This is a genomic window from Janthinobacterium sp. Bl 1 (genome assembly GCF_058215535.1).
On record NZ_CM177086.1, the window covers coordinates 5813820 to 5870656 of the forward strand.

General features: G+C 63.6%; 52 protein-coding genes (2 of these 52 cut by a window edge). 21 read left to right on the top strand and 31 right to left on the bottom strand.

All coding sequences use genetic code 11. The features are described 5' to 3' along the window. From AC4BCN_RS26230 to AC4BCN_RS26240, 3 genes are all read right to left on the bottom strand, one after another. Positions 1-1239, bottom strand: the 5' portion of a protein-coding gene (locus AC4BCN_RS26230; RefSeq protein ID WP_456147760.1) for a cyanophycinase. 15 nt of this gene lie to the left of the window's left edge; the window shows 1239 of its 1254 coding nt (coding positions 1-1239); its start codon is at positions 1237-1239; its stop codon lies off the left edge, out of view. A 149-nt stretch (positions 1240-1388) separates the two neighbouring features. Further along, positions 1389-4184, bottom strand: a complete 2796-nt coding sequence (locus AC4BCN_RS26235) for a TonB-dependent receptor (protein WP_490492099.1) — start codon at positions 4182-4184, stop codon at positions 1389-1391. A gap of 33 nt (positions 4185-4217) precedes the next feature. After that, on the bottom strand, positions 4218-5219 hold the full coding sequence (locus AC4BCN_RS26240) for a MurR/RpiR family transcriptional regulator (protein WP_490492100.1): 1002 nt from the start codon (positions 5217-5219) through the stop codon (positions 4218-4220). Between the two features lie 199 nt (positions 5220-5418). On the opposite strand from AC4BCN_RS26240, the gene AC4BCN_RS26245 reads away from it, so the two are divergent. Together AC4BCN_RS26245 and AC4BCN_RS26250 are read left to right on the top strand one after the other, a co-directional pair. Beyond that, complete coding sequence (locus AC4BCN_RS26245) at positions 5419-6555, top strand: succinylglutamate desuccinylase/aspartoacylase family protein (RefSeq protein WP_490492101.1); 1137 nt, start codon at positions 5419-5421, stop codon at positions 6553-6555. Positions 6556-6564: 9 nt separating this feature from the next. Next, positions 6565-7953 (top strand): YfcC family protein, encoded by a 1389-nt coding sequence (locus AC4BCN_RS26250; protein ID WP_034746426.1) that lies wholly within the window; start codon positions 6565-6567, stop codon positions 7951-7953. Positions 7954-8148: 195 nt separating this feature from the next. Here AC4BCN_RS26250 and AC4BCN_RS26255 read toward each other — a convergent pair whose 3' ends face one another. After that, positions 8149-8355 (bottom strand): hypothetical protein, encoded by a 207-nt coding sequence (locus AC4BCN_RS26255; RefSeq protein ID WP_128141869.1) that lies wholly within the window; start codon positions 8353-8355, stop codon positions 8149-8151. 265 nt (positions 8356-8620) lie between these two features. Between AC4BCN_RS26255 and argH the strand changes: the two genes are divergently transcribed. Continuing rightward, positions 8621-10018, top strand: coding sequence for an argininosuccinate lyase (gene argH / locus AC4BCN_RS26260; RefSeq protein WP_139090710.1), 1398 nt, complete (start codon positions 8621-8623; stop codon positions 10016-10018). 52 nt (positions 10019-10070) lie between these two features. Here the strand turns inward: argH and AC4BCN_RS26265 are convergent, their stop codons facing one another. Next, entirely contained in the window at positions 10071-10727 is a 657-nt protein-coding gene (locus AC4BCN_RS26265) for a hypothetical protein (protein WP_139090708.1), read from the bottom strand. A gap of 673 nt (positions 10728-11400) precedes the next feature. Here AC4BCN_RS26265 and AC4BCN_RS26270 point away from each other — a divergent pair. The 12 genes from AC4BCN_RS26270 to AC4BCN_RS26325 all read left to right on the top strand — a co-directional run bounded on the left by AC4BCN_RS26270 (position 11401) and on the right by AC4BCN_RS26325 (position 24086). After that, complete coding sequence (locus AC4BCN_RS26270; protein ID WP_456147766.1) at positions 11401-13932, top strand: M4 family metallopeptidase; 2532 nt, start codon at positions 11401-11403, stop codon at positions 13930-13932. A 248-nt stretch (positions 13933-14180) separates the two neighbouring features. Continuing rightward, complete coding sequence (locus AC4BCN_RS26275) at positions 14181-15377, top strand: type II secretion system F family protein (protein ID WP_490492102.1); 1197 nt, start codon at positions 14181-14183, stop codon at positions 15375-15377. Positions 15378-15387: 10 nt separating this feature from the next. After that, positions 15388-17085 carry a GspE/PulE family protein gene (locus AC4BCN_RS26280; RefSeq protein WP_490492103.1) on the top strand — a complete coding sequence of 566 codons (1698 nt, stop codon included), beginning with the start codon at positions 15388-15390 and terminating at the stop codon, positions 17083-17085. Beyond that, entirely contained in the window at positions 17072-17860 is a 789-nt protein-coding gene (locus tag AC4BCN_RS26285; RefSeq protein WP_490492104.1) for a hypothetical protein, read from the top strand. Before AC4BCN_RS26280 ends, AC4BCN_RS26285 begins: the two co-directional genes overlap by 14 nt. Further along, positions 17851-18393 (top strand): hypothetical protein, encoded by a 543-nt coding sequence (locus tag AC4BCN_RS26290; RefSeq protein WP_490492105.1) that lies wholly within the window; start codon positions 17851-17853, stop codon positions 18391-18393. The genes AC4BCN_RS26285 and AC4BCN_RS26290 overlap by 10 nt, the downstream gene beginning before the upstream one ends. Further along, positions 18381-19001: a hypothetical protein gene (locus AC4BCN_RS26295; RefSeq protein ID WP_490492106.1), complete on the top strand. Its 621-nt coding sequence runs from the start codon at positions 18381-18383 to the stop codon at positions 18999-19001. Before AC4BCN_RS26290 ends, AC4BCN_RS26295 begins: the two co-directional genes overlap by 13 nt. Then, positions 18998-19540, top strand: coding sequence for a hypothetical protein (locus tag AC4BCN_RS26300; protein ID WP_490492107.1), 543 nt, complete (start codon positions 18998-19000; stop codon positions 19538-19540). The genes AC4BCN_RS26295 and AC4BCN_RS26300 overlap by 4 nt, the downstream gene beginning before the upstream one ends. Before the next feature lie 17 nt (positions 19541-19557). Next, on the top strand, positions 19558-21438 hold the full coding sequence (locus AC4BCN_RS26305) for a secretin GspD/PilQ domain-containing protein (protein ID WP_490492108.1): 1881 nt from the start codon (positions 19558-19560) through the stop codon (positions 21436-21438). Further along, the gene (locus tag AC4BCN_RS26310; protein ID WP_490492109.1) at positions 21435-21905 is read left to right on the top strand and encodes a type II secretion system protein; all 471 of its coding nucleotides are present in this window, start codon (positions 21435-21437) and stop codon (positions 21903-21905) included. Before AC4BCN_RS26305 ends, AC4BCN_RS26310 begins: the two co-directional genes overlap by 4 nt. 5 nt (positions 21906-21910) lie before the next feature. Next, the gene (locus AC4BCN_RS26315; protein ID WP_152988424.1) at positions 21911-22294 is read left to right on the top strand and encodes a type IV pilin protein; all 384 of its coding nucleotides are present in this window, start codon (positions 21911-21913) and stop codon (positions 22292-22294) included. Further along, entirely contained in the window at positions 22281-22817 is a 537-nt protein-coding gene (locus AC4BCN_RS26320) for a type II secretion system GspH family protein (protein ID WP_223278877.1), read from the top strand. Before AC4BCN_RS26315 ends, AC4BCN_RS26320 begins: the two co-directional genes overlap by 14 nt. Positions 22818-22862: 45 nt before the next feature. Then, complete coding sequence (locus AC4BCN_RS26325) at positions 22863-24086, top strand: M24 family metallopeptidase (protein ID WP_490492110.1); 1224 nt, start codon at positions 22863-22865, stop codon at positions 24084-24086. Between the two features lie 33 nt (positions 24087-24119). Here the strand turns inward: AC4BCN_RS26325 and AC4BCN_RS26330 are convergent, their stop codons facing one another. The 20 genes from AC4BCN_RS26330 to paaA form a co-directional block, all read right to left on the bottom strand. Next, the gene (locus AC4BCN_RS26330; RefSeq protein ID WP_490492111.1) at positions 24120-25700 is read right to left on the bottom strand and encodes a methyl-accepting chemotaxis protein; all 1581 of its coding nucleotides are present in this window, start codon (positions 25698-25700) and stop codon (positions 24120-24122) included. Positions 25701-25759: 59 nt separating this feature from the next. Next, positions 25760-26164 (bottom strand): type 2 periplasmic-binding domain-containing protein, encoded by a 405-nt coding sequence (locus AC4BCN_RS26335; RefSeq protein WP_139090699.1) that lies wholly within the window; start codon positions 26162-26164, stop codon positions 25760-25762. A gap of 10 nt (positions 26165-26174) precedes the next feature. Beyond that, the gene (locus AC4BCN_RS26340) at positions 26175-27437 is read right to left on the bottom strand and encodes a hypothetical protein (RefSeq protein ID WP_139090698.1); all 1263 of its coding nucleotides are present in this window, start codon (positions 27435-27437) and stop codon (positions 26175-26177) included. 384 nt (positions 27438-27821) lie between these two features. Further along, positions 27822-29873 carry a phenylacetic acid degradation bifunctional protein PaaZ gene (gene paaZ, locus AC4BCN_RS26345; protein WP_490492112.1) on the bottom strand — a complete coding sequence of 684 codons (2052 nt, stop codon included), beginning with the start codon at positions 29871-29873 and terminating at the stop codon, positions 27822-27824. Positions 29874-29935: 62 nt separating this feature from the next. Then, positions 29936-30550, bottom strand: a complete 615-nt coding sequence (gene paaY, locus AC4BCN_RS26350; RefSeq protein WP_139090696.1) for a phenylacetic acid degradation protein PaaY — start codon at positions 30548-30550, stop codon at positions 29936-29938. A 77-nt stretch (positions 30551-30627) separates the two neighbouring features. Continuing rightward, positions 30628-31359 carry an ABC transporter ATP-binding protein gene (locus AC4BCN_RS26355; protein WP_490493636.1) on the bottom strand — a complete coding sequence of 244 codons (732 nt, stop codon included), beginning with the start codon at positions 31357-31359 and terminating at the stop codon, positions 30628-30630. Continuing rightward, positions 31359-32114, bottom strand: coding sequence for an ABC transporter ATP-binding protein (locus tag AC4BCN_RS26360; RefSeq protein WP_072454989.1), 756 nt, complete (start codon positions 32112-32114; stop codon positions 31359-31361). Before AC4BCN_RS26360 ends, AC4BCN_RS26355 begins: the two co-directional genes overlap by 1 nt. Position 32115: 1 nt before the next feature. Further along, on the bottom strand, positions 32116-33099 hold the full coding sequence (locus AC4BCN_RS26365) for a branched-chain amino acid ABC transporter permease (protein ID WP_128141850.1): 984 nt from the start codon (positions 33097-33099) through the stop codon (positions 32116-32118). Then, positions 33096-33974 carry a branched-chain amino acid ABC transporter permease gene (locus tag AC4BCN_RS26370; RefSeq protein WP_034746373.1) on the bottom strand — a complete coding sequence of 293 codons (879 nt, stop codon included), beginning with the start codon at positions 33972-33974 and terminating at the stop codon, positions 33096-33098. The genes AC4BCN_RS26365 and AC4BCN_RS26370 overlap by 4 nt, the downstream gene beginning before the upstream one ends. 85 nt (positions 33975-34059) lie before the next feature. After that, complete coding sequence (locus tag AC4BCN_RS26375; RefSeq protein ID WP_070301131.1) at positions 34060-35211, bottom strand: ABC transporter substrate-binding protein; 1152 nt, start codon at positions 35209-35211, stop codon at positions 34060-34062. A gap of 90 nt (positions 35212-35301) precedes the next feature. Next, positions 35302-36507 (bottom strand): 3-oxoadipyl-CoA thiolase, encoded by a 1206-nt coding sequence (gene pcaF / locus AC4BCN_RS26380; protein WP_490492113.1) that lies wholly within the window; start codon positions 36505-36507, stop codon positions 35302-35304. A 22-nt stretch (positions 36508-36529) separates the two neighbouring features. Next, the gene (gene paaK, locus AC4BCN_RS26385; RefSeq protein ID WP_128143227.1) at positions 36530-37858 is read right to left on the bottom strand and encodes a phenylacetate--CoA ligase PaaK; all 1329 of its coding nucleotides are present in this window, start codon (positions 37856-37858) and stop codon (positions 36530-36532) included. Between the two features lie 68 nt (positions 37859-37926). Continuing rightward, positions 37927-38352 carry a hydroxyphenylacetyl-CoA thioesterase PaaI gene (gene paaI, locus AC4BCN_RS26390; RefSeq protein ID WP_490492114.1) on the bottom strand — a complete coding sequence of 142 codons (426 nt, stop codon included), beginning with the start codon at positions 38350-38352 and terminating at the stop codon, positions 37927-37929. Positions 38353-38374: 22 nt separating this feature from the next. After that, positions 38375-39943 carry a 3-hydroxyacyl-CoA dehydrogenase PaaH gene (gene paaH / locus AC4BCN_RS26395; RefSeq protein ID WP_490492115.1) on the bottom strand — a complete coding sequence of 523 codons (1569 nt, stop codon included), beginning with the start codon at positions 39941-39943 and terminating at the stop codon, positions 38375-38377. 1 nt (position 39944) lies between these two features. Beyond that, positions 39945-40736: a 2-(1,2-epoxy-1,2-dihydrophenyl)acetyl-CoA isomerase PaaG gene (gene paaG, locus AC4BCN_RS26400; protein WP_490492116.1), complete on the bottom strand. Its 792-nt coding sequence runs from the start codon at positions 40734-40736 to the stop codon at positions 39945-39947. Between the two features lie 75 nt (positions 40737-40811). Beyond that, positions 40812-41891: a 1,2-phenylacetyl-CoA epoxidase subunit PaaE gene (paaE, locus tag AC4BCN_RS26405; protein ID WP_490492117.1), complete on the bottom strand. Its 1080-nt coding sequence runs from the start codon at positions 41889-41891 to the stop codon at positions 40812-40814. Between the two features lie 40 nt (positions 41892-41931). Beyond that, positions 41932-42465 (bottom strand): 1,2-phenylacetyl-CoA epoxidase subunit PaaD, encoded by a 534-nt coding sequence (paaD, locus tag AC4BCN_RS26410; RefSeq protein WP_490492118.1) that lies wholly within the window; start codon positions 42463-42465, stop codon positions 41932-41934. Continuing rightward, positions 42465-43217 carry a 1,2-phenylacetyl-CoA epoxidase subunit PaaC gene (paaC, locus tag AC4BCN_RS26415; protein WP_490493637.1) on the bottom strand — a complete coding sequence of 251 codons (753 nt, stop codon included), beginning with the start codon at positions 43215-43217 and terminating at the stop codon, positions 42465-42467. Before paaC ends, paaD begins: the two co-directional genes overlap by 1 nt. Before the next feature lie 14 nt (positions 43218-43231). Beyond that, positions 43232-43516: a 1,2-phenylacetyl-CoA epoxidase subunit PaaB gene (paaB, locus tag AC4BCN_RS26420; RefSeq protein ID WP_034746356.1), complete on the bottom strand. Its 285-nt coding sequence runs from the start codon at positions 43514-43516 to the stop codon at positions 43232-43234. A gap of 28 nt (positions 43517-43544) precedes the next feature. Then, positions 43545-44534 (bottom strand): 1,2-phenylacetyl-CoA epoxidase subunit PaaA, encoded by a 990-nt coding sequence (gene paaA / locus AC4BCN_RS26425; RefSeq protein WP_490492119.1) that lies wholly within the window; start codon positions 44532-44534, stop codon positions 43545-43547. A 267-nt stretch (positions 44535-44801) separates the two neighbouring features. Here paaA and paaX point away from each other — a divergent pair, with 267 nt between their 5' ends. Next, positions 44802-45932, top strand: a complete 1131-nt coding sequence (paaX, locus tag AC4BCN_RS26430; protein ID WP_490492120.1) for a phenylacetic acid degradation operon negative regulatory protein PaaX — start codon at positions 44802-44804, stop codon at positions 45930-45932. Here the strand turns inward: paaX and AC4BCN_RS26435 are convergent. Next, positions 45832-46083, bottom strand: a complete 252-nt coding sequence (locus AC4BCN_RS26435; RefSeq protein WP_490492121.1) for a hypothetical protein — start codon at positions 46081-46083, stop codon at positions 45832-45834. The two genes, paaX and AC4BCN_RS26435, sit on opposite strands and share 101 nt — an antisense overlap. A 140-nt stretch (positions 46084-46223) precedes the next feature. Here AC4BCN_RS26435 and AC4BCN_RS26440 point away from each other — a divergent pair, with 140 nt between their 5' ends. Next, the gene (locus AC4BCN_RS26440; RefSeq protein ID WP_490492122.1) at positions 46224-47348 is read left to right on the top strand and encodes a M14 family metallopeptidase; all 1125 of its coding nucleotides are present in this window, start codon (positions 46224-46226) and stop codon (positions 47346-47348) included. A 378-nt stretch (positions 47349-47726) separates the two neighbouring features. Next, on the top strand, positions 47727-49430 hold the full coding sequence (locus tag AC4BCN_RS26445) for a methyl-accepting chemotaxis protein (RefSeq protein ID WP_490492123.1): 1704 nt from the start codon (positions 47727-47729) through the stop codon (positions 49428-49430). 37 nt (positions 49431-49467) lie between these two features. Here the strand turns inward: AC4BCN_RS26445 and pmbA are convergent, their stop codons facing one another. Further along, positions 49468-50820 (bottom strand): metalloprotease PmbA, encoded by a 1353-nt coding sequence (gene pmbA, locus AC4BCN_RS26450; protein ID WP_456147788.1) that lies wholly within the window; start codon positions 50818-50820, stop codon positions 49468-49470. Between the two features lie 96 nt (positions 50821-50916). Between pmbA and yjgA the strand changes: the two genes are divergently transcribed. From yjgA to AC4BCN_RS26465, 3 genes are all read left to right on the top strand, one after another. After that, positions 50917-51516: a ribosome biogenesis factor YjgA gene (gene yjgA / locus AC4BCN_RS26455; protein ID WP_034746337.1), complete on the top strand. Its 600-nt coding sequence runs from the start codon at positions 50917-50919 to the stop codon at positions 51514-51516. Between the two features lie 76 nt (positions 51517-51592). Next, complete coding sequence (mog, locus tag AC4BCN_RS26460; RefSeq protein ID WP_058048219.1) at positions 51593-52222, top strand: molybdopterin adenylyltransferase; 630 nt, start codon at positions 51593-51595, stop codon at positions 52220-52222. After that, positions 52219-52887, top strand: coding sequence for an alpha/beta hydrolase (locus tag AC4BCN_RS26465; RefSeq protein WP_490492124.1), 669 nt, complete (start codon positions 52219-52221; stop codon positions 52885-52887). Before mog ends, AC4BCN_RS26465 begins: the two co-directional genes overlap by 4 nt. 55 nt (positions 52888-52942) lie before the next feature. Here the strand turns inward: AC4BCN_RS26465 and AC4BCN_RS26470 are convergent, their stop codons facing one another. The 4 genes from AC4BCN_RS26470 to AC4BCN_RS26485 all read right to left on the bottom strand — a co-directional run. Then, the gene (locus AC4BCN_RS26470) at positions 52943-54496 is read right to left on the bottom strand and encodes a S1C family serine protease (RefSeq protein WP_490492125.1); all 1554 of its coding nucleotides are present in this window, start codon (positions 54494-54496) and stop codon (positions 52943-52945) included. 104 nt (positions 54497-54600) lie between these two features. Next, positions 54601-55167, bottom strand: coding sequence for a carboxymuconolactone decarboxylase family protein (locus tag AC4BCN_RS26475; protein WP_490492126.1), 567 nt, complete (start codon positions 55165-55167; stop codon positions 54601-54603). After that, the gene (locus AC4BCN_RS26480) at positions 55167-56015 is read right to left on the bottom strand and encodes a fumarylacetoacetate hydrolase family protein (RefSeq protein ID WP_046684323.1); all 849 of its coding nucleotides are present in this window, start codon (positions 56013-56015) and stop codon (positions 55167-55169) included. Before AC4BCN_RS26480 ends, AC4BCN_RS26475 begins: the two co-directional genes overlap by 1 nt. Beyond that, positions 55960-56837: the 3' portion of an MFS transporter gene (locus AC4BCN_RS26485; RefSeq protein WP_490492127.1), read on the bottom strand. It continues 463 nt past the right edge of the window; the window shows 878 of its 1341 coding nt (coding positions 464-1341); its start codon lies beyond the right edge, outside the window — the gene reads right to left on this strand; it ends in the stop codon at positions 55960-55962. Before AC4BCN_RS26485 ends, AC4BCN_RS26480 begins: the two co-directional genes overlap by 56 nt.

Sequence of the window (56837 nt, forward strand, 5' to 3'; positions counted from 1 at the left end):
CAGCGGCTGGCGCAGCTGGATCGGGCGGATGTCGAGGCGCAGCTTCAGCACGGAATATGCTTCCGCCTCGGTCGAGCTGTAGCCGACGCTGTTGACGGTTTTACTGAAGCGGAACTCGAAGCCCAGGTCCGGGTACGGGTCGCGCGGGTTGCCGAAGGCGATGCCGATGGCTTCCTGCTGCGCGTTGTCGATCAAATTGCCCATCAGGTCGAGCACGGCGTTGTTGCCGAGGATATCGTTGGTGAAGACAGGTTCGCGCATGTCGGGCTGGTTCGGATCGAGCTTGTTGTCGGCCTTGTCCGGCGACGGCGTAAACACGCGCGTGACGAGGTTGAATTTGTCGCCCCGGTCCAAGTAACTGATGGCAGCATTGCTGATATTGAAATTTTTCACGCCGCGGTCGCTGATGGCGCCCGACAGGTCGATCAGCAGGGCGCCGCTGTAGCCGATGACTTCCACATCGCGCATGGCATCGACCACCATGGCGCTGTTTTCATCGATGCCCAGTCCCAGGTGGTAGCCTTTTTTCAGCATCACGGGGATCATGCGGGCAAAGCGCCCGCGCACCAGCAGATGCTGGTCGACGAACACGTCGCTGCCGATGAAGCCCAGGCCCGGCGCGATCTCGCGGCCATCCGTGACGCCCATCTTGAGCATGTCGAGCACCGGTTTGGCGTCGTAGAACATGGTCGTGCTCATGATGGCCGCGCCGGCGCTGGAACCGGCGATCACGCCGCCGTTGCGGTAGACCGACCAGATAGCTTCCAGCGCGGCAGTGCGGCTGCCGTCCGGGCGCAGCAAGGCTTGCGTGATGCGCCCCTGGTCGCCGCCGGCAAAATAAATGCCGGTGGCCGACTTGATCTGCGTGACGATGGCAGGGTCTTCGGCCGCCTTGCGGTAATCGCGGTTGGCCAGCTTGACAGCCAGCGGCACGAAAAAGGCCTCGGCGCCATATTGATTGAGTTTCCTGATGATGTTTTCACCGGATTTTTCCGGGTTCATCGCGGCCGACGCCAGCACGGCGATGCGCGCGCCCGGCCCGCCCGACAGCTTGACGATGCGCTGCCAGACTTCGGCATTGTCGGCGCGCAGGCCGCCGCCAATGATGACGAGGGTGCCCTGCGGCGCGCTGCCGATGGCACTGCCTGCGGGCGCCGCCACGGCATGGACGCTGCACAATGCCAGCACGAACAGCAGCGCGGCGCGGAAGGTGTGATACAGGTTTGAAGATGATTTCATGGTGCCTTTCGAATACAATGAAAGTGGCGCACACTTGTCGATACCGGCGCGCGCCCTTGCTGCCAAACTGCTGCTTGCAACCCAACTCCACCGAACGACGATACTACCTGCCGCATATGACAGCGTTGTTGCGGCATCCCCGGCTTTTTTTACTTGAAGCTGTAATTGGCGCTCGCATAAAAGCGCCGGCCGCGCGGGTCCGTGTAGCTGGGGTCATAGCCGGACAGGAAAAAATAGGCCTGGTTCGAGTATGGCGGACTGGTATTGAACAGATTCTGTATGCCCGCGCGCAGCTTGAACTGCTGGCTGACCGCATATGCCGCCGACATGTCCCACAAGGTGTACGCCTTCACCCGGTTCGGCTTGACCACGCTGCCATCGTCCGTGTTGATGGCCGAGTTCTGGTCATCGTAGCCGCTCGAATACGTGTTCGACAGGCTGGCCGAATACGGGCCGCTGTCCCAATCGAGTGTGATCGTGTGGCGCCAGCGCTGCACCACGCCGTCCGTGACGAAGCGATTGAGATTGCTGACAAAGGTGTCGCCAGGGCTGGTCTGGATTTTTGAACCCAGCACATACGTGCCGCTCAGGTGGCCGCCAAAGCGTCCCCATGCCGTTTTCACGCCATGCAGGTCGGCCGTGATATCGATGCCCGAGGCTTTTTGCGCGCCGCGGTTTTCCTTGCGCAGTTCGATGTAGTCGATTTCATCGTCCTCGTTGCGGTGCACGAGGTCGCCGTACTTGGACAGGTTGCCCAGGATGATGTCGTCGCCAATTTCGCTGATCAGGTCCGTGCGCCTGATGTTCCAGTAATCGAAGCTGAAGGTCCAGTGCTGGCTCGGTTCGAGCACCAGGCCGGCCGAGAACTGGCGGCTGCGCTCCGGTTTCAGCTTGTCGTTGCTGTAGCGGCGCGTATCCCAGTTCTGCGCGCAATCGGCATAATTGTTGTCCACGGTGGCGCACAACACGGGGTCGGGCAAGGTCGCCGTGCTGCTGTAGACGGTGGGACGGTGCAAGTCCGACATCGACGGCGCGCGGAAGCCCTTGCCGGCGGAGGCCCGCAGCAGCACCTGCTTGCTGGGCATGTAGGTCAGGCCGACCTTGGGACTGAGGGCGCCGCCCACCTGCTCGTAATGATCGTAGCGGCCAGACAGCTGCGCCTGCCATTGCCTGGTCAACGGCAGCAGCAGTTCGCCGTAGACGGCTTGTACATTGCGGCTGTCGCTGGTGCCCTTGCCGCCTTCCGGCGCCGCATCGTTGTTGATGTTGTCGCTCATGAGCAGCGCCGACGGACGGAATTCGGTGCGTTCGCGCCGCACTTCGCCGCCCACGGCCAGCGCCATGTCGCCGCCGCCCATGGGCATCAAGGCGCGCGACACCTTGAAGTCGAGCGAGTCCATGACGCCGTGCGCATGGCGCACCTCGTCGTCGACCTGGATGCTGTCGAGCAGCGCCCGGCCTTTCGCGCTGGAGGGCCCGAAGGGATTGATGTCGCCGGCGGCGATCCCTGCCTGCAGCTTGTCGTACAGGACGTAGCCGTGGGTATCGCGGTCTTTCACCACATTGACGCTGTGATTGAAACCCACGTCGTAATCCCAGCCGGCGAGCGTGCCGGTGGCGCCCACGACGAAGCGCTGGCTTTCGCTGGTCAGCTGGCTGGTGCGCATGCCCGCCTCGTTCAGCCGCATGCGCAGTTCCAGTTCGCGCTCCACCTGCTTGCCATCGTCATCGAGCAGCGTATCGAAGCCCGCATTGGCCAGCTGCGGCACCTTGCTGTAATCGAGGTAGCCGATCACGCGCGCCGACGACCCCACGTAATGGCTGCGCGAGCGGCTCAGCGCCACTTCCGCGTACAGCTGGTGATCGTTATTCAGTTTCAGCACGCCGCGCGTGAGCAGGTTCTGCTTGTCCGTCTTCGGATACAGCTCCGTGTCGCCCATGTAGTCGTAGGTACAGGCATCGACGCCGCCCGTGCCCGCCGGCAGGTACAAATTGGCCGGCGGCGCGCAGTTCGGAATCCCAAAATTGATCTGGCGGTTGGTGATCGGCTGGCCATTGAGCAGGAAGCCATTGTCCTGCAGGTGCTCGCGCTGGGCGCTGGACAGGCGGATATTCGCCGGGCTGGTAAAGTTCGACAGCAAATGCCCGAGGCGCTGCGGAATCTGCAGGTTCGGGATGAACTTGCGCTGCGAGGAGCGCAGACCGTCCGTTTTTTGCAGGTCGACCACGGCGAAGATATTGTAGCCATCCGCAGCCAGGTCGCCCGTGCCGGCCGTGATGCTGGCCGTGCGCTTGCCCGCGCCGCCTTCATCGGTGCGGCTGCCATAGACGTTCAGCTCCACGCCCTGGTAATCCTTGCGCGTAATGAAATTGATGACGCCGCCGATGGCGTCCGTGCCGTACAGGGCCGAGGCGCCATCGAGCAGCACTTCCACGCGCTGCAGAGCGGCGGCGGGAATGTTATTCAGGTCCACGCCCGCATCGTCGCCGGGCGAGGCAAAGTTGGCCATGCGCCGGCCATTGAGCAGCACCAGGGTCGACGAGGTGCCCACGCCGCGCAGGTTGGCGCTGTTGAAGCCGCGCTGGTCGCCGCCCACGTTGATGCTGGCGCCGTCCGTCAGGCCCCCCACGTTGGCCGACACGCGCGCCATCAACTCGGCCGCCGTCGTCACGCCCGCCTTTTCGATCTCGGCGCGCGTGATGATCTGCACGGGCAGCGCCGTCTCCGACTCCAGGCGCTTGATGGCCGAACCCGTGATCTCCACGCGCTGCATTTTTTTCGGCGCAGCTTCTGTCTCCTGCTCCTTCTCCTGCGCCTGCGCCTGCGCACCATCGCCCAGCATGCCCAGCGCCGCCGTCACGCTCAGGGCGCCCAGCGCCACGCGCACGCCTTGCGCCAGCACCCGCTCGCGTGGCAAGGAGCCGCCCTGTCTTTTCATGTGCATTGTCACTCTCCCCCTGATGTTGATGCCTGATTTTTATAATGATTTCAAGACTGCCTTGCGTTGCTTTGAAGCTGCTTTGCGCGGCCCGTGCACGCCATGTTCGCCGCCATACAGATAGGCGGCGATGACGTCGCTCAAGCGGCCCGCTTTTTCTACGTTCTTTTTGTTCGATACCATCAGCGCCACGGCAAGCGCCTCGATCATGGCCAGCGCCGTGCTGGCGCTGCTGGGCAAGACGGGATGCGTGCTTTGCGCATACAGCGCGTGGTCGGCCAGTTCGGCCAGCGGCGACGCGGGCGAGTCGGTGAGCGCCACGATGCAGGTGCCGCGGTCGCGCGCGAAGCTGGCCAGGCCGATGCAGTCGAGCGTGTAGCGGGGGAACGAGATCACCACCAGCACGTCCCGCGCCGTCAGGTTGACCAGGTGGCCGGCCGCCACTTCCGAGCCGCCGATGCCAGCCACTTCCACCACATGCGGGCAAAACGGCTGCAGATGCTGCACCAGCATGCCCGCCAGGTTGGCCGACAGGCCAAAGCCCATCACATACACGACCTTGGCGCGCGTCAGGCGGCGCACCACGGCCTGCATGGAGGGCGGCGACAGGGCATCGGACGTGGCGGCGATGTTCGCGGCAGCATATTCCAGGCTTTGCGTGATGGGCGAGGTGGCGCGCGCCCGCCGTTCTATCGTGCGGCGCAGTTTGTCGACCGGCTGCAACAGCGCCTGCAAGGTCTCCGCCATGGCGCCGCGCATGGCCGAATAATTCTTCTGGCCGATGTCGCGCGCGAAGCGGCTGATGGTGGCCGTCGACACCTGGCAGCTGTCGGCCAGTTCCTCGATGCCCAGCGCCGTCACGCGCATCTGGTTGCGCAGCAGGTAATCGGCGATCTGCCGCTGCGAAGCCGAGCCGCTGGCCAGCACGTGCATCAGCGCCTGCCCCAGCGGCGATTGCGCGAACGCGGCGTCGGGCGACGCCAGCGTGGTGGCAAGTGGCGTGGCGGTGCTGCTGCGGGCAGGACTGGCGGATGCTCTCATATCACTGGCGGCCTGTATTCTTGGGTACTGCGGATCACTGGCGGAAGGCGAAATCGGGTCGCTGGAACTTACTGTACTCATATCAAAAAGAAAACTCAACAAATATTTGTAAAAGGATTTTCATTGATTTACTTCGTGAAAATATTGCTACATAATCGACCGGAATCCATCAACCATGCACCTTTCCGGGGCGCCCACCATGCAAGTACAACAGCATCCCATCTCCACCGCGCACGCCAGCATGTCGTGCCAATTGAGCAGCTTCCACTTCGGCACCGCGGCCGCCACCAGCCGCAGCGGCAAGAAGGTCTACATCCAGGCGGCCCTGCACGCGGACGAGGTGCCGGGCATGCTGGTGTCGCAATTTTTGCGCCGCGAACTGCTGGCGCTGGAAGCGGCCGGCAAGATCCACGGTGAAATCATCCTGGTGCCGGCTGCCAACCCGATCGGCCTGGCGCAAGCCATCCATGGCGCACCGTTCGGCCGCTTCGACCTGACCACGGGCATCAACTTCAACCGCGCCTACCGCCACGTGGCAGATGAACTGAAAACCACGCTGGCTGGCCAGCTGGGGCAGGATGCGCAGGCCAATGTGGCGCTGATACGCGAGCATGCGCGCGCCGCCGTCGCCGCCTGGCGGCCGGGCACGGATGCGGAAACCTTGAAGAAAACCCTGCTGGGCATGGCCATCGACGCCGACATCGTGCTCGACCTGCACTGCGATAACGAGGCGGCCCTGCACATCTATACGGGCACGCCGCTGGCGGCGCAGATCGCGCCGCTGTCCGCGCTCCTGGGCGCGCGCGCCGTGCTGCTGGAACTGGCGGCCGGCGAAGAGCCGTTCGATGAAGCCTGCAGCCGCTTGTGGTGGGATCTCGATACGCACTTCGGCGGCCGCTATCCGATTCCCGCCGCCTGCCTGTCGACCACCGTCGAACTGCGCGGCGAAGTGGAAGTGAGCTACGCCCTGGCCGAGCGCGACGCTGCTGCGCTGCTGCGCTTTCTCGCCATCGAGGGCGTGCTGGAGATAGCCGGTGCCGGCGACGACCTGCCCGCGCCGCAATGCGAGCCGACGCCGCTGGCCGGCGTGGAACCGATCCTCGCGCCGCATCACGGTGTGCTGGTCTACCTGCGCGAAATGGGCGACGTGCTGGCCGCAGGCGACGCGGTGGCCGACCTGATCGATCCGGTCAGCGGCGAGACGACGACCTTGCGCTGTACCGTGCCCGGTGTCTTTTTTGCGCGCAGCGCCCACCGCCACGTTTTGCGCGGCATGAACGTGGGCAAGGTCGCAGGCGCCGTTGCCTACCGCGGCGGCAGCCTGCTGAGCCAATAAGTGACGCCCATGAGAAAATTCAAGCTACCCAATACCTTCGTCCTGCTGTGCGGCATCCTGGCCATGATCGCCGTGGCGACCTGGCTGGTGCCGGGCGGGAAATTCGATACCCAGCTGGTGAACGGCAAGCAGCTGATCATCCCCGGCACGTTTCACTATGTCGACAACAAGCCGCAGGGCCTCGCCGCGCTGATGATGGCGCCCATCAAGGGCTTCGTCGACGCCAGCCTGATCATCGGCTTCGTGCTGATCGTCGGCGGCGCCTTCGCCGTGCTGCAAAAAACGGAAGCCTTCGATTCGCTGATCAAGGCCATCGCCAAGGCGCACACCAGTTCGCGCTTCGTGCGTGCCGCCATCATTCCCGTCTTCTTCACCATGTTCTCGCTGGGCGGGGCCACCTTCGGCATGAACGAAGAAGCGATTCCCTTCATCCTGATCTTCGTGCCGCTGGCCCTGGCCCTGGGCTACGACACCATCACGGGCGTGTCGATTCCCTTCATCGGCTCGCAGGTGGGTTTTTCCGCCGCTTTTTTGAATCCGTTCAACGTCGGCATCGCGCAGGGCATCGCGGGCGTGCCGATCTTTTCCGGCATCGGCTACCGACTGATCGTGTGGGCCATCGCCACGGCGGTCAGCATCGTGTTTTTGATGTGGTACGCGGCGCGCATCAAGCGCCATCCGGAAAAAAGCCCGACCTATTTGCTCGACATCGAAAAACGCAGCGAACACTCGATGGACCTCGACAGCTTTGCCGGCATGACGCGCACGCACCGCGCGGTGCTGTGGATTTTCATGGCGACCTTGCTGACGATGGTCGTCGGCGTCGTCAAGTACGACTGGTTCATCGATGAAATCGCCGCCCTGTTCCTGGTGATGGCCATCGTCGTCGGCCTGGTTGGCCGGCTCGACATGGATAGCCTGGTGGCGTCCTTCGTGCAGGGTGCGCGCGACATGGTCAGCGTGGCGCTGGTGATTGCGCTGGCGCGCGGCACCATGATCCTGGCGCGCGACGCGCAGATTATCGACACCATGCTGCATGCATTGACGCCGCTGGTGGCCTCGTCGAGCCCCGTCTTCGCCGCGCAAAAGATGTTCTTCATGCAGTCGGTGATCAACTTCTTCATCCATTCCGGCAGCGGCCAGGCGGCGCTGACCATGCCCATCATGGCGCCGCTGGCCGACCTGGTGGGCGTGACGCGCCAGACGGCCATCCTGGCCTTCCAGTTCGGCGAATTCACCACGCCGATGATCCCCACGTCCGGCATCACCGTCGGCGTGCTGGCGCTGGCGCGCGTACCGTGGATCACGTGGGCCAAGTGGATGATCCCGCTGCAGCTGATCTACCTGGTGCTGGCGCTGCTGCTATTGATACCACCGTGCCTGATGCACTGGCAGTAAAACGGAGCACGCCATTGACCGATGCCGATGGCAAGCTGAAAAATGCTGAGGATGGCGGGAAGCTCGCGTTCCGCCTGGGCTGAAAAGGAAACGGGGGCGCCGCCCGTTCCGATTGCCGCTGATGCTGTACTGCTTGCTGCTGGTGCGATGGTGACTACGGATGCTGCTGATTCTGCCTCGATTGCATGGCCGCGCTTACAGGGCGGCTTTTTCTTCGGCGCTCAAACGCTTGGCGCTGACGTACACGGTGTGCATGGTGGCTTGATCGGCGCTGGCGACGAGGGCGGCGGAAGCGGCCGGTGCGGCGCGGAACTTCGGCACGGCGGCGGTGGCCAGGCTGGTGGCGGCGGCGACGGCGATGATGGCAACGAAGATGGCTTCCATGTTTTTAGCGATGTTCATGATGGTGTCCTTTGGGTGGCTGGTTGTGTGCTGCGATGATTGAACTGTAGGCCGATCCTCCCTGACCTGCCATCGGATTGCGACAAAACGCCCGATTCGCGGGACAGAATACAAACAGCCCGGATGGAACGCGCAACGGGCCATCGCCGTGGCATTTGACGCTTGCCAGCCCCATTCCTGGCCATTTCAGCGCCCTGCGCGCCCCTAAAAGCCCTACCGCCGGCCAACCTTGTTTATAATCGCCGTACACTAAAGGACTTCTTTCATGACTGATCAATTCTCCAAAAAGGGCGAAGCCTGGTCGGCCCGGTTTTCCGAACCGGTCTCGGACCTCGTCAAGCGCTACACAGCTTCTGTATTTTTTGACAAGCGCCTGGCGCTGTTCGACATCGAAGGTTCGCTGGCCCATGCGGAAATGCTGCATGCGCAAGCCATCATCAGCCCTGCCGACTACGCGGAAATCCAGCGCGGCATGGGGCAAATCTCGCAGGAAATCGCCAGCGGCCAGTTCGAATGGCTGCTGGACCTGGAAGACGTCCACCTGAATATTGAAAAACGCCTGACCGAACTGGTAGGCGACGCGGGCAAGCGCCTGCACACGGGCCGCTCGCGCAACGACCAGGTGGCCACCGACATCCGCCTGTACGTGCGCTCCGCCATCGACGACATCACCGCCCTGCTGGCGACCTTCCGCAGCGCGCTGACGGATCTGGCCGAGCAGCATGCCGACACCATCATGCCGGGCTTTACCCATATGCAGGTGGCCCAGCCGATCACCTTCGGCCACCACATGCTGGCGTATGTCGAAATGTTCGGCCGCGACGCCGAACGCATGGCCGACTGCCGCAAGCGCGTCAACCGCCTGCCGCTGGGCGCCGCCGCCCTGGCCGGCACCACCTTCCCGATCGACCGCCTGCGCGTGGCAAAAACGCTGGGCTTTGACGACGTGTGCCACAACTCGCTCGACGCCGTCTCGGACCGCGATTTCGCCATCGAATTTTGCGCCGCCTCCGCCGTGCTGATGATGCACGTGTCGCGCATGGCCGAAGAATTGGTGATCTGGATGAGCCCACGCATCGGCTTCATCGACATCGCCGACCGCTTCTGCACCGGCTCGTCGATCATGCCGCAAAAGAAAAACCCGGACGTGCCGGAACTGGCGCGTGGCAAGACGGGCCGCGTGTATGGCCACCTGACTGGCCTCTTGACCCTGATGAAAGGCCAGCCGCTGGCCTACAACAAGGACAACCAGGAAGACAAGGAACCGCTGTTCGACACCGTCGACACCGTCATCGACACCCTGCGCATCTTCGCCGACATGGCTGGCGGCATCACGGTGAAACCGGAAGCGATGCGCGCGGCGGCCCTGCAAGGCTACGCGACGGCAACGGACCTGGCCGACTACCTGGTCAAGAAGGGCTTGCCGTTCCGCGACGCCCATGAAGCGGTGGCCCTGGCCGTGCGCGCCTGCGTCGATGCCGGTTGCGACCTGGCCGACCTGTCGCTCGAGCAGCTGCGCGCGTTTTCCCCGTTGACGGACGAAGACGTGTTTGCCGTGCTGACCCTGGAAGGTTCTGTCGCCGCGCGCGACCACGTGGGTGGCACCGCGCCACGCCAGGTACGCGCCGCGATCACCCGCGTGCGTACGCAGCTGGAAAAATAAACGGCGCCTGCGCCTTCGGACGCCCCGCTACTTAGCGGCAGCAGAGCCTTTTTCATTGCGCGACGATTTTCGACAGCACGGAAAAAGCCGCCCCCGTCTGCGACGCCTCCAGCAGCAAGGTCAGTTCCGTATACGTGCAAATGATGTTGATCAGGTTAATCCGCTCCCACGCCAGGCGCTTGAGGATGGCGTGATACACGCCCGGCGTATAGCAGGTCTCTGGCGCCAGGTGCAAGGTCACGGCCGTCACGCGCTCCAGGCGCGCCAGTTCCTGCTCTTCGCCGAACACCTCTTCCACCAGCGCATGCAACGAACGGCTGCAGATCACCATCACCTCGTTGACGCCGCGCGTGACGGTAATGAAGGTACCGCGCTGGGGTGCTGCCAGCGCCAGCAACTGGCGCTGGCAGTCATAGGTCTGGTCGGAATAGCGGTAGGTAAAAATCATCAATTCGCTGCGCGTGGACAGCTCTCCCGCGCGGTGCGCCAGTACGATCTCGCCGCTTTTCTGCTGCGGCATTCGCTCGGCCAGGCGGCGCAGCGCCATCACCACGGCGGCCTGCCCCACCGGTTTCCACAGGTCGCTCTGCAATTGCGGTTGCAGCTGGCGCGCCAGTTCCGACAGGTTCAGCAAACCACGGCCCAATCCCTCGCTGAGAAAGGCCGATTCCATCACGATCTGTTCCACTTTGGTCGCTATCGAAAGCATAGTTCTTCGGGCCGGTGATTCCGGTGCACGCACCAGGAGCCGGCAACCCTTCCTGAAAAAAGGATGCACTGCGCCAGCGGCCACGCCGGGCGGCGCGGTCGGACTCGCGGAAAAGAACCCCCTCGCGGGGGGAAAGCCGGCTGGCGGCGGCTAGGAAGGCGGATGCAGCATGAATGCCGCTCCAGAGGGGAAATGGCTGAAACCAACAGCAGAAAACAGAACTGACGTCATGTGAAACTCCCGATTTTTTTCCCGATGCGCTGTATCTGGACGCGGTCATTGCCGCGTGCGCTTTTTTTGTCTTCGCGTGGTCCGCAGGGAACAACGCGAAGAGCTAGTGTAGATCGCAACATTTAGAAAAGGCAACAGTGTTTTTCCAACAGAACGCTCCATTAGGGGAAGTAGTCCATAACAAAAGTTGCAGCTTGTGGTAGATCAAACTTTCCAACGATGCGACGCCGGTAAATGTTCAATTCTTAACAAAAAATCGTCGAGTGACCCATTTCTTGAATTTTTTGACATGGCGATCTCGACAAGTTTAGTGTCCCCCTACCCGGCGTCATGCCACCACAAAACGGCAGGCTATCCGCCCGCCGCCAGGCACGCCGGGGTGGCCATCAGGCATCGCGGCCAGCTCATTCACCATTTCCTTAACCGATACCCTGGAGCAGAAATGAATTTACGTTTGACAATAGTTGCCGCATCCATCGCCGCCCTGCCGCTGATGGCCACCACGGCAGACGCCGCCACGCCGCTGCCACAGACCCTGATGGCCGCCCCGGTCGCCCTGGCTTCTCCACAAGAGACCGCCAGCCTGGTCAACAAGCTGGCCGCGCAAGCGCGCAGCCGTGGCCTGAATACCGAACATGGCTTTGCCGTCGGCGCCCAGCATCCTGGCGTCAGCGGCACGCGCGTGAGCCGCGTACAGCACACCTACAAGGGCTTGCCCGTCTTCGGTTCCGAAACGGTCGTGGTCAGCAACAGCGCCGGCGACATCGTCAGCGAATCCGTGTCGGACCGCGCGTCCGGCCTCGGTAGCGGCGGCGTCAATTCCGTCACCCGCAGCGCCACCACCGATATCGACACCACGCCGGCCGTCAGCGCCGCCGCCGCCATCGCCGCCGCCGTGAATAACATCGGCGTGCGAGGCGTCGACCACGTGCCGCCGCATGCCCAGCTGCTGATCTACCCCGTCATGAAAACCGTGCGCGTGGCCGGTGCCGAAAATAAATCGGAAGCCGCGCTGAACGCCCTCGACGTGCAGGACGTGGTCGACCACTACGAGCTGGCCTACCTGGTGCAGACGCGCATGATCAGCGGCAGCAAGCCGGTCTACTACGACACCGTCGTCAGCGCCAAGGATGGCCGCATCCTGCGTCAATGGAAAGCCCTGAAAACCGTGGCCGGCATCGGCAACAGCCAGTACAACGGCCAGGTGCCGCTCAACACCACGCTCACGGGCAGCACCTACACCATGAAGGACCCCAGCCGCGGCACGGGCGGCAGCTTCGGCGGCATGGCCATCACGAATGCCAACCACGGCACCACCTCGGGCAGCGTGTACAGCAGCACCAGCAATACCTGGGGCGACGGCCAGCAATACATCAACGGCGGCAGCACCACCAACGCCAACGGCCAGACGGCGGCCGTGAACGCGATGTGGGGCTTGATGAACACCTACGACACGCACAAGAATGTGCTGGGCTGGTCCAGCCTGGACGGCAACAACACGGCCACCCACATCGCCGCCCACGTCAATACGGCCTACGACAACGCCTACTACGACAGCAGCTGCAAGTGCATGTACATCGGCGACGGCGGCAGCTCGTTCAACAACCTCGGTTCCATCGACGTGATCGGCCATGAAATGGGTCACGGCATCACGGACGCCACCTCGGGCCTGATCTACTCGCAGGAGTCGGGCGGCTTGAACGAATCGAGCTCGGACATCGCCGGCGAAATGGTGGAAGCGTATGCGCGCGCCGGCGGCACGGGCACCACGATTCCCAACACGGGCAACGATTGGATGACGGGCAAGGAAATCGCCAAGAATGGCCAGCCGCTGCGCTGGCTGTACAAGCCGAGCAAGGATGGCAGCAGCCCGAATGCGTGGAGCAGCTCCATCAAGAACCTCGACGTCCACTACAGCAGCGGCCCGAACAACCGCATGTTCTACTTCCTGTCGCAAGGTTCGAACTCCACGTCCAGCAGCGACTACTACAGCTCCTACCTGAACAAGAGCCCGCTGGCCATGACCGGTATCGGCAGCGACAAGGCTTACCGCATCTGGTTCAAGGCAGCCACCACCAAGTTCACCTCGTCGACCAACTATGCCGACGCGCGCAACAAGGTGCTGCAGGCGGCCGAGGAACTGTATGGCGTGGGCAGCGCCGAGTCTATCGCCGTCAAGCGCGCGTATGCGGCCATCAACGTGGGCACCGACGTCGATGAATCGACGACGGGCGGCGCGGTGACGATCACCAGCCAGCCGGCCAGCATCACCGTCGCACCGGGCGCCACCGCCTCGTTCGCCGTGGGCGCGGGCGGCGGCACTGCACCGTACACCTACAAGTGGTACCGCAACGGCGCCGTGATCAGCGGCGCCACGTCGCCAGCCTACAGTTTCACGGCCGTGGCGGCCGACAGCGGCGCCGTCTTCAAGGCCACGGTGACGGATTCCTCGTCGCCTGCCGTGACGGCCACGTCGAACAACGCCACCCTGACGGTCGGCACGAGCAGCGCCACCGAGCGCGTGACGAACGGCGGCTTCGAGTCCGGCGCCACGGGCTGGAGCGGCACCACGGGCGCCATCGGCACCTTCACGGGCCAAACCGCGTACGAAGGCACGAAGTACGCCTGGCTGGGCGGCAATGGCACCACGGCCAGCGAATCGCTGACGCAAAGCGTGGCCATTCCCGCCGCCGCCACGTCCGCCAGCTTGAGCTTCGCGCTGCATATCGACACGGCCGAAACGGGCAGCACCGTGTACGACAAGCTGGTCGTCACCGTGAAGAACAGCGCCGGTACGGTGCTGGGCACCCTGGCTTCGTACTCGAACGTGAACAAGGCCGCCGGCTACCAGATCCGCACCTTCGACCTGATCGCCTACAAGGGCCAGACCGTGCAGATCTCGTTTGCCGCAACCGAGGATGCATCGCTGCAAACCTCGTTCGTGATCGACAAGGTCAGCCTGGTTACCCAGTAAGCGGCTGAACTGCGGGCAAGCCATCGATACAAGGCTTGCCCGCACGGCACGATTGATTTCCTGGCAATTCCAGTCTACCCTGAGGCAGTGATTGCCTCTTGCCTGCTGCCGGTACCCGCGACGAATTGAACTTTTTTTGGATTGTTCCTGACCGATGCCTACTTCGACCTTGTCCGCACGCGCTGTCCCCTTTTCACATCACCCCATTTTCACGCCCCAGGCCATCACCATGCTCGCCTGAGCCGACGATGCAGTTCCACCTCCAGGTGCAGGGCCCGGCGGGTAGCCAGGCGCTGGCCATCGACGCCGCCAGCGAAGCCGAGGCGATCCGCGCGGCCGTGCGCGGCGGCTGGCGCGTGCTGGCCGTCGACGCTGGCGCCACGTCAGACACGGGCGCCGCGGCGCTGCGTCCCGGCAAACAGGGCCTGCCCCTGCTGCAATTCAGCCAGGAGCTGCTGGCCCTGCTCGAAGCGGGCCTGAACCTGGGCGAGGCCATGGCCACCTTGCACAACAAGGAAACGCGCGCGGGCGCCAAGGCCACCCTGGCCGCCATCGTGCTCACCCTGCAGCAGGGCCTAAGCTTTTCCGACACCCTGGCCGGTTTTCCCGACATCTTCCCCGATATTTACATCGCCACCGTGCACGCGGCCGAACGCTCGGGCAACCTGCCCGAGGCGCTGGCGCGCTTCGTCGCCTACCAGCTGCAGTTCGACGCCATCCGCAAAAAACTCATTTCCGCCGCCATCTACCCGTGCATGCTGCTCGTCGTCGGCGGCCTCGTGACCCTGTTCCTGCTCGGCTACGTGGTGCCGAAGTTCAGCGTTGTCTACGAAAGCTCGGGCCGCGAGATTCCGTGGATGTCGCAAATGCTGCTCGGCTTTGGCCAGACCCTGGCCGCGCATCCGTTGCTGTGCGCCGGCGCGCTGGCCGCCGTGGTCGGCGCCGTGGTCTTCGGCATCGCCAACCGCGCCATGCGCATGGCGCTGGTGCTGCGCCTCTTGCGCCTGCCCGTGCTGGCCGGGAAGGCGGCGGAATTTCGCCTGGCCCGCTTCTACCGCGCCCTCAGCCTGCTGCTGCACGCCGGCATCCCGCTGCACAAGGCACTGGCCATGGTCGCGCCCATGCTGCTGCCGGCGCAGCAGGAGCAGCTGGCGCAGGCGCGCCGCGCGGTGCAGGAAGGCATGCCGTTTTCCACGGCACTGGAACAGGCCGGCATGGCCACGCCGGTGGCGCAATCGCTGCTGAAAGTGGGAGAGAACACGGGCCGACTGGGCGACATGCTGGAACGCTCGGCCAAGTTCCACGACGAGGAATTCGCCCGCTGGGTGGACTGGGCGTCGCGCCTGCTCGAACCGCTCTTGATGACCATCATCGGCGTCGTCATCGGCGGCGTGGTGGTGCTGATGTACATGCCGATCTTTGAACTGGCCGGGAGCTTATCGTGAGGGTCATGACATGAACGCACGCGACGAAGAACGGGCCGTGCTCGATGCGGCCATGCTGCGCCGCGCCCACGCCAGCGCGCTGGAACAGGGCCGCCCGCAGATGGCCGTGCTGCAGGAAACGGCGGCCCTGCCGCCCGAAGTCTTCTTGCGCCAGCTGGCCGCCCTGTTCCGCTACCCGGCCTGGACGATGGCCGAGCTGCAGGCCGCCTTGCCCGCCTTTGGCCTGCTGCCCTACACGGATTGCGCCCAGCGCGACTGCGTGCTGCTGCAGCCAGGCGTTCCCGGCGCGCCGCCCGTGCTCGTCATTGGCAACCCGTTTGCCGAAGACTTGCTGCAGTGGGCCGACTTCGCCCTGTCCACGCCCTTCACGGTGGCGCTGGCCCACCCGGACGACCTGGCCGCCTATCTGCTGCAGCAGGAAAGCGTGCAGCAGGCGATGCAGGAAATGCAGCACGGGGATGACATTCCAGGGCTGGACCAGAGCATCGAGGATATCTCGCTCATTCGCATCAGCGAGGACAGCAGCCCGGTGGTGAAACTGGTGAACTCCACCATCTACGACGCCCTGAAATTCCAGGCCAGCGACATCCACCTCGAATGCGACGTGGCCAGCCTGGTCATCAAATACCGCGTCGACGGCGTGCTGGTGCAGGCGGGCCAGGTACAGGGGCTGGCGATGGCCGAACAGATCATCTCGCGTATCAAGGTCATGGCCGATCTCGACATCGCCGAGCGGCGCATCCCCCAGGATGGCCGCTTCAAGGTGCGTGTGAAAGGGGCGGAGATCGATTTTCGCGTTTCCATCATGCCCAATATCTTTGGCGAGGATGCCGTGCTGCGCCTGCTGGACCGGCGCGCGCTGACGGAGGCGGCGCAGGCGCTGCGCCTGGAAAGCCTGGGCCTGAACGAGGACGCCATCGAGCAGATCCGCCGCCTGGCCGCCAAGCCGCACGGCATGCTGCTGGTGACGGGCCCCACGGGTTCCGGCAAGACCACCACCCTGTACGCGGCCATCACGGAAATCAACACGGGGCGCGACAAGATCGTCACCATCGAAGACCCCGTCGAATACCGCTTGCCGCGCGTGCTGCAGATTCCCGTCAACGAAAAGAAGGGGCTGACGTTTGCGCGCGGCCTGCGTTCCATCCTGCGCCATGACCCCGACAAGATCATGATCGGCGAAATCCGCGACGATGAAACGGCGCAGATCGCCGTGCAGGCCGCGCTCACGGGTCACCTGGTGTTTACCACCGTGCATGCGAACAACGTCTTTGATGTGGTCGGCCGCTTCCTGCACATGGGCGTCGATGCCTACAGCTTCGCGGCCGCCCTGAACGGCATCGTGGCGCAGCGCCTGCTGCGCCTCAATTGCGCCCATTGCGCCGTCGACGCCAGCGCCGAAGTGCTGGCCGATGCGCAGCAATTGCGCGACAGCGGCCTGGCCCTGCACCAGGTGCAGGACTGGCAGTTCATGGTCGGCAAGGGCTGCGGCCACTGCCGCGGCACCGGCTACAAGGGCCGCAAGGCCGTCGCCGAAGTCTTGATGCTAAGCGACGCGATGCGCGAAATGATCTGCACGCGCGCGCCCCTGAGCCAGATGAAGGAAGAAGCGGCGCGCAACGGTTTCCGTCTGGCGCGCGAAGCGGGCCTGGACCTGGTGCGGCGCGGCGAAACCACTTTAGCGGAGCTCAATCGTGTCACTTATTGAACGCCTTGCCCGCGCCACCGTGTGCCTGCACCTGGCGCCGCACGGGCTGCACGGCGTGCTGCGCCGCGCCGGCCGTCCCGTGACGGACAGCGCCTTCCACCTGCCCATTGCGAATCCCGACGCCAGCTGGGAAGTGGCACTGGCGGCCCTGCGCGGCTGGCTCGAACAGGATGGCGGCAAAAAACTGCCGCTGGCTGTCAGCCTGGCCGGCCGCTGGTGCGCCATGCAAGTGGTGCCGTGGAGCGGCGCCCTGCTCGACCAGGCCAGCGCACAGCGCTTCCTGCATAGCCAGTTCAGCGCCGTGTATGGCGAGGGTGCGCGCGGCTGGCGCCTGGCCGCCGACGACGCGCCCTATGGCAAGCCGCGCCTGGCATGCGGCATCGATGCGGCCCTGCTGCAAGGCGTGCAGGATGCGGCCGCCGCGCATGGCCGGCGCTGCCTGTCCATCGAACCGATCGCCGGACCGGCCTGGCGCAGCATCGCCGGTAGCAAACCGGCCGCCTTCGCCCTGGTGGAAGCGGGCCGGCTGCTGCTGGCAACGACGAGCGCCGGGCGCATCACGGCCCTGCACAGCCAGCCCTGCGCCGCGGACTGGGGTGATGAACTGGACCGGGCGTGGCGGCGCTGGAACTTGCGCGCGCCGCAGCTCGACGCCATCGACCAGGTGGCGCTGATCGACTTGAGCGGCGTCCCGCAAACGAACGTGCCCGAACGCTTCGTGCCCGTCGCCGTGGCCAGCGGTGCCCACCTGATGCGGGAGGCCGCATGGGCCTGAGCCGCCTGGAATTCCTGCCACCTGGAGCGGCGCAGACCTTCAAGGGCTGGCGCCTGGCCCTGTGCCTGGCGGGCGGCTTGATGCTGCTGCCGGCCGCCGTGTACTGGCTGGTGCAGGCGCAGGAAACGCGGCGCCTGGAAGCGCAACTGGCGCAGCTGCAGCCCGCGCGTCCCGTGCGCGCGCCCCTGTCGGCGAGCCAGCAGCGCGAACGCGACCTCGAACTGAAACAGGTAGCTGCCGCCGTGCGCCAGCTCAACCTGCCCGTCACACGCCTGATCAAGACAGTGCAGGCGCCGCGCGACGTGCGCGTGGCCTTGCTGGGACTGGACCTGAACGCGCAGCAGGGACAGGATGGCGCCAGCGTCCTGAAGATCGCCGCCGAAGCGGAAACGCCGCAGGACATGCTCAATTACCTGGCCTTCCTGAACCAGCAGCCGATGTTCAGTTCCGTGTATCTGCTCAAGCACGAGATGAACGTGAACGCCCCCGAACACCCTTACCGTTTTCAGCTGGAGGCGCAATGGCGGCAATAAAACCCGTGTTAAAAGCCGGCACGCCCGTGGCCCGCGCGCGCCTGCAGCTGCATATGCCGCCGCGCCTGACGTGGGAAGCCGCGCGGCTGTGGCGCATGCTGGGCTGGCCCAGTGCCATCGGCGCAGCCTGCCTGGCGCTGGCCGCTTTCGCCATGCAGCAGGGTGATGCCTTGGCACGACGCCAGCAGCAACTGCGCGCGCAACTGGCCATGCCGCCGAGACAGGCGGCACTGCCGCCGGCACCCGTCACGCTCGATGCGGATGCCGACAGCCTGGCCACCTTTCACGCCTACCTTCCCGCGCATGACAGCATTCCCGACCAGTTGAAGGCCTTGCTGGAAGTGGCGCAAAAGAGCGGCGTCACCCTGGCCAAGGCCGACTACAAGCCGCAGGAAGACGGCAACACGGCCTTTTTGCGCTACCAGATCACCCTGCCCGTCAAGGCCGAATACGCGCAGCTGCAAACCTTTATCGTCGACGCCCTGCAAGCGCTGCCCACCCTGACCCTGGACTCCGTGCTCTTCAAGCGCGAGCAGATCGAAGCGGGCGAAATCGACGCGCGCATCCAGTTCATCCTGCTGGTGAAGAAGGCGGAGGTGCGCCGATGAAAAAAGCCGTACTGGGAGCCGCCGCCGTGGCGACCTTGCTGGCCGCCCTGTTCGCGCCAGAGGACGAAGGCAGCATCGTGGGACCGGCCACAGCCACGCCGCGCCAGGTGGAGCGGGTGGCGCCGCCCCCCCTCGTCGTCGCCACTGCCGCTGCTGCGCAAACCAATCGCGCACTGGCCATCGAACCGCGCCGGGGCCTCGACGACGAGGAAGCGGCCACCCTGTTCGCCAAGCAAAGCTGGCAGCCGGAGACGCCGAAAAAGATCATGCTCGACCAGCAGGCGGCCCAGGCCACGCTGCCCGCCGCCCGCGTCGATGCGAATGCGCCGCCACCGCTGCCATTTCAATTCCTCGGCCGCTTTGTCGATGAAGGCAAGGCGGCCTACTTCTTGCAAGCGGGCGAACGCAATGTGGTGGCGCGTCCCGGCGACACGCTCGAAGAGCGTTACCGCTTCGACGGCGTGGTGCAAGGCGCCCTGCAATTTACCTATCTGCCGCTCAATCTGAAACAGACACTCGCCGTAGGGGACCTCAATTGAAACGATGCGCCGCACGTATGTCTCGTCATCTCATCACCCTGCTGCCGGTGCTGTCCCTGCTGGCCGCCTGCGCCGGCAACCAGGCCTACAACGATGGCCAGGCCATGCTGGGCGCGGGCCGCACGGAACAGGGCCTGGCCCTGCTGGAACAGGCGGCGCAGGCCGAACCGACCAACGCCAAGTACCGCATCGCCGTCACGAATGGCAGGATGCGCGCGCTGAACAAGCTGAATGGCCGCGCGGAAGCGCTGCGCCAGCAGGGCAAGCTGCCCGAAGCGCAAGCGCTGTACCAGCAGGCGCTGGCGCTGGACGCCAGCAACGACGTGGCACAGCGGGGCCTGGCCGGCGTGGCGCAGGATGAACGGCACCGCAAGCTGGTGCAGGAAGCGCAGGCCAGCTACCAGCGCGGTGGCGAAGCGAATGTCGCGCAGGCCCAGGAAGCCTTGCGCCAGGTGCTGCAGGAGCGCCCCGCACAGCGCGAGGCGCTGGCACTGAAAAGCCGCATCGGCGAAGCGCAGTCGAAAAGCCTGCCGGCCGGCGGCAAGCTGGCGGCCGCCTACAGGAAACCCGTCACCCTCGAGTTTCGCGACGCTCCGCTGCGCTCCGTGTTCGATTTCATCAGCAAGGTGTCGGGCCTGAACTTCGTCTTCGACAAGGAAGTCGACCCGGCCCTGCGCGCCACGATCTCCGTGCGCGACACCAGCATCGAAGAGGCGATCGCCATGCTGCTGAGCGCCAACCAGCTGGAACAAAGCATCACCAGCGACAAGTCAATCACGATCTACCCGAACACGCCGCAAAAGGTGAAGGATTACCAGCAGCTCGTCGTGCGCACCTTCTTTCTGGCCAATGCCGACGTCAAGACGGTGGCGTTTTCCATCAAGACCCTGCTCAAGGCCAAGGATGTCGTCACCGATGAACGCCTGGGCATCATCATGCTGCGCGATACGCCGGAAATGGTGCGCATGGCCGAGCGCATCATCAATGTGCAAGACCTGGCCGACCCGGAAGTGATGCTGGAAGTCGAGGTGCTGGAAGTCAAGCGCACGCGCCTGATGGAACTGGGCGTGCGCTGGCCGGACCAGGCCAGCCTGACACTGGCCGGCGTCGCAGGCAGCACGGGAGGCCTGGGCGGCCTGAAAGTGGCGGACCTGCACCGCATCAATGGCGACAATATCAACCTGGGCATCGGCGGCGTCACCCTGAACGCCAACAAGACGGACAGCGACAGCAATATCCTCGCCAACCCGCGCATCCGCGTGCGCAACAAGGAAAAAGCCAAGATCCTCATCGGCGACCGCGTGCCCGTCATCACCGTCACGACGAATAACGGCGTCAGCTCCGACAGCGTCAACTACATCGACGTGGGCCTGAAACTCGACGTGGAACCGAACGTCTACCTGGACGACGAAGTAGCCATCAAGATCAACCTGGAAGTGTCGAACGTCGTCAAGGAAGTGATCAGCAAGACGGGCACGCAGGCATACCAGATTGGCACGCGCAGCGCGTCGACCGTGCTGCGCCTCAAGGATGGCGAGACCCAGGTGCTGGCAGGCCTGATCAGCGACGAAGACCGGGGCACGGCCAACAAGGTGCCGGGCGTGGGCGAACTGCCCGTGCTGAACCGTTTGTTCGGCAGCCAGAAGGACGACGCCATGCGCAGCGAGATCGTGCTGTCGATCACGCCGCGCCTGCTGCGCAGCATCCGCCGCCCGGACCTGATGACGGCCGAATTCAACTCGGGCACCGAAGCATCCGTGGGCGGACGCGCCAGCGTGGGCGGCGCCCCCGAGGTCATCGCCGCCCCCGAGCAAGCCCCGGCGCGCAGCGGCTCGCCCATGACGGGCGGCGACGAGGCGCCCGCCGCCGGCGAAAAATCAGGCAAGGGTGGCCAGTGAAGCCAAGGGGATTTACCTTCATCGAGCTGATGATCACCCTGGCCATCATGGCGACCCTGGCCACGGTGGCCGTGCCGATGGCGCAGGTGGCCTTGCAACGGTCCAAGGAGCAGCAATTGCGCAGCGCCCTGATCGAGATGCGCGAAGCGATCGATGCCTACAAGCGCGCGTCGGACAATGGCCGCATCAAGCTGTCGCTGGGTTCATCCGGCTATCCGAAAAAGCTCGATGAACTGGTCGAGGGCGTCCCCGACCAGCGCAGCCCATCGAAGCAGAACATCTATTTCCTTCGCCGCTTGCCGCGCGACCCGTTCCAGCCCAGGGAAGAAGGCAGCGCGGCCGACAGCTGGAGCAAGCGCGCCTATGCCTCGCCGCCCGACAACCCCAGCGAAGGCGAGGACGTGTTCGACATCGCCTCGCGCTCGACCAAGGTGGGCCTGAACGGCGTGCCGCTCAATCAATGGTGAACCCCATGCCTGCCTCTTCTCTACGCCGCGGCTTTACCCTGGTCGAACTGCTGGTGGTGCTGGCGATCATCTCGCTGCTGCTGACGATCGCCATCCCCCGCTATTTCGGTTCCGTGGAAAAATCGAAGGAAGTCGCACTGAAGGAAAACCTGCAGGTGCTCAGGAGCGGCCTCGATAAATACTATGCCGACAAGGGAGAATATCCGGCCGCGCTGGACGACCTGGTGACCCACCATTACTTCCGCAGCGTGCCACTCGATCCCGTCACGGAGTCCGCCGCCACCTGGCAGCTGATCCCTTCGCCCAATGGCGAGATCGGCGGCGTGGCCGACGTGCGCAGCGGCGCCAAGGGCAAGACGCGCGAGGGCATCCCCTTTGAGCAGCTCTGATTTTCGGCGCCGCGCACGGGGCTTCGCGTATATCTGGACCCTGATGCTGGTGGCCTTCATGGGCGTGGGCCTGGTGCTGGCCAGCGAATTGCATGCCACGGCCGCGCGGCGCGACAAGGAGCGCGAGCTGCTGTTCATCGGCCATGAATTCCGCAATGCGCTGGGCCGCTACTACGACAGCACGCCGGGCGACGGGCGGCCCCGCTATCCATTGACCCTGCAGGAACTGCTGCGCGACCCGCGCTTTGCCAACGCCCGGCGGCACTTGCGCCGCGTGTATGCGGATCCCGTCACGGGCAAGGCGGAATGGGGGCTGCTGCGGCAGGAGGGACGCATCGTCGGCATCCATTCGCTGTCGCCGCAGCTGCCCATCAAGCAGGACAATTTTCTCGATGAAGACGCCAGCCTGCGCCGCAAGCAGCGCTACGCGGACTGGCACTTCACGTATCCGCACGACCTGGTGCTGGCACCGCCCGATGCGGCCGGCGGCGCGCCCGGGCTCAAGCCGAAAGGCGCGAACTGATATCATGCCCGCATTCCATATTCAGCATCGAACAAAGGAGCAGGCATGAGCATAGGTGGCACTTCCATCGAACAGGCATTGGCATCGCTGTCGGACATGACGGGCGGCATGGTCGCCATCGGCAAGGACGAACATGCGCAACGCATCGCCAGGGCGCAAGCGTTCATGCGCCAGCAGGGCATCGCCGCGATCTACCTGAACGCGGGCGCCAACCTCACTTATTTCACGGGCACCAAATGGTATGCCAGCGAACGCATGGTGGGCGCCATCCTGCCGGCCAGCGGCGACATCGAATACATCGCCCCCGCGTTCGAGGAAAGCACCTTGCAAGGCTTCATGCTCATCGAAGGCCGTGTCAATTGCTGGGAAGAGCATGAAAGCCCGTACCAGCTGTTCGCCGACGTGCTGGCGCGCATGGGCGTGGCTCAGGATGCGGCTGCGCCGCCGCGCGTGGGCATCTGCGAAAGCGCCGCCTTCTTCATCTACGACGGCATCAAGCCGCTGGCGCCCGGCTATGCGCTGGAAAACGCGCGCGCCGTCACGGCCTACTGCCGCAGCCGCAAGTCATCGGCGGAAATCGCCCTGATGCAGCGCGTGATGGACATGACCCTGGCCGTACACGTGGCCACGGCCAGCATGCTGGTCGAAGGCATCACGACGGTGGAAGTGGAAGAATTCATCCAGCGCGCGCACCGCAAGGTAGGCGCGCCCCGCTCGTATTTCTGCATCGTGCTGTTCGGCGAGGCGACGGCTTATCCGCATGGCGTCAACTACGTGCAAACCCTGAAGGCAGGCGACACGGTACTGATCGACACGGGTTGCCAGGTGATGAACTACATCTCCGACATCACGCGCACCTATGTGTTTGGCGCCATCAGCGAACGCCAGCGCAGCGTGTGGAACAGCGAAAAGGCCGCGCAGGCCGCCGCCTTCGCCGCCGCCCGGCTGGGCGTGCCCTGCGGCGACGTGGACCGCGCCGCGCGCGTGTCGCTGGAAGCGGACGGCTACGGCCCCGGCTACAAGCTGCCAGGCCTGCCGCACCGTACGGGCCACGGCATCGGCCTCGATATCCACGAGTGGCCTTACCTGGTGGGCAATGACACGACGCCGCTCGACGTGGGCATGTGCTTCTCGAACGAACCGATGATCTGCATCCCCGGCGAATTCGGCATCCGCCACGAAGACCATTTTTACATGACGGAAAACGGTCCGCGCTGGTTCACGCAGCCGGCGCACAGCATCGACGATCCGTTCGGGCTGCGGGCCTAAGCCCTGTGTTGGATTACGCTGCGCTAATCCAACCTACGTCTTCGCCAACGCCCGGTGCGTCGGATTAGCGGCTTGCGTGTAATCCGCCACAGCGCTGCCCTGCGCCAGCTTGAACACGGCCAGCGCCGTGCCCAGCTGCACGGCCTGCTCCTGCAGCGACTCTGCCGCCGCCGACGCTTCTTCCACCAGCGCGGAGTTTTGCTGCGTCATCTGGTCCATGCTGCCGATGGCCACGCCGATGTCGCCGATGCCGGCGCTTTGCGCCTGGCTGGCGGCGCTGATCTCGGCCATGATGTCGGCCACCTTTTTCACGGAATCGACGATCTGGCCCATGGTCAGCCCCGCCTCGTCGACCAGCTTCGAACCGACGTTCACCTTGGCCACCGAATCGCCGATCAGTTGCTTGATCTCGCGCGCCGCTGCCGCGCTGCGCTGCGCCAAGCTGCGCACTTCGGACGCCACCACGGCAAAGCCGCGTCCCTGTTCGCCGGCGCGCGCCGCTTCCACGGCCGCATTCAAGGCCAGGATGTTCGTCTGAAAGGCGATGCCGTCGATGACGCCGATGATGTCGACGATGCGCTTCGATGAATCGTTGATCTCGCCCATGGTGGTGACCACTTGGCTGACCACTTGCCCGCCCTTCACGGCCACGGACGACGCCGACACCACCAGTTCGTGCGCCTGGCCCGCGTTGGCGGCGTTATCGCGCACGGTGGAAGTCAGGCTGTCCATGCTGCGCGCCGTCTGATCCAGGCTGCCCGCCTGCGATTCCGTGCGCGCGGCCAGATCCGCATTGCCCTGGGCGATTTCCGCGCTGGCCACCTGGATGGTTTCGGCCGACGCCTTGATACCGGACACCATGCCGGCCAGCCGGCCACGCATCTCCTTCAGCGCCGCCAGCAGGCTGTCCTGGTCGCCCGCCTCGGTCACAATGTGCATCGAGAGGTCGCCATCGGCCACGGCGCGCGCGATCTGGCGCGCGTATTCGGGTTCGCCGCCCAGCTGCTGCCAGATGGCGCGCACCACGAAATGCGAGACGGCCACCAGGCAGACGATGACGGCCAGCGCCACGGCGATGCTGGTATTGAGCGCATTGCGCACATTCGCCGCGCTGCGCTCGATGCCCTGCTTGAACTGCAATTGCGCCTGTTCGTTGGTCTTGGCCAGATCCGTGTTGAGCACCGCCAGCGCGCCCTGCATGCGCGCCACGGTCGCTTGCGGGTCGCCCTCTTCCATTTCCAGCATGATGCGCGCCGCGCTCAATGCCGGCGCATAGTAGGCATCGAATTCCCTGGCCAGGCGCTGGCCCTGCTCGCGCTGGCCGGGAATCGCCGCAAAGGCGGCCAGTTTTTCGCGCAGCTTGACGGCCTGGCCGCCGACTTGCCCGATGCGCTCCTTGTCGCCTTCGCTGACGGCGTCGCGCAGGGCGTCACCCACGGCGGCCACGTCCAGGGTCAGCGACTTGGCCATGTCGAGCACGGGATAGTCGGCGCTTTCCGTGGCGTGGATGGAATTGAGCGTGGCCGTGGACAGGTAGGCGCTGACGGCCAGGCCCAGTCCGAAAATCACGGCCGAGACGACAGGCAGCGCCCATATCTTGCGTTTGATGCTCATTGCTGTCTCCTGATGATATGTGTACCGGGCCGCCGCATGGCGGGCGGCCCGGGCCGGCTTTATGGCGCCGTCAACACCACTTTGACGCTGGCGTCGACGGCGCTCTTTTCGATATAGCCGATGGCTTTCGGATCGGCGGCCACGGCCTTCTTCACGTCGGCGCTATTGGCCACTTCCTTCGGCAAGGTGGCCTTGCCCGTGAAGACCAGCTTGGACCACAGGGCCTTCGCCTGCGACGGTTCCTTGTCCGTCACCTTCTTGTAGAACTCGGCGCGCACGGGCGCGCTTTCCGGCTGGTCGATCGGCGTCATGGCCGTCGATTTGCCGAGGAAGAATTGCGCCACCTGTTCATTCGTCATGGCGCCGGCGGCGCTCTTCGGATTGACCACCACGACCACTTCGGCCATGGCGGGAACAGCGGTCGACAGCGCCAGCAAGGCAGCCGCAAAAATGTAAGGTTTCATGCGGCGCTCCTTAGAAAACAAAATCGATGGCGGCGGCAGCCACCGTGACGGGGCCATGGAAGCCTGGCTTGGCTTGCACGAACAGGCCAGGGCCATTCTTCGGCTTGATGCGGTCGATCTGCACTTTCAGCGCGGCCGAACGGTGGAAATCCCAGCGCACGCCGATGCTGTCCGTCGATTGCTCGAGCTGGTTGCGCGTATAAGCGAGCGTGTCGACGCCCGCCGACAGGGCGCGCAGGGTCGGCGTGCAGGCGGCCGGATAGCCGGCCGGGCAAGATGCGGGCACGGTATTGTTCACGCGGCCATCGGCCTTCAGGCTGGCGTGGCTGTAGTAGGGCAAAAAGGCGCCGATGCGGTAGCCGCCCATCACGTACCACGAGGTGCTGTCGCTGACATAGCTGTCCGTCTTGCGCTTCGCATATTCGGACTGCAGCAGTACGTTGTTCCAGTCCAGGCCCAGGCCCACGGACGTGAAGGACGCCTTCTTGTCCTTGACTTCCAGCGCATCGGCCAGGGCGCCCAGCTGGGCGATCCTGTAGCCGCTGCCGGCCGCGCGCAAGCTGCCCATCAGGGTATTCAGGCTGGGCGAATCGTTGATCGTCAGCTTGGTCTCGGCACGGCCGAAGCGCACGGTGACGGGGCCATGTTCGGCCACCACGTTGAGGGCGACGATGGACTTGCCTTCCACCTGCACGGTCGAAGCGGGACCTGTGGCCAGGGTGGCCTTGGTGCGGCCCAGCGCCAGCTGCGTCGTGACGCTCGTGTCGCCCGCGCTGAACTGGTAGGTGCCGTCGATGCCGTCGATGCTGTTCAGCGGTACCTGCGAATACATTTCGCCGGGCGGGCGCAGCATGGTGTTGGCATAGCCGACGTTGCGGTAATCGGAAATCATGAAGACGGGCAGGCCCATGCGGCCAACGCGCACGCTGAAGCTGTCCGATACCTTGGCCTTGGCGAAGGCCCACGCTAGTTCGGCGCCGAAATCGTCCTCGCCGTCCTTGCGCGCCAGGCCCTGCACGGTGGCCGACAGCCACTGGTTGACGGTGACATTGGCCTGCAGTCCCAGGTTGGAATCGACGCCCGTGCGGGCAGTGCGGCCGGCGCCGGCAGCCTGGTTCGGGCGCGCGAACTGCGCGTTATCGGTATCGGCCATGGTCAGGGCGGCAGTGCCGTAACCGCTGATCTTGACCGCGGGGCCGGTGGGTTCTTCGGCATAGGCATGGCTGATGGCCAAGGGCATGGCCAGCAGGAAAAGCAGGACGTGTTTATTCATAGTAATTAAATACCCGTAGCGGTGAACGTGGAGTTGGGCTCGAGGTCGATGGCTCACCGGCCGTAAAAGGCCGGGTCCGTTTTTTTCGCGCCGCCATCGCTTCGGGCGTGATGGCGGCGTGACCAGTGAGTAAAACCATGCTACAGAGAAAAGGTTTTACGTTGGAAAGTTTTCTTGAGGCAATGAGCGAATTCGCCTCTTTTGACGAAAAAAGCACGCGTTCTAGAGGGGTTTATCTAAATAGCACGCCGTGCAAAACCACACTTACGCTATATTTTTCATACACTTATGGATAATTCAAGACGAAAGGAACTGGAATAAAAAAAGCGCCGCCCGCGCGAAGATCGCGGGCGGCGCCGTTCACGCCAGTGCTGCGGCAGACGCTTATTCGCGCTTCGACACCAGGGTCAGGATGTCGTAGCTGGCCACCAGTTCCTCGTTCTGGTTCGTCACCTGCACGTCCCACGCGACCACGCCCTGGCCCACGCCAAAGACGTCCTTGCGGTTGCGGTCGACCTTGCGCTTGCACGTCAGGCGGGCGCGGATGGTGTCGCCAATCGCCACCGGCGCGACGAAGCGCAGGTTGTCCAGGCCATAGTTGGCCAGCACGGGACCGACGCCAGGCGAGACGAACAGGCCGGCGGCGGCCGACAGCACAAAGTAGCCGTGGGCGATGCGCTTGCCGAACTGCGATTCCTTGGCCGCGATTTCGTCGAAGTGCATGTAGAAGAAGTCGCCCGAGATGCCGCCGAAGGCGACGATGTCCGCTTCGCTGACGGTGCGGCGGTGCGTGAGCAGCGAGTCGCCCGTCTTCAAATCCTCGAAGTGTTTGCGGAACGGGTGGATCGGGCTTTCGTTGACGTCCGCGCCGCGCACGTACTCGCCGGTGATGGCCGCCAGCATGGTCGGCGAGCCTTGCACGGCCGCCCGTTGCAGGTAGTGGCGCACGGCGCGCACGCCGCCCAGCTCTTCGCCGCCGCCCGCGCGGCCAGGGCCGCCGTGCTTCAGTTGCGGCAAGGGCGAGCCATGGCCCGTCGAATCGACGGACGCGACGCGCTCGAGCACGTGCACGCGGCCATGCGTGGCCGCCACTTGCGGCACCACGCGCGCGGCGATCTTCGGATCGCGCGTCACCAGGGTGCTCACCAGGCTGCCCTTGCCGCGCGCGGCCAGGGCCAGCGCTTCGTCGATATCGTGGTAGCCCATCATGGTGCTGACGGGGCCGAACGCTTCCACGTCATGCACGGCGTCGTTGCCAAAGGCGTCGCGGCACATCAGCAAGGTCGGCGAGAAGAAGCTGCCGTCAAGGGCGCCATCACCGAGGGGACTGAAACCGTCGGCCGCGCCGAACACCACCTCGTTACCCTGCGACAGGGTGGCGACACGTTCAGCCACGTCGTTCTGCTGCTCTTTCGACGCCAGCGCGCCCATGCGCACACCTTCGATGGATGGATCGCCCACCACCACCTTGGCCAGGCGCTCGCGCAGGCGCGTGCCGACGGCGTCCATCAGGTGCTCGGGCACGATGATGCGGCGAATCGCCGTGCACTTCTGGCCCGACTTGCCCGTCATCTCGCGCACGACTTCCTTGACGAACAGGTCGAATTCCACGTCGTCGGGCGTGACGTCCGGCGCCAGGATGGCGCAGTTGAGCGAATCGGCTTCGCCGTTGAAAGGCACGGACTGGGCGATCAGGTTCGGATTGGTGCGCAGCTTGGCGGCCGTCGCGGCCGAACCCGTAAAGGTGACGAAATCCTGGCCATTCAGGCGGTCCAGCAAGTCGCCCGTGGAGCCGATCACCAGCTGCAAACTGCCGGCCGGCAGCAAGCCCGATTCATGCATCATGCGCACGACGGCTTGCGTCAAATAGCTGGTCGCCGTGGCCGGCTTGGCGATGCAGGGCATGGCCGCCAGGAAGCTGGGCGCAAACTTTTCCAGCAAGCCCCAGATGGGGAAATTGAAGGCGTTGATGTGCACGGCCAGGCCGCCGCGCGGCACCAGGATGTGCGTGCCGGCGAAACCGCCTTTTTTACCAAGCGCGATGGCCGGGCCTTCGTGCAACACGTTAGATGACGGCAGTTCGTGGCTGCCCATGCTGGCGTAGGCGAACAGGGTGCCCGTGCCGCCTTCGATGTCGACCCAGCTGTCGGCGCGCGTAGCGCCCGACAAATGCGAGATCGCATACAGCTCTTCCTTGCGCTCGACCAGGTACAGGGCCAGCGCCTTCAGGCGCGCGGCGCGCTGCTGGAAGTCCAGCGCCATCAGGCCCGGCACGCCCGTCTTGCGCGCATACGTGACGGCTTCGTCGAAGTCGATCTTTTCCGCATGCGTGTGATAGATGACGCGGTTGTTCAAGGCGCTGTGCAGGGGCACGGCGGCGCTTTCGCCCAGCCAGCGGCCGGCGATCAGGCTTTGCAGGGTGGATATTTGAGCCATTTTGTTTCTCCATAAATGGTCGGTGGCGTCGGGTCTAATCCGACCATTTACGCCCATATTGCTTATTGCGCGGCGGCGTTCTTGTGCAAATGCAGCGGCAATGCCGATTCGAAATTCAGGCGCTGGCGGTTCGCCTCGACTTGCGTCAGGGCTTCCACTTCGCGCATCGTCTGCATGGAACGCACGGCCAGTTCGTGGTACTGGCCCGTGCCCGAGCTTTTCCATTGGATTTCATCGTCGGTCAACGCGCGGATGATCCTGGCGGGCGTGCCCACCACCATGCTGCGCGGCGCGACGATCATGCCCGCCTTGACGAAACTCATGGCCGCGACGATGGATTCCTCGCCGATGACGGCGTTGTCCATCACCACGGCGTTCATGCCGACAAGCGCATTGCGGCCGATGCGGCAGCCGTGCAGCACGGCGCCATGGCCCACATGGCCATCGACTTCAACCACCGTGTCGCAACCGGGAAAACCGTGCATGACGCAGGTGTCCTGCAGGTTCGCGCCTTCTTCCAGGATCAGGCGGCCAAAGTCGCCGCGGATCGAGGCCAGCGGACCGATATAGCAGCGCGGGCCGACGATCACGTCGCCGATCAGCACGGCCGACGGGTGCACATAGGCGCTGGGGTGGACGACGGGGGTGACGCCGTTGATTTCGTAGACTTTGACCATATTGCTCTCCAAAACATTATTGCCAGCCGTAGCGGCTGATGTCGGATTACGCGCAAGCGCTAATCCGACCTACGTCATCACATACCCAAGTAGGCGCTCTGCACCTGCTCGTTATGCAGCAATTCAGGACCGGGCCCGGACAAGGTGATGGCGCCCGTCTCGATCACATAACCCACGTCGGCAATCGACAGGGCCGCATGCGCGTTCTGCTCGACGAGGAAGATGGTGATGCCCTGATCGCGCAGTTCGGCCACGATGCGGAAGATTTCCGCGATCAGGAGCGGCGCCAGGCCCATGCTCGGTTCGTCGAGCAGCAGCAGTTGCGGACGGCCCATCAGCGCGCGCGCCATGGCCAGCATCTGCTGCTGTCCGCCCGACAGCGTCCCGGCCAGCAGCAAGCGCTTTTCCTTCAAGATGGGGAACAGGCCGTACATGCGCTCCATGTCACCGCCCACGTCTTGCGGCGGACGGGTAAACGCGCCTAGGCGCAGATTGTCTTCCACCGTCATGGGGCCGAATACTTGGCGCCCTTCCGGCACCTGGCAGATGCCGCTGCGCACGCGCTTGTCGGCGCTCATGCGGCTGACATCCTGGCCGGCGAAGGCGATGCTGCCGGCGCTGATCGGCTGCACGCCGGAGATGGCCCGCAGCAGGGTCGTCTTGCCGGCGCCATTCGCGCCCACCAGCGCCACCAGCTGGCCCTGGCGCACTTGCAGGTCGATGCCGTGCAAGGCCTGGATGCGGCCATAGTGGCTAGTCAATCCCTGGATGTCGAGCACCAGCGGTGTCTGAGGTTTTTCCATCTTCATCATGCCGCCACTCCCAGATAGGCCGCCACCACGTCGGGGTTCGCGCGCACTTCGGCGGCGGTCCCTTCGGCCAGCTTCTTGCCATAGTCGAGTACCAGGATATGGTCCGACAGATTCATCACCAGTTTCATGTCATGCTCGACCAGCACCACCGTCACGCCCGATTGCGCCACCTTGCGGATCAAGGCTTCGATCTCGCCCGTTTCCGTGTGGTTCAAGCCGGCCGCCGGTTCATCGAGCAGCAGCACTTTCGGCTTGGCCGCCAGTGCGCGGGCGATTTCCAGGCGTTTCAAGGCGCCATACGACATCTGCCCCGCCTCGTCATCGACATGCCGGCCCACGCCGACAAATTCCATCAGGCCCGCCGCCTCGTCGCGGCAGGCCGCATCGGCGCGGCGCACGGATGGCAGGCGCAGCATGGAAGCGAACAGGTTCTGGTTCAGCCGCAGATGCGCGCCCACCATCACGTTATCGATGGCCGTCATGTTCATGCACACCTGCAGGTTCTGGAAGGTGCGGCTCATGCCGCGCCGCGCCAGCGCATCGGGCGACATGGCGGCCACGTTCTCGCCATTGAGCAAAATTTCGCCCTTGGTCGGCGTGTACACGCCCGTGATCAGGTTGAACAAGGTCGTCTTGCCGGCGCCGTTCGGACCGATCACGGAGTGGATATTGCCTTCCTTGACGGTAAAACTGACGTCCTGCACCGCGTGCACGCCGCCGAAGCTCTTGCTCAGCTTGTTAATCGTCAGCATCTCAGACCTCCTGTGCGGATTTAACGGGTGCTTTCGGCGTGGCTGCCCGCTTGCGCGAACGGCTGGCCAGGCTCGGCACCAGGCCTTTCGGCATGAAGATCATGGTGGCCATCAGGATCACGCCAAACACCACCGTTTCCCAGCCTTCGAAACTGGACAGCAGCTGTGGCAGGATCGTCAGCAGGGCCGCACCGATGATGGAGCCGAAGATCGACGCCATGCCGCCCACCACCACCATCGTCACCAGCTCGATCGAGTGGAAGAAGCCGGCCAGGTTGGGCGTGATGAAACCGATGTAATGGGCGCTGATGCTGCCCGCGATGCTGGCAATGACGGCCGACAGCACGAACACGCGCACCTTGAAGCGGGTCGTATCGACGCCAACGACGCGGGCCGCCACTTCCGAACCGTGAATCGCTTGCAGCGCGCGGCCGACGGGCGAGTCGATCAGGTTCAGGGCCAGCCACGTGACCAGCAACAGCAGCACGGCGCACACCAGGTACCACGATTTTTCACCGGCGATCTCCAGGCCGGCGACACTGAAGGCGGACACGCCGATGCCGTCAGGACCACCCGTCCACTGCGTCTCGTTGTTGATGACGATGGAAATGATGATGCCCAGGCCCAGGGTCGCCATGGCCAGCGTATGGCCTTTGAGCTTCAATACGGGGCGGGCCAGCAGCAGCGCCAGCAGGCCCGTGGCGACGGCCCCGGCGGCCAGGGCGGCCAGCGGCGGCCAGCCGTAGTGCGTGGTCAGCACGGCCGACGCATACGCGCCCAGGCCATAGAAACCCGCGTGACCGAGACTGATCTGGCCCGTATAGCCCATCAGCAGATTGAGGCCGATGACGACGATGGCGTTCAGGGCGATGCGGATCGCCACGTCATAGTAGAACGCGTTGGTAAGGAACAGCGGCAGGATGGCCAGGATCAGCGCCAGCACCAGCAGGCCACCGTGGCGCGAGCGGGTAAATAAATTCTTCATACACGCTCCGAATTTTTAGCGCCAAACAAGCCTTGCGGCAGGAAGAACAGGATCAGCAGGATCAGCACGAAAGGCACCGCATCTTTGTAGGCCGAGGAGATGTAGCCGGCCGTCATGGCTTCGGCGATGCCGAGGATCAGCCCACCGGCAATCGCGCCCGCGCCGCCACCGAGGCCACCGAGAACAGCGGCGACAAAGCCTTTCAGGCCCAGCATGATGCCCGCGTCGTAGGACGTGTAAGTGATCGGTGCGACGAGGATGCCGCCGGCAGCACCCAGCAGTGCCGACAGGCCGAACGAGAACAGCAACACCTTGCGCGTGTTGATGCCCACCAGTTGCGCGGCCAGCTTGTTGTGCGAGGTGGCCAGCATGGCCTTGCCCATCAGGGTACGGCCGAAGAACCAGCCCAGCACCAGCACGATGACGACCGTCACGCCCAGCACCCACAGGCTTTGCGGCAGCAGGCTGGCGCCCAAAAATTCGATCGGCGCGTCGCCGGAAAATGCTGGCAGCGAATGCGTGTCCTTGCCCAGCCAGATTTGCACGAGGCCGCGCAGCACGAGCGAGGCGCCGATGGTGATGATCAACAGCGTGATGACCTGCGCGTTTTGCGCCGGCTCGATCACGGTTTTTTCCATCAGCAGGCCAATGATGCCGGTGGCGATGACGGCCACAATGATGGCTACTGGCAGCGGCACGCCGGCGGCCGACATCACGGCGGCCAGCATCCCGCCCAGCATGATGAATTCGCCCTGGGCGAAGTTGATCACGCCGCTGGTGTTGTAGATGATGGTAAAGCCCAGCGCCGCCAGCGCATAGGCGGAACCGACCGTCATCCCGGAATACAGAAATTGTAGAAATTGTGCGACTTCCATGGTGTCTCCAATATGTTCGGCGATGCGCGGGCCGCCTTCGGGGGCGGCCTCGCGCAGGTACTTCTGGCTTACCTTGTTTCGAACATCACTTCGACAATTGCCATTCGCCGTTCTTCACTTCCACCATGCGGAACGCCGACAGGTCCAGGCCCATGTGGTCTTTCGCCGACATGTTGAAGACACCGGTGGTACCGACAAAACCCTTGGTCGATTCCAGCGCCGCGCGCACTTTTTCGCGGTCCGTGCCGCCGGCACGCTTGATGGCGTCGACCGACAGGTTCAGGGCGTCGAGCGCATAGCCGCCAAAGGTCGATGGATCGATCTTGTAGCGGTCTTTATACGTCTTGTCGTAGCCGACGACGACGGCCTTCTGTGCGTCGCTGTCCGGCAGCATGGCGCCGATCAAGAGCGCCGGTGTTGGCAGGCGCACGCCTTCGGCGGACTTGCCCGACAGTTTCAGGTATTCGTCGGACGCCACGCCATGCGACTGGTACAGCGGCAGCGCGGCCATGCCCAGCTGGCCATAGTTCTTGGTCACGACGGCCGGCCCCTGGCCCAGGCCAAACACGAACACGGCTTGTACGCCCTTGGTGTTCTTGATGCGGGTCAGCTGTGCCGTGATGTCCGTATCTTTCGGGCCGTAGGTTTCATCGGCCACCAGGGTGATGCCGTATTTCGAGGCGACGATTTGCGATTCCTTGCGGCCCGAGGCGCCAAAGCCGCTCGTTTCCGACAGCAGGCCCACCTTGCTGATGCCGCGTTTCTTCATGTCCTCGAACACCTTCTCGGCCGCCATGCGGTCCGTATGCGGTGTCTTGAAGACCCATTTCTTGACCGGGTCGATGATCACCACGGCGCCCGCCAGCGAGATGAACGGCATGCTGGCGCGCTCCACCAGCGGCGCCATTGCCATCGTCGCACCGGTGGTCGTGCCGCCGATCAGCACATCGACCTTGTCGGACTCGATCAGGCGTTTCGTGAAACCGTTGGCCTTGGCCGCATCGCTGCCGTCGTCGTAATGCACGAGTTCCAGCTTGCGTCCCAGGACGCCGCCGGCCGCATTGATCTTCTCGATGTACAGCTGCAGGGTTTTCAGTTCAGGGTCGCCCAGGAAGGCGGCAGGGCCCGTGACGGACAGCACGGAACCGATCTTGATGTTCTCGGCCGCATACGCACCCGCGGCGGACATGGCCAGCACGCCGGCGATCAGGGTTTTCTTGAAGATATTGGCAATCATTATGGTCTCCACCAGGTTGGCACTACGGTCAATTTTGGTTGGCGCTTTTTTACAAGCCTGCGCCTTTTGTTTTTACTTAGCTTTACGCGTTTATACGCGTTCAATTACTACAGCAATACCCTGCCCCACGCCGATGCACATGGTGCACAGCGCATAGCGCCCGCCCGTGCGCTCCAACTGGTTCAGGGCCGCCATCACCAGGCGCGCGCCCGATGCGCCCAGCGGGTGGCCGATGGCGATCGCGCCGCCATTCGGGTTCACGTGGGCCGCATCGTCCGCCAGGCCCAGGTCGCGCGTGACGGCCAGGGCCTGCGCCGCAAACGCTTCATTGAGTTCGATGACGTCCATCTGCTCGATGGTCAATCCCGTCTGCGCCAGCACCTTGCGCGACGCGGGCGATGGGCCAAAGCCCATGATGCGCGGCGCCAGGCCGGCCGTGGCCATGCCCAGCACTTTTGCGCGCGGCGTCAATTTGTATTTATCGACGGCGGCGGCGGATGCCAGCAAGATGGCGCAGGCGCCGTCGTTCAAGCCCGAGGCATTGCCGGCCGTGACGGTGCCATCAGCCTTGACCACGCCCTTGAGCTTTGCCAGCATCTCCAGCGAGGTGTCCGGGCGCGGATGTTCGTCGCTGGTGACCATCTTCGGATCGCCCTTTTTTTGCGGCACGGCGACGGGCACGATTTCGCGCTCGAACACGCCGGCCGCGTGGGCGGCAGCCCAGCGCTGCTGGCTGCGCAAGGCTAGACCATCCTGGTCGGCGCGGCTGATGCCGAACTCCACGGCCACGTTTTCCGCCGTTTCCGGCATGGTGTCGATGCCGTACTGCGCCTTCATCTTGCCGTTCACAAAACGCCAGCCCAGTGTCGTGTCCTCGATTTTCGCCGCGCGCGAAAACGCGCTGTCGGCCTTGCCCATCACGAAAGGCGCGCGCGTCATGCTTTCCACGCCGCCGGCGATGATCAGTTCCGCTTCGCCCGCTTTGATGGAGCGGGCAGCCATGCCCACGGCATCCAGGCTGGAACCGCACAGGCGGTTGATGGTATTGGCCGGCACGCCGACAGGCAAGCCGGCCAGCAGCGCGGCCATGCGGCCCACGTTGCGGTTGTCTTCGCCCGCCTGGTTGGCGCAGCCGTAAAACACGTCGTCGATGGCGGACCAGTCGACGGACGGGTTGCGGGCAATCAGCGCGGCGATCGGCAGCGCGCCCAGGTCGTCCGCGCGCACGCTGGCCAGGGCGCCGCCGTAGCGGCCGAAAGGAGTGCGTACGGCGTCACAGATAAAGGCTTCGTTCATGTTTGCTTCCTTGTTCGGGCTATCAGGAGAAAATCTTCGGGCGCTGGTCGACCACGCGGCGGGCCTTGCCCGTCAAGGTGCGTTCGATGCCGGCGGCGGCCACCAGGCGCACGCGCGTGCTCACGCCCACATGCGTCTTGATACGGTGTTCCAGTTCGCGCGCCAGCGCGTCCGTTTCGCTGGCCGAGATGGTGGCGGTCAGGTCGATGCGCAGCTCGGCGATCACTTCCAGTTTGTCGAGGTGGCCGTCGCGCGTCACCACCAGCTGGTATTGCGGCGCCAGACGCGGCATCTTGAGGATCAGCTCTTCGATCTGCGTAGGGAAGACGTTTACGCCGCGGATGATCAGCATGTCGTCGGAACGGCCCGTGATCTTGCCGATGCGGCGCATCGAGCGCGACGTCGGCGGCAGCAAGCGGGTCAGGTCGCGCGTGCGGTAGCGGATGATGGGCAGCGCCTCTTTCGACAAGGAGGTAAACACCAGTTCGCCCTCCGCGCCGTCCGGCAGCACTTCGCCCGTTTCCGGGTCGATGATCTCCGGGTAGAAATGGTCTTCCCATATGACGGGACCGTCCTTGCTCTCGATGCACTCGGATGCCACGCCAGGGCCCATCACTTCGGACAGGCCATAGATATCGACGGCGTCGATGCCGGCGCGCGCTTCGATCTCCGAACGCATGGCGTCCGTCCACGGCTCGGCGCCGAAGATGCCCACCTTCAGCGACGATTCGGCCGGATCCAGGCCCTGGCGCGTGAATTCCTCGATGATGTTGAGCATATACGATGGCGTGACCATGATGATCGATGGCTTGAAATCCTGGATCAATTGCACCTGCTTTTCCGTCTGTCCGCCGGACATCGGGATGACCGTGCAGCCCAGGCGTTCGGCGCCGTAGTGCGCGCCCAGGCCGCCCGTGAACAGGCCGTAGCCGTAGGAGATATGCACCATGTCGCCCGCGCGCCCGCCGCCTGCACGGATCGAACGCGCCACCACGTTGGCCCAGGTATCGATGTCGTTCTGCGTGTAGCCGACCACCGTGGCCTTGCCCGTGGTGCCGCTCGACGCGTGGATGCGTACCACTTGCTCGCGCGGCACGGCGAACAGGCCGAACGGGTAATTGTCGCGCAAGACTTTTTTATCGGTGAACGGGAATTTTGCCAGGTCCGCCAGGGATTTGAGGTCGTCCGGATGCACGCCCGCTTCGTCAAAAGCGGCGCGGTAATGGGGCACGTTGTCATACGCGTGCTTGAGCGTCCATTTCATGCGTTCGAGCTGCAGCGCCTGCAGTTCATCCTTGCTGGCACGCTCGATCGGCTCGAGGTCATTCGGGGAAGGCGTACGTTGGACCATCATTGTCTCCTGAATCGTTACTATCACTGTGTAATTGCTACCGGCAGTTCAAACCTGCTCTTGTCACTTCAATTGCTGATCACTTCACCGGCCACGCGGATCGACTTGCCGCGGAAGAGCGCAATGGCGCGCCCTTCCTGGTTGCTGACCTTGACGTCATAGACGCCGCTCTTGCCCGCCAGCGCCTGCTCGACGGCATGCGCCGTCAGCACGTCGCCTTCACGGCCCGGCGCCAGGTAGTCGATGGAGCAGCCGGCGCCCACGGTGTTCATGTTGTAGCTGTTGCAGGCAAAGGCGAAGGCGCTGTCGGCCAGGGCGAAGATAAAGCCGCCGTGGCAGGTCTGGTGGCCGTTGAGCATGTCGGCGCGCACCGTCATCGTCATGCGCGCATGGCCGGGGCCCACGTCGGCCAGGGCAATACCCATGGCGGCGGTGGCGTTATCGCGCGACAGCATCGAGGCGGCAGCCGCTTCGGCCAGCGCTTGCGCGCTCATGCTGTGGTCCTTATTTGACATATCATTCGGCATGAAACGGTGCTCCATTGGCGAGTTTGCGGCGCAGCAGCGGCGAGACCCGGTAGCGGTCTTCGCCATAGCCCAGCGCCAGATGCTGCAATACGGTGACGATGTGCTGGACGCCGACGGCATCGGCCCAGGCCAGCGGTCCGCGCGGATAGTTGACGCCCTTCTGCATGGCGATATCGACGGCGGCCACCGTGCACACGCCCTGGTTGACGGCGTCGGCCGCTTCATTGGCCAGCATGGCGACCGTGCGCATGACGGCCAGGCCAGGCACGTCGTCCAGGCGCGAGACGATGAAACCGGCGGCCTGGAACAGGCCGACGACGGCCGCGTAGGCGGCATCGCTGCACTGGTCGGCACGGGCCACGGCGATGCGTTTGGCACCGGCGTAATCGAGCGCCAGGTCGAACAGCACCGTATCCGGATGCTGGTTGTCGTGCGCGCGCTGGGTGGCGCTGCGGCCATCGGTGAGGTAAATCGCGGCGCCATGGCAATGCAGGGCCGGCGCTTCGTCATGCGCCTGGCCTTCCTGCATCACGCGGCGGCTGACGGTGATACCGGCCTGCTCCAGCCGCTGCACCAGGCTGTGGATGATGCCGCTGTGGCCACGGCCATCGCCGCCGATGGCGGCCGACAGGGCGACGAATTCCGGTGTCGGCTGCGCGCCTTCCGCCTGCGCCACAGGCGCGCTGGCGCCTTCGCCATACGGGTAGAAGCCGCGGCCCGATTTGCGGCCGAGGAAACCGGCATTGACCATTTCCTGCTGCAGCACCGATGGCGTGAAGCGCGGGTCATTGAAGTAGGCGCTGAACACGGATTGCGTGACGGAGAAATTCACGTCGTGGCCAATCAGGTCCATCAATTCGAAGGGCCCCATGCGGAAACCGCCCGCTTCGCGCAGCACCGCATCGATGGTGGCGGCATCGCCCGCCTGCTCGTTCAACAGGCGCCAGCCTTCCGCGTAAAACGGGCGGGCGACACGGTTGACGATGAAGCCGGGCGTCGATTTCGCATGCACGGGGTTCTTGCCCCAGGCGATGGATGTATCGTAGACGGTGGCGGCGACCTGCTCGCTGGTGGCCAGGCCACTGATCACTTCCACCAGCGCCATCAGGGGCACGGGATTAAAGAAATGCATGCCGACCAGGCGTTCCGGGCGGTGCAGTTTGGCGGCAATCGCCGTGACGGAAATCGACGAGGTATTCGTCGCCAGGATGCAGTCGTCGCTGACCAAGGCTTCCAGTTCGGCGAACAGGCCGCGCTTGACGTCGAGATTTTCCACGATGGCTTCCACCACCAGGGCGCAATCGCTCACATCGGCCAGGCTGCCGGCCGCCTGCAGGCGCGCCGTGGCGGCCGTGGCTTCGTCCGCCGTCATGCGCCCCTTTTCGGCCAGCTTCGCATACATCTTGCCGATGTCGGCAAGCGCCTTGCTGACGGCTTCCGCCCGCGTGTCGTACAACTTGACGCGGTAGCCGGCGGCGGCGGCCACCTGCGCGATGCCTGCGCCCATGGCGCCGCTGCCGATGACGGCGACGATATTGTTGTTGTCCAAAGCTGCCATATCAACGTCCCTTGAATTGCGGTGCGCGCTTTTCCATGAAGGCGGCCACGCCTTCGCGGTAATCGTCGCTGTTACCGAGATCGCTCATCATGCGCGCTTCCAGCGCCAGCTGCTGCGGCAGGGTATTGGCGCCGCTGGCGGCCAGCGCCTGCTTGGTGCAGGCCAGACCCTTGGTCGGCGCCGTGGAAAAGTGCACGGCCAGCTTGCGCGTTTCCTGCGCCAGTTCTGCATCCTCGACGCATTTCCAGATCAGGCCCCAGTCTTCCGCTTTTTCCGCCGTCAGTTTTTCACCGAGCATGGCCAGGCCCATGGCGCGCGCGGAACCGATCAGGCGTGGCAGGAAGAAGGTGCCGCCCGTGTCCGGGATCAGGCCCAGCTTGCAAAACACTTCGACGAAACTGGCCGATTTGCCGGCGATGACGATGTCGCAGGCCAGCGCCAGGTTGGCGCCCGCACCGGCCGCCACGCCGTTGACGGCGCAAATCACGGGCATGGGCATAGCCTTCAAGGCCAGCACCAGCGGCGCATAGTTCTTTTCCACCGATTCACCCAGGTCCACGCCCTTCGAACCCGGTTCCACGGCGCGGTCGGACAAATCCTGGCCCGCGCAAAAACCGCGGCCCGCGCCCGTCAGCACGAAGACGCGCACGGTGCTGTCCGCATTGACTTTCGCAATCGCGTCGCGCACTTCCTCGTGCATGGCTTGCGTAAAGCTATTGAGCTTGTCGGGACGGTTCAGGGTCAGGGTGGCGATACCCTGCTCGATGGTGAAGAGGATGTTTTGGTAGGTCATGGCGTGTCTCGCTATTTTATTTATTGGCCCGCAGCGGAAATCTGGGGTCAGACCCGGCGGGTCTGACCCCGGCATTTATTCTGCCTGGTCGAAATCGACAATCACCTTGTCGGTGACAGGAAAACTCTGGCAGCTTAGGACGAAACCGCGCGCCACTTCGTAGTCTTCCAGCGCGTAGTTGACGTCCATTTCGACCTTGCCGTCGAGGATCTTGCAGCGGCAGGTCGAGCATACGCCGCCCTTGCACGAATAGCGCATGTCCAGCCCGGCGCGCAGGCCCGCGTCGAGGAGGGATTCCTTGTCCTTGTCCATCGTGAAGGTAGTGTGGTTGCCATCCATGATGACAGTCACTTCCGTTTCCTGCACGGCGTCGGCGGCCAGCTGGGCGCGCGGCTTGTGGGCGTTTTTCGGGATGCTGGCGGCGAACAGTTCAATCTTGATGTTCTGCTTCGGCATGCCGGCCGCCTGCAGGGCGGCGGACACGCCGAGCATCATGTCTTCCGGGCCGCAGATGAAGGCGTTGTCGTAGTCTTCCACCTTGATCCAGTGCTGCAGGAACTGTTCGCATTTTTCCTGCGTGATGCGGCCGTTGAACAATTCGATATCCTGCTGCTCGCGGCTCATCACGTAGACGAGGTTCAGACGCTCCAGGTACACATCCTTCAAGTCCGTCAATTCTTCCTTGAAGATGACGGACGACGAGGCGCGGTTACCATAGAACAGGGTAAAGCGGCTCAGGGGCTCCGTCAGCAGGGTCGTCTTGATGATGGAGAGGATGGGCGTGATGCCGCTGCCGGCCGCAAAGGCCAGGTAGTGCTTGCGGTTGACGCAGTCGAGCGGCACGTTGAAGTGCCCCATGGGCGGCATCACGTCGATGGTGGTGCCAGCTTTCAGGGTGTCGTTCGCCCAGGTCGAGAAGGCGCCGCCGGGCGTGCGCTTGATGGCCACGCGCAGGGTGCCGTCCTGCACCGCCGAACAGATCGAGTACGAGCGGCGCACGTCTTCCGCATTGATATTGGCGCGCAGGGTCAGGTGCTGGCCCTGCTGGAAGCGGAACTGCTGCTGCAGTTCGGCAGGCACGTCGAACGTGACGGCGATGGTGTCGCGCGTTTCGTTGCGCACGTTGGCTACGCACAGCGGATAAAATTTACTCATGCTTCATCTCCAGTTTCTTCGGAACGTGTGCCTGATTTTTTTAGTGGCACTTGAAGTAGTCAAACGGTTCGCGGCAATCCATGCATTTATACAGGGCCTTGCACGGCGTGGAGCCGAACTGGCTGGTCAGCTGCGTGTGCGTCGAGCCGCAGTTCGGGCAGATCACGTCCAGTTTTGGCATGGGCTGACGCTTGACGCCACCCCGCAGGCCGCTGATGTCGATCACCTGCTGCTGCGGCGGGGCGATGCCATAGCCTTTCAGCTTGGCCTTGCCCGCTTCGCTCATCCAGTCCGTCGTCCAGGCGGGCGCCAGCTGGTTCACCAAGGTCACCTTGGCCACGCCATGGCTGCGCAAGGCATCCGTGACGGCATCGGCGATCACCTGCATGGCCGGGCAGCCCGAATACGTGGGCGTGATCGTCACGATGCATTCGTCGCCAGCCACCACATCGACGGCGCGCACGATGCCCAGGTCCACCACCGAAATGACGGGGATTTCCGGGTCCGGCACGTCGCCGAGCCAGGCCCAGACCTGGGCGGCGTCCAGCGCTGCGGCGTCAGCGACCGTGTTCATTACCACTCCGCCCCGGGATAGGCGCGCTGCAGGAACTGCATCTCGGCCAGGATAAAGCCCAGGTGCTCCGTGTGCGTGCCCTGCTTGCCGCCCTTTTGCATCCAGGCGTCGGGCGCCGGCATGGTCAAGGTGGCTTCGGCGAAGATCTCGGCCACGTGTTCGAGGAAAGCCCTGCGCAGCACGTCCGATGGCGGCGCGATGCCGGCGGCAACCATGACCTGGTCGACGGCGTCGTACGTGAACATCTCGCCCGTGTACATCCACAGCTTGTCGGCGGCGGCCTGCGTTTTCGCGTGGCTGTCGGCCGTGCCGTCGCCGAGGCGCACGATCAGGTCGCCGCTGCGGCGCAAGTGATACGTGACTTCCTTGATCGACTTTTGCGCCACTTCGACGATGCGCGCGTCCGCCGATTTCGTCAGTTCCAGCAGCTGGAAGTAGTGCCAGCTGTCGAAGAAGAACTGGCGCATCATGGTGTCGGCGTAATTGCCGTTCGGCTGTTCGAGCAGCAGGCAGTTCTTGAAATCGTGGGCGTCGCGCAAAAAGGCGATGTCGTCCTCGTCGCGGCCCGCGTTTTCCAGCTCGGCCGCATAGCTGAACCACAAGCGCGTCTGGCCCAGCAAGTCCAGCGCCACATTGGTCAGCGCCATGTCTTCTTCCAGCGCCGGACCCTTGCCGCACAGCTGCGACAGCTGCTGGCTGAGGATCAGGGCGTTGTCGCCCAGGCGCAAGAGGTAATTGACCTTGTCATCCATTGCAGGCGCTCCCATCACAGATTCTTGACTTCTTCCGGCATCGGGAAGAAGGTGGGATGGCGGTACACCTTGCTGTTCGACGGTTCGAACAGGGCGCCCTTGTCGCCGGGGCTGCTGGCGACGATATCGGCCGCGCGCACCACCCAGATGCTCACGCCTTCATTGCGGCGCGTGTAGACGTCGCGCGCATGGTTGACCGCCATGGTGGCGTCGGAAGCGTGCAGGCTGCCCACATGCTTGTGCGCCAGGCCGTGCTGGCTGCGGATGAAAACTTCCCACAATGGCCATTCTTTGCTCATGTTGCTATCCCCTATCTGTCTTGTGTATTTACGCTGCCGCTTTATTAGCAGCCTGCTTGTCTGCATACGCGACCAAGGCATCGCGGAACCATGCGCCGTCTTCGTACGCTTTCACGCGCGTTTGCAGGCGTTCGCGGTTGCACGGGCCATTGCCCTTCAGGACGTTGTTGAACTCCGACCAGTCGATCTCGCCGAATTCATAATGGCCCGTTTCCGCATTGAACTTCAGGTCGGGATCGGGCACGGTCAAGCCCAGGTATTCGATTTGCGGCACGGTCTGGTCGACCATGCGCTGGCGCAGTTCGTCGTTCGAGAACAGCTTGATGCGCCATTGCGCCGACTGGGCGCTGTTGACGGAGGCGGCGTCGGACGGGCCGAACATCATCAGGGATGGCCACCACCAGCGGTTCAGCGCATCCTGCGCCATGGCTTTCTGCTCGGGCGTGCCCTTGCACAGCGACATCATGATGTCGTAGCCCTGGCGCGCATGGAACGATTCTTCCTTGCAGACGCGGATCATGGCGCGCGCATACGGACCGTAGGAACAGCGGCACAGGGGAATCTGGTTGATGATGGCCGAGCCGTCGACGAGCCAGCCGATGGCGCCCATGTCGGCCCACGACAGGGTCGGATAGTTGAAGATGCTCGAATACTTGGCTTTGCCCGAGTGCAAGGCGGCCAGCAAGTCGTCGCGCGATGCGCCCAGGGTTTCCGCGGCGCTGTACAGGTATAGGCCGTGGCCCGCTTCGTCCTGGATCTTCGCCAGCAGGATCGATTTGCGTTTCAGGGTCGGCGCGCGCGTGACCCAGTTACCTTCGGGCAATTGGCCGACGATTTCCGAGTGTGCGTGCTGCGAAATCTGGCGGATCAGGGTCTTGCGGTAGGCGTCCGGCATCCAGTCCTTGGCCTCGATCTTGATGCCTTCGTCGATGCGCGCCTGGAAAGCGCGCTCTTCTTGACCCATGTCGTCGAGGGAACGGACGTTCTTGAGGCCGGTTTCAACCATTTGTGCGTACATGATGTGTCTCCCATGTCTTTGATTTTGCGCAGCAACGCGGTGCGATGAACAGATAATACGATACAAAAAACGATTTGCATACACTTGATATGAATCATTTTAAAAAATCGTATCTTGTGCCGCTTTTTTGTGCGTATGATATTGCTTATGAGAAAACACTATGGAGCGCCACCAGCGCTTCCGGCAAATTATTGCCGCGCTACCCGCGCAGCCAAGTAAACTGCTGCTTTTATTGATTCGACCGCAACACGGCCAGACCGGAACCACATGAAGAACACCCGCTGCACGGCATGGATAGCCGATTTCCTGGAAAGCGACCCACCGCGCTCGAAGTCCCTGGTGATGACCATCTTTGGCGACGCCATCGTGCCACGCGGCGGCGCCATCTGGCTGGGCAGCCTGATCGAACTGCTGGCGCCATTCGGCGTCAATGACCGCTTATTGCGCACCAGCGTGTTCCGCCTGGCGCAGGAAGGCTGGCTCAGCTCGCAGCGCGACGGCCGCCGCAGTGCCTATACGATACGCCCGGAGGCGCTGGCCCGCTTCGAACGTGCCTACCGCCGCATCTATGCGCCGCTGGTCGTGCATTGGGATGGCAGCTGGACCCTGGTGATCGGACCGGCCGGCAGCATCGGCGCGGCCGAGCGGGGAGCGCTGCGCAAGGAATTATTGTGGGCCGGCTATGGTTTGATTTCTCCCGGCATCTTTGGCCACCCCGCCAGCAATGCGGAAGCGCTGGAAGATATCCTCGTGCGCAACGAGGTGCAGGGCAAGCTGTACGTCTGCCACACCACGGAATTGCCGGGCGTGAGCACGCGCCCCCTGCGCGACATGGTGGGCGACTGCTGGGACTTGTCGGAAGTGATGGCCGGCTACGAAAAATTCATCGCCAGCTTCCAGCCCCTGCTGACCCTGCTGCAGGAAGAACCCGTGTTCGATGCGGAGCAGGCGTTCGTCATCCGCTCGCTGCTGACGCACGCCTACCGCCGCGTGCAGTTGCACGACCCGCAACTGCCCGTCGAACTGCTGCCCGAACCGTGGCCCGGCACGCAAGCCTATGTGCTGGCGCGCGACCTGTACCGCATCACGTATGCACCTGCCGAGGAGCATATCCTGGCGACATTGCGGCGCGAGGATGAGCATGCCCCGGACGTCGAGCCGTGGTTTTTTGAACGTTTTGGTGGACTTACTACTTCAACGTCTGAAAAATGTTCAGGGCCAGGCGCGTGGCCGCAGGCAGTACGACTAGTACGCCAAGGCAACGCAACGCCGCCATGGACATTTTCTCAGGCGTTCACTACTTCACCACTACTTGCTTGGCCCCTGCCAGCAAATCCTGCCCCAGCTTTTCCAGCGCATTGGCCTGCACCAGCATGGTGTCGAGGATGGCGACGTTGAACGTGTATTCGGCCGGCGTCGTATAGCCGGGGAAACGCAGGATGCGCAGCAATTCCTGCAAGGTCGTGCCCTTGCCCAGGTGCGCCAGGGCGTCGCTGAGGGCGCTGACTTTCTTTTCCAGTTCGCGTATGTGTTTGCCGTTGTCATCCATGATGATCTCCCCTGTTGGAGCTTTCACGTTAGCAAAGCATGTCCGTCATCGCTTGCGCCAGCACAAAGGCACCGCTAAAACAGGTATCATCGCGCCATTGCACACGATGCAAAACCCATACGTTTTTATCAGGAACACTCATGACCATTAAAATCAGCCAGCAATTCGACGCCGGCGCGATCGAGGTGCTGCGCGCCGACGATGCCCAATCCATCGAGCTGAACATCCGCAAGGATTCCCACGCCGACATCACGCAGTGGTTTTACTTCCGCCTGCAAGGCGCGCAAGGCGAGGCGTGCACGATCCGCTTCATGAACGCAGGCAAGTCGGCCTACCCGGACGGCTGGAAAGATTACCAGGCCGTCGCCAGCTACGACCGCGAAACCTGGTTCCGCGTGCCGACCAGCTTTGACGGCACCGTGATGACGATCGAACATACGCCGGAAGAGGAAAGCGTGTACTACGCCTATTTCGAGCCGTACCCATGGGACCGCCATCTGGCCCTGATCGACAGCGCGCAAGCGTCGCCGCTGGTGCGCCTGATCGACCTGGGCAGCACCGTCGAAGGCCGCGACATGAACTTGCTGGTGGTCGGCGACGCCGATGCCGAGAAAAAAATCTGGGTCATCGCGCGCCAGCATCCCGGTGAAACGATGGCCGAATGGTTTGTCGAAGGCATGCTCGAAGCCTTGCTGGACCAGGCCAATCCGTTTGCCCGCCAGTGCCTGCAGGACGCCGTCTTCTACGTGGTGCCGAACATGAACCCGGACGGTTCCGTGCATGGCAACCTGCGCACCAACGCGGCTGGCGCCAACCTGAACCGCGAATGGATGACGCCGACCATGGAGCGCAGCCCGGAAGTATTCCTGGTGAAACAGAAAATGCATGAAATCGGCTGCGACCTGTTCCTCGACGTGCATGGCGACGAAGGCTTGCCTTACGTCTTCGTGGCCGGCAGCGACGCGCTGGAAAATTTCACGCCAGCACAAAAGGCCGAGCAAGATCGCTTCATCGCCGACTTCAAGGTGGCCAGCCCCGACTTCCAGGATGAGCACGGCTACGAAGACGGCCCGTTCACGCCGGAAGTGCTGACCATGGGTTCGCCCCACATCACGCACGCCTTCGGCTGCCTGTCGCTGACCCTGGAATTGCCGTTCAAGGACAACGCCAACGATCCCGACCCGCAAACGGGCTGGAGCGGCGCCCGTAGCGCCGCCCTGGGCGCGGCCGTGCTGCAGCCTATCCTGTCGACCTTGCGCGCCTGAGCGCCAGGGCCACACCGGCCCGCTTGACCCCATGCCCCGCTCGCCGGGGCATTTTTTTTGCCCGCGCGGCAAGCGTTGCTGGCCCGGTGATTTTTTGCGCGAACATCTTGCCTGTCAGAAATTATCGTCCTACACTAAACAACAAAATCGGACCGTGCCATTCTGCGCGGACCCTCAAGAATACGCCGCTGGCCCCGTCGCCGGCGCTCTGCAATGCGCATCCATGGCATTGCCCTTGACATCACGGCCCCATACCTGCCGAGCTAGCTCTCTGTAACGCAAACTGACCGCATCAGCATCGTCACGGACGGACGCCGCCTGTCCGCAGGAACGATGCCCAGCGCACGCTTTCCGCTTTCCGCCGAGGATGAATGACTTATGTCCAAGCTTAAAATCAGTACCCGCCTGGCCTTCAGTTTCGGCCTGATCATTGTCCTGCTTATCATGGTGGCATTTGTTTCCATCAGCCGCATCCGCAACATCAATGCCTCGACGGAAAAAATCCTCAATGACCGCTATGCCAAGGTCATGCTGTCCAATGCGATACAGTTCGAGGTCAATGTCCAGGCCCGTATCTTGGGCATCGCCATCATCGGCGCCAACGATGCTGACGAAGTCAGCAGTTCCATAACCAAGGTACAGGCGTCGGTCAAAAAGAACGTGGAACTGCTGGCGCGCCTGAAAGCTCTGGTCAACACACCCAAAGGCCAGGAGCTGTTCCAGGCCGTGGCGAACGGCCACGAAGCCTATGGCAAGACGCGCGATGCGAATATCAAGCTATTACAAGAAGGCAAATCGGAAACGGCGGGCACTTTCCTGCTGACGCAGCTGCGTTATCCGCAAGAAAAATTCCTGACTGCACTGGCGGCCATGGCCAGCTTCCAGGAATTGCTGATGGAAAGCGAAGGCAAGCAAGCCGCCGCCGATGGGCGCATGGCCATCATCCTGTCCCTGTCCCTGTCGGTCATCGCGACGGCCATTGCCATTGCACTGGCCATGCTGATCAGCCGCTCGATCAGCCGCCCCATCGGCGAAGCCGTCAAGGTGGCGCAACGGGTGGCAGCCGGCGACTTGTCGGTCACCATCGACGCGCACGGCAACGATGAAACGGGCCTGCTGCTGCGGGCCTTGAAAGAGATGAATGACAATCTGCAAGGCATCGTGGCGCGCGTGCGCCATGGCACGGATGCCATCGCCCACGGCTCGCGTGAAATCGCCTCCGGCAATATGGACCTGTCGTCACGCACGGAACAGCAAGCCAGCTCGCTGGAAGAAACGGCATCGTCGATGGAGGAACTGACGTCGACCGTCAAGCAGAATGGCGAAAATGCGCGCCAGGCCAACCAGATGGCGCAATCGGCTTCCAGCGTGGCCAGCAAGGGCGGGCAGGTAGTGGCCGAAGTGATCACGACCATGGATTCCATCAATGCCTCGTCGAAGAAAATCGCCGACATCATCGGTGTCATCGACGGCATTGCTTTCCAGACCAATATCCTGGCCCTGAATGCGGCCGTGGAAGCGGCCAGGGCGGGCGAGCAGGGACGGGGCTTTGCCGTGGTCGCCACGGAAGTGCGCAACCTGGCCCACCGCTCCGCCTCCGCGGCGAAGGAAATCAAGATCCTCATCGACGACTCCGTGCACCAGGTCAACCTCGGCAGCAGCCTCGTGAACCAGGCGGGCAGCACCATGGAAGAGATCGTCAGCAGCGTGCGGCGCGTCACGGACATCATGGCCGAGATCACGTCCGCCAGCAACGAGCAGGAAGCGGGCATTGAACAGATCAACCAGGCCATCACGGAAATGGATGCCGTGACACAGCAAAATGCGGCCCTCGTGGAAGAGGCCGCCGCCGCTTCCGAAGCCCTGCAGGATCAGGCGGGCATTCTGGCCGAAGCCGTCAGCGTGTTCAAGCTCGACGGCACGCAGGCGCTGCCACCGGCGCAGGTGCAAGCCATCCGCGCTCCGGCACGCGCGCCAGCCAAGCTTGCCGCCGCGCCACGCGCCACGGCAGCGCCCGCCAGGAAAGCGGGCAAGGCGGGGGCACTGGCCGTGGTCGCCGATACCGATTGGGAAGAGTACTGAGACATCCCCTGCCGCAAGGCAAACATCAGAATGCGACTCAGCCGCCCGCCACTACCATGCTCTCGATGAGGATGGACCCCGTCTCTTTGGTGCCGCGGCGCAAGGCGTCGGCGCCCACGGCCACGATGTTGCGCAGCATGTCCTTCATGTTGCCGGCGATGGTGATTTCTTCCACCGGGTATTGAATGACGCCATTTTCTACCCAGAAACCGGACGCGCCGCGCGAATAGTCGCCCGTCACGTAATTGGTTCCTTGCCCCATCAGTTCCGTCACCAGCAAGCCCGTACCCAGCTTTTTCAACATGGCGACAAAATCGTCGCTGGCGGCCGTCAGCTTCGAGGTCAGGTACAGATTGTGCGAACCGCCCGCGTTGCCCGTCGTCTGCATGCCCAGCTTGCGGGCCGTGTAAGTCGACAGGAAATAGCCTTGCACCACGCCATCCTTGACGACGTCGCGGCTGACGGTTTTCACGCCTTCTTCATCGAACGGCGCCGAACCGACGCCGCCGATCACGTGCGGGTCTTCGAAGATCTGCACGTGCGACGGCAGCACTTGCGTGCCCAGCGAGTCGTTCAGGAACGTGGACTTGCGGTACAGGGCGCCGCCCGAGGTCGCTTGCACATAGGTACCGAGCAAACCGGCCGCCAGCGGCGCCTCGAACAGCACGGGACAAGTGCGCGTGCCGAGTTTGCGCGCATTCAGGCGCGACAGGGCGCGCTCGGCGGCGTAACGGCCGATGGCTTCCGGGCTAGCCATTTTGGCGGCGTCGCGCACGGATGAATACCAGTCGTCGCGCTGCATCTTGGCGCCCTTGCCGGCGATGGGCGCCACGGACAGGGTGTGGCGCGAAAACGGGTAGCCGCCGATGAAGCCGCGCGAATTGGCGGACACAAAATGCGATTGCTGCACGTGTACGCTGGCGCCTTCGCTGTTCGTGATGCGCGGGTCGACGGCAAACGCGGCCGCTTCGGCCCGCTGGGCCAGCGCGACGGCTTCCTCGGTGGAAATGAGCCACGGATAGAACAGTTGCAAGTCGCGGGGGGACATTTCCAGCATGTCGGCGTCGGCCAGGCCGGCGCAATCGTCCTCGGCAGTGAAGCGGGCGATGTTGTAGGCGGCGTCCACCGTGGCGCGCAGTGCGGACGGCGAAAAGTCGGAAGTGCTGGCATTGCCGCGCTTCTTGCCGACAAACACGGTCACGCCCATGCCCTTGTCCTTGTTTTGCTCGATCGTCTCGATCTTGCCTTTTCGTACAGAAACGGACAGGCCACCGCCTTCGCTGACTTCGACGGCAGCGTCGGTGCCGCCCGCTTCCCGCGCAAAAGACAACACATCACGGGCCAGTTGCTGCAATTGCTCTTGACTATGGGTAAATACGGAGTCGTTCATGCGCTGTTTTCTTCGGAAAGCCGCTAAAAAGGTTATCATAGCAGTCGTTTACAGTTTACAGGAGCGGTCCACAAGTCCTCTCCCGCCTTATATATCATGCCAAATCCAAACCGGGGAGCTTGCGGCTTCCAATCGACCGAATTCGAACAGGAATATGAACGTCCGTCGAAATCGGAACTCAAACGCCAGATGACCGTCCTGCAAAAGCTGGGCGAAGAACTCGTCAATGAAGCACGCGACCGCGTCAAGCGCGTCCCGATGCCTGAAGACGTGCGCGACGCCATTCTCGAATGCCAGCAAATCAAGGATCACGAAGGCCGCCGCCGCCAGCTGCAATACGTGGGCAAGAAGATGCGCACCCTGGATGAAGAAGAAGTTGCCGCCATCCAACGCACCATCGATAGCTGGAAAGGCTTGTCGAAAGCCGACACGGCCAATATGCACGCGATGGAACGCCGCCGCGACAAGCTGTTGACGGATGACAAGGCGTTGACCGTCTTGCTGTCGGAAAACCCGGAACTGGACGTGCAGCACCTGCGCACCCTGATCCGCAATGCCCGCAAGGAGCAGGCCGAGAACAAGCCGCCAAAAGCCTACCGTGAAATCTTCCAGATTTTGAAAGAGATCGCCAAGAAGAAAAACGGCGGCAAGAAAGATGCCGACGAAGATGACGTTGAAGGCGAAGACGACGAGTAAAAAACTGGGGTCTGACCCCAGCATTGACGAAAAACCGGGATCAGCCCGGTTTTTTTACGACATAGACAGGCGCCCCATGACCACGATAGAAGACGAATTGATTATCGGCCTCGTGTCGATCTCGGACCGCGCCAGCGGCGGCGTGTATGAAGACCTGGGCATCCCCGCCCTGGAAAGCTGGCTGTCCGCCGCCATCCGCACGCCTTTCCGCCTGGAAAAGCGTTTGATCCCGGACGAGCGCTCGCAGATTGAAAACACCCTGATCGACATGGTCGACCTGAGCCACTGCCATCTGATCCTGACGACGGGCGGCACGGGACCGGCGCGGCGCGACGTCACGCCGGACGCCACCTTGTCCGTAGGGACCAAGGAAATGCCCGGTTTCGGCGAACAGATGCGCCAGATCAGCCTGCAATTCGTGCCGACGGCGATCCTGTCGCGCCAGGTGGCCGTGATCCGCGAGACGCCCGAGCGCGCCGCCCTGATCATGAACTTGCCGGGCCAGCCGAAAGCCATCAAGGAAACCCTGGAAGGCTTGAAAGACGCCGCTGGCGTGCAACTGGTCAACGGCATCTTTGCCGCCGTGCCATATTGCATCGACCTCATCGGTGGCCCCTACATGGAAACCGACCCGGCCATCTGCAAGGCCTTCCGCCCCAAATCAGCGCTGCGTCCGGCGCAACCATTACCAGAGGAAAACACATGAGCAACTTGCTGGAAACCATAGAACTCGACAGCGCACCGAATCCCACCGTCGCCATCATCTGGATGCACGGCCTGGGTGCCGACGGCAACGACTTCGTTCCCCTGGTAAAAGAACTCGATTTGCGCGGCTGCCCCGCCATCCGCTTCATTTTCCCCAGCGCCGGCACCATGCCCGTCACCATCAACAACGGTTATGTGATGCGCGCCTGGTACGACATCCTCGTGAACGACCTCGTGCGCCGCGAAGATGAGGCTGGCTTGCGTGCCTCGCAGGCGCAGATCGAAGCACTGATCGCGCGCGAAAAGGCGCGCGGCATTCCCGCCAGCCGCATCATCCTGGCCGGCTTCTCGCAAGGCTGCGCCATGACCTTGCAAACGGGCTTGCGCCACGCGGAACCGCTGGCCGGCCTGATGTGCCTGTCCGGCTATCTGCCGCTGGCCGACAAGACAGCGGCCGAGCGCACGCCGGCAAGCCTGCAGACGCCGGTCTTCATGGCGCACGGCACGGCCGACCCCGTGGTGCCGATCGGCCGCGCACAGCAGTCGCGCGACTTGCTCATCGGCATGGGTTACAAGGTGGAATGGCACGAGTACATGATGCAGCACTCGCTGTGCCAGGAAGAGATCGACGCCATCGGCGCGTGGCTGAAAAAAGTCCTCGCCTAAAATAAACAGGCGCGGTGTGCGCCGCGCCTGTTGTTTTGCGTAACGCCGGGAACGATCAGTTCGCCGGCGTTTTTTCATTCCAGATTTTCAGCATGTCGGGCGATGCTTCCGAGCGGATGCCATTGTCCGTCAGTATCGATTCCGTCGCTGCCAGCATGTCCTTGCGGGGCACGACGACCATTTCCGCATCGCGCTGCTGGAAGCGGAAGGTCAGCAAGTCATCGGTCTGGTCGCGCAGCAAGGCCACCAGATGCGCCAGGCTGCGCACGCGCACGCCATTGACGGAATCGACGACCGAGAAGAAACGGGTGCTGTAGCCATTCATCAGCTTGTGCGGGAAGAAGGGCGCGGCGATCACCACCAGCTCATCGCGCTCGCTATCGGGCGCATCGCCGCGCCGCGTGGCCAGCGGATTGCCGGCAAACGCCATGCCGCCCAGGATCGCCGGGTTGCCATTCGGCGCCGCCATGAATTCCGTGGTGGCGCGCGAAAACACCATCGGGCCGAAGATGAAATAGGATGGGTAATTGCCCTGCAGCCCGCCGATCAGCATCGGATGCGCGGCCGAGACGGGTACCTTGATTTTCAGGGGGGCGCCCTGGCGCACCACCGTCAGCGGCAATTCGCCATCTTTCGCCAGCTGCTGCACGCGGTACTGGAAGCGCACGCGGCTGTTGGCATTCAGCTTGACCATGCCCTGGTTGTCGATGGGAAAATCGCCGATATGCGTGATGACATCCCACTCCTTGAGCGGATAGGCCGCATCCTTGCTGGCCGGCGACATCACGACGGCGCCCTCGACGCCCTTGGCCAGCTTCAGATAGGTGCGCAGCGCGGGGTTTTCCAGCGTTTGCGTCACGTCGCGCATGGCCGGCTTGCCCTTGGGCGCGCCGCTCTCCTGGTCGCGCAGGAACAGCTCGATTTCCTCGTTGGGGATGATGTAGCCGATGTTTTGCGCATTGAGCATGCCGGCAAAGGCCAGGCCGATCATCTTGTCGCCGGCAATCACGGGGCCACCGCTATTGCCCGGATTGATGGCCGCATCGATCTGGATGCGCAGGCCGGAGACGGGAAAGTTGTAGCGCACGAATTCGATGCGCGAAACGATGCCCTTGGTGATCGACAGCGACGTGCCGCCCGTCGGATAGCCATACGCGAGCACGGCATCGCGCACGTCGGGCAAGACATTGGCGCGCGGCACGGCTTTGTGGCTGGCGAAAAAACTGTCGTCGTCGATTTTCAGCAAGGCCAGGTCCATGCCGCGCGAGATGGCCAGCACGGTTGCCGGAATCTTGTCGCCGGCGCCGTTGGCCTGGATCTGCACTTGGCTGGCATAGCCGACCACGTGCGCATTGGTGAGGATGCGGCGGCCTTCGATGACGACGCCGGAACCCGTCACCTCTTGCGGCGCGGCCTTGCTCCACGGCTTGTACGGATCAGGCCCGCGCAGGGTGGAAAACACCTTGACGACGGAGTTTTCCAGGGCGGAAGCGCTGGCGCTGGCGGCCGTCTCGGCGGCAAGCGCACGCACCGTCATCAAGGGGCAAAAAGAAAGGGCCAGCGCCAGGAAGGCGCGGCCCATCAGGGTGAAGCACGGACGAGTTTTCATTGAGCTTGTTGGCAATGGAAGGGAAGTAAAATTATATATTGAATAATTGCAACTTCATTACACTTTGTCCATCTTTGCCGAAGAACTCCTCTAAACTCATCTCATCAGGCGGGCATGGGCGGCACGCCCAACGCCGGCACGGCCGTCTGTGCCCCATTCATCACCATGGCCAGGAAGGTGTAGTAGCCATTGATGCCCATCAAGTCAACCACGCCGTGCTCGCCGAACAGGGTCAATGCCCGCGCATAGGTAGCGTCGCTGATCCTCTTGTTCTGCTGCAGCTCGATGCAAAAGTCGTGCACGGCTTGCTCATCGTCTTTCAGGGCAAGCGGTACGCGCCGTTCCGCAATGGCGTCCACGGCCGCTTGCGCAATGCCGTTCTGCACGGCCAGCGGCGCGTGGATGGCCCACTCGACTTGCTGGTCCCACTGGCGCGCCGTCACGAGGATCGCCAGTTCCGACAACCGCGTGCCAATGGCGCTGCGGTAGCGCAGGTATTCACCCATGCGCTGCGCCGTTTCCATCAGCTCGGGGCTGCGGATCAGCGGCACGAAGGGGCCGTACAGCGCCCCGCGCGGGCCATCGATGATGGCTTGCGCGGCCGCGCGCTGCTGCGGGTCCAGCTGGTCCAGCGGCAGCGGCGGCAAACGGTCGATATCGCAACCGGCCATCAGGCGGTCCAGGCGACCACGTCCTGCTGCTGTTCGCCGAGGCCGGCGATACCCAGGCGCATGCTGTCGCCTTTTTTGAGGAAGCGCTGCGGCTTGCGGCCCTGGCCCACACCCGGCGGCGTGCCTGTGGCGATGACGTCGCCCGGTTCCAGGGTCATGAATTGCGACAAATAGCTGACGATCTGCGCCACCGTGAAGATCATGGTTTGCGTATTGCCGGTCTGCATGCGCTTGCCGTTGACTTCCAGGTACAGGTCCAGGTCCTGCTCGTCGATGACTTCATCGCGCGTCACCAGCCACGGGCCGACGGGGCCGAAGGTGTCGCAGCCCTTGCCCTTGTCCCACTGGCCGCCCCGCTCCAGCTGGAACGAGCGTTCGGAGATGTCGTTGACGACGCAATAGCCGGCCACGTATTTCAGGGCGTCCTCTTCGCTCACGTATTGCGCGCGCGTGCCGATGACCACGCCCAGTTCCACTTCCCAATCCGTCTTTTTCGAGCCTTTTGGCAACACGACATTGTCGTCCGGGCCATTCAGGCAAGTAATGGCCTTCATGAAGACGATGGGTTCCGCGGGGATAGCCATGCCGGACTCGGCTGCGTGATCCGCATAATTGAGGCCGATGCCGATGAACTTGCCGACTTTCGCCAGCGGCACGCCGAAGCGTGGATTGCCGCGCACCAAAGGCAAGGTCTTTTCGTCAAGCTTGGCCAGCTTGCGCAGGGCTTTGTCGGACAGTTGTGCGCCGTCAATATCGGCAATCACGCCGGACAGGTCGCGCAGTTTGCCTTCTTCATCGATCAGGCCCGGTTTTTCCTTGCCTGGACGTCCATAACGAACGAGTTTCATAGTCTTCCTTGGAGTTGATCATTGCCGCTGTGCAGGCTGCCATTTTACCGGATGGCCCGGCACGCCTGTAGCGGTCAATGAAAAACATCGCAAGTCCCGGCAGTTGCAAGGCCGCCAGCACGCCAAACGCCGCCTGGTAGGCCTGCGGCGGATACTGCTGCTGGGTGTTCAAAGGCCAGCAGCCGAGGATCAGGCCAAAACCCGCCTGCACCAGGAAGGCGCCCGTGAAAATTAGCAAATTGAGGCACGTGGCCGCCCTGCCCGTCAGGCTGGCCGGCATGCTTTGCGCGACGATCGCATACTCGAGGCCCGTCACCGTGCCCAGCAAGGTAAACAGCACGGACAGCAAAGGCAGGCTGGGTACCACATTGCAGGCCATCGCCACTTGCACGCCGACAAACAGGACGATGCCGGCGGCCGCCACCTGCATCGGTTCAATCGCGCGCCGCCCCGCCCATTCCGTCAGCATGCCCATGCCGATGGCGCCGAAGATGACGGCCGCCATGCCCAGGTACAACAAATACGCGACGTTGTCGTCAGACAAGCCGCCCACGTCGGCCAGCCAGCGGCCTATCCACAAGCCTTGCACGCCAAAGAACACCGTGTGGGGCAGCAGAATCAGCGCGATGGTGCGGCGAAAGCCGGGATCGCGGTATACGCTCCAGACACTGACCTTGCTCTTGGCCGCGGCAGGCGCAGGCAGGGCCGGCGACAGCAGGCGGATCAACAAGCCGATGGCGAGCGCCGCCAGTGAGAGGCCCAGGAACACGCCGCGCCAATCCGTGTAGTGCAGGACCAGCTTGACGGGCATGGTGGCCGTGG

Excerpts from the sequence above, each read along its gene's own strand:
- AC4BCN_RS26235 (WP_490492099.1), bottom strand. The coding sequence starts at position 4,184 with ATGCACATGAAAAGACAGGGCGGCTCCTTGCCACGCGAGCGGGTGCTG.
- AC4BCN_RS26240 (WP_490492100.1), bottom strand. The coding sequence starts at position 5,219 with ATGAGAGCATCCGCCAGTCCTGCCCGCAGCAGCACCGCCACGCCACTT.
- AC4BCN_RS26245 (WP_490492101.1), top strand. The coding sequence starts at position 5,419 with ATGCAAGTACAACAGCATCCCATCTCCACCGCGCACGCCAGCATGTCG.
- AC4BCN_RS26250 (WP_034746426.1), top strand. The coding sequence starts at position 6,565 with ATGAGAAAATTCAAGCTACCCAATACCTTCGTCCTGCTGTGCGGCATC.
- AC4BCN_RS26255 (WP_128141869.1), bottom strand. The coding sequence starts at position 8,355 with ATGAACATCGCTAAAAACATGGAAGCCATCTTCGTTGCCATCATCGCC.
- argH (WP_139090710.1), top strand. The coding sequence starts at position 8,621 with ATGACTGATCAATTCTCCAAAAAGGGCGAAGCCTGGTCGGCCCGGTTT.
- AC4BCN_RS26265 (WP_139090708.1), bottom strand. The coding sequence starts at position 10,727 with ATGCTTTCGATAGCGACCAAAGTGGAACAGATCGTGATGGAATCGGCC.
- AC4BCN_RS26270 (WP_456147766.1), top strand. The coding sequence starts at position 11,401 with ATGAATTTACGTTTGACAATAGTTGCCGCATCCATCGCCGCCCTGCCG.
- AC4BCN_RS26275 (WP_490492102.1), top strand. The coding sequence starts at position 14,181 with ATGCAGTTCCACCTCCAGGTGCAGGGCCCGGCGGGTAGCCAGGCGCTG.
- AC4BCN_RS26280 (WP_490492103.1), top strand. The coding sequence starts at position 15,388 with ATGAACGCACGCGACGAAGAACGGGCCGTGCTCGATGCGGCCATGCTG.
- AC4BCN_RS26290 (WP_490492105.1), top strand. The coding sequence starts at position 17,851 with ATGGGCCTGAGCCGCCTGGAATTCCTGCCACCTGGAGCGGCGCAGACC.
- AC4BCN_RS26295 (WP_490492106.1), top strand. The coding sequence starts at position 18,381 with ATGGCGGCAATAAAACCCGTGTTAAAAGCCGGCACGCCCGTGGCCCGC.
- AC4BCN_RS26300 (WP_490492107.1), top strand. The coding sequence starts at position 18,998 with ATGAAAAAAGCCGTACTGGGAGCCGCCGCCGTGGCGACCTTGCTGGCC.
- AC4BCN_RS26305 (WP_490492108.1), top strand. The coding sequence starts at position 19,558 with ATGTCTCGTCATCTCATCACCCTGCTGCCGGTGCTGTCCCTGCTGGCC.
- AC4BCN_RS26315 (WP_152988424.1), top strand. The coding sequence starts at position 21,911 with ATGCCTGCCTCTTCTCTACGCCGCGGCTTTACCCTGGTCGAACTGCTG.
- AC4BCN_RS26325 (WP_490492110.1), top strand. The coding sequence starts at position 22,863 with ATGAGCATAGGTGGCACTTCCATCGAACAGGCATTGGCATCGCTGTCG.
- AC4BCN_RS26330 (WP_490492111.1), bottom strand. The coding sequence starts at position 25,700 with ATGAGCATCAAACGCAAGATATGGGCGCTGCCTGTCGTCTCGGCCGTG.
- AC4BCN_RS26335 (WP_139090699.1), bottom strand. The coding sequence starts at position 26,164 with ATGAAACCTTACATTTTTGCGGCTGCCTTGCTGGCGCTGTCGACCGCT.
- AC4BCN_RS26340 (WP_139090698.1), bottom strand. The coding sequence starts at position 27,437 with ATGAATAAACACGTCCTGCTTTTCCTGCTGGCCATGCCCTTGGCCATC.
- paaZ (WP_490492112.1), bottom strand. The coding sequence starts at position 29,873 with ATGGCTCAAATATCCACCCTGCAAAGCCTGATCGCCGGCCGCTGGCTG.
- paaY (WP_139090696.1), bottom strand. The coding sequence starts at position 30,550 with ATGGTCAAAGTCTACGAAATCAACGGCGTCACCCCCGTCGTCCACCCC.
- AC4BCN_RS26355 (WP_490493636.1), bottom strand. The coding sequence starts at position 31,359 with ATGAAGATGGAAAAACCTCAGACACCGCTGGTGCTCGACATCCAGGGA.
- AC4BCN_RS26360 (WP_072454989.1), bottom strand. The coding sequence starts at position 32,114 with ATGCTGACGATTAACAAGCTGAGCAAGAGCTTCGGCGGCGTGCACGCG.
- AC4BCN_RS26365 (WP_128141850.1), bottom strand. The coding sequence starts at position 33,099 with ATGAAGAATTTATTTACCCGCTCGCGCCACGGTGGCCTGCTGGTGCTG.
- AC4BCN_RS26370 (WP_034746373.1), bottom strand. The coding sequence starts at position 33,974 with ATGGAAGTCGCACAATTTCTACAATTTCTGTATTCCGGGATGACGGTC.
- AC4BCN_RS26375 (WP_070301131.1), bottom strand. The coding sequence starts at position 35,211 with ATGATTGCCAATATCTTCAAGAAAACCCTGATCGCCGGCGTGCTGGCC.
- pcaF (WP_490492113.1), bottom strand. The coding sequence starts at position 36,507 with ATGAACGAAGCCTTTATCTGTGACGCCGTACGCACTCCTTTCGGCCGC.
- paaK (WP_128143227.1), bottom strand. The coding sequence starts at position 37,858 with ATGGTCCAACGTACGCCTTCCCCGAATGACCTCGAGCCGATCGAGCGT.
- paaI (WP_490492114.1), bottom strand. The coding sequence starts at position 38,352 with ATGAGCGCGCAAGCGCTGGCCGAAGCGGCTGCCGCCTCGATGCTGTCG.
- paaH (WP_490492115.1), bottom strand. The coding sequence starts at position 39,943 with ATGGCAGCTTTGGACAACAACAATATCGTCGCCGTCATCGGCAGCGGC.
- paaG (WP_490492116.1), bottom strand. The coding sequence starts at position 40,736 with ATGACCTACCAAAACATCCTCTTCACCATCGAGCAGGGTATCGCCACC.
- paaE (WP_490492117.1), bottom strand. The coding sequence starts at position 41,891 with ATGAGTAAATTTTATCCGCTGTGCGTAGCCAACGTGCGCAACGAAACG.
- paaD (WP_490492118.1), bottom strand. The coding sequence starts at position 42,465 with ATGAACACGGTCGCTGACGCCGCAGCGCTGGACGCCGCCCAGGTCTGG.
- paaC (WP_490493637.1), bottom strand. The coding sequence starts at position 43,217 with ATGGATGACAAGGTCAATTACCTCTTGCGCCTGGGCGACAACGCCCTG.
- paaB (WP_034746356.1), bottom strand. The coding sequence starts at position 43,516 with ATGAGCAAAGAATGGCCATTGTGGGAAGTTTTCATCCGCAGCCAGCAC.
- paaA (WP_490492119.1), bottom strand. The coding sequence starts at position 44,534 with ATGTACGCACAAATGGTTGAAACCGGCCTCAAGAACGTCCGTTCCCTC.
- paaX (WP_490492120.1), top strand. The coding sequence starts at position 44,802 with ATGAAGAACACCCGCTGCACGGCATGGATAGCCGATTTCCTGGAAAGC.
- AC4BCN_RS26435 (WP_490492121.1), bottom strand. The coding sequence starts at position 46,083 with ATGGATGACAACGGCAAACACATACGCGAACTGGAAAAGAAAGTCAGC.
- AC4BCN_RS26440 (WP_490492122.1), top strand. The coding sequence starts at position 46,224 with ATGACCATTAAAATCAGCCAGCAATTCGACGCCGGCGCGATCGAGGTG.
- AC4BCN_RS26445 (WP_490492123.1), top strand. The coding sequence starts at position 47,727 with ATGTCCAAGCTTAAAATCAGTACCCGCCTGGCCTTCAGTTTCGGCCTG.
- pmbA (WP_456147788.1), bottom strand. The coding sequence starts at position 50,820 with ATGAACGACTCCGTATTTACCCATAGTCAAGAGCAATTGCAGCAACTG.
- yjgA (WP_034746337.1), top strand. The coding sequence starts at position 50,917 with ATGCCAAATCCAAACCGGGGAGCTTGCGGCTTCCAATCGACCGAATTC.
- mog (WP_058048219.1), top strand. The coding sequence starts at position 51,593 with ATGACCACGATAGAAGACGAATTGATTATCGGCCTCGTGTCGATCTCG.
- AC4BCN_RS26465 (WP_490492124.1), top strand. The coding sequence starts at position 52,219 with ATGAGCAACTTGCTGGAAACCATAGAACTCGACAGCGCACCGAATCCC.
- AC4BCN_RS26470 (WP_490492125.1), bottom strand. The coding sequence starts at position 54,496 with ATGAAAACTCGTCCGTGCTTCACCCTGATGGGCCGCGCCTTCCTGGCG.
- AC4BCN_RS26475 (WP_490492126.1), bottom strand. The coding sequence starts at position 55,167 with ATGGCCGGTTGCGATATCGACCGTTTGCCGCCGCTGCCGCTGGACCAG.
- AC4BCN_RS26480 (WP_046684323.1), bottom strand. The coding sequence starts at position 56,015 with ATGAAACTCGTTCGTTATGGACGTCCAGGCAAGGAAAAACCGGGCCTG.